Source organism: Pseudarthrobacter sp. NPDC058119 (genome assembly GCF_042884655.1).
In the GTDB taxonomy this organism is placed as follows: domain Bacteria; phylum Actinomycetota; class Actinomycetes; order Actinomycetales; family Micrococcaceae; genus Arthrobacter.
The window spans coordinates 114,677-161,507 of the sequence record NZ_JBHVTN010000010.1 but is presented as its reverse complement, the minus strand read 5'-3'; the positions used below and the strand labels follow the sequence as shown (position 1 = coordinate 161,507).

Sequence of the window (46,831 nt, the reverse complement as noted above, 5' to 3'; positions counted from 1 at the left end):
CCAGGTTGAATGCTAGACACACTCATCCCAGCAGGGCCACGGGCCCCTTTGTCTTCAACGACACGAACTCATATCCCCATCAACCGCGAAGAGCCCCTTAGGGCTGAACGGGAGCAAGAAGCAGGACCCGAGGATGGCCCCGGCTCCAATCGATAGGGCCCAGCACGCAACCATTGCCCAGCGGACCGTCGATTTACTGGGTCGGTCGATGCGGGTTTTCATGTCAGTGCCAGGACGAAACCGGTTCATGTTTGGCCGGCGCCCCGTGTGAAGCCCTTTCCGTTGGGGCCCGGGCGGGCACAGCGGGTTTTCCTACTGTGCTCTGGCAGGTGATTGCCCAGAATCATCATCGCCTTCGTCGTAAACCAATGGTCGAGCCATGTTGCCACGGGCCGTGAGTGGGTCTGTGGCGGGGATCAGTGGAAGGGAGATCAAGGGTGCGAGGGCGGCAAAAGCGAAGGCGGCGGGATAGCCAACAAAGCCGATCAGTGTTCCCGCTACAGGACCAACGGCGGACGCGACCAGGAATTGGCCGGTGTTTTGGGTGCCGAGTGCACGACCGGACCATCGGGGCCCGGCGGCCTCGGCTGCGGAAGTGAAGGCGATTCCGTTATCTGCCACGGAAACCACAGTCGCAAGAATCAGGACCAGCGCGCCCGGCAGCGACCAGTCCTGCCATCCGGTGAGCGCCAGCAGGAGCATCACCATGACGCCGCTGACCGCGACCCATCGCAGCACCCTCACGCGGCTTCCGGCTCGATCACTAAGGTGGCCGACAGCGATCCTTCCGAGTGCACCAATGAATTGGGCCAGGGCTATGACGATGCCGGCAGGGGTAGCCTCCCATCTCAAAACTGAGGTGAGCCACACCAGCCCGAAGATGGACAGGGTGAACTGAGGCGCGACGAGAAGCATCGACACTGCGTGGATGCGCCACAGGAACGTTGATTCCCGGTAGGGGTTGCACTTCACAAAGGTGACGTCTTGTCTGACACGTGGCGGGTTCCGGATCCCGACTGCACACGCGACTGCCAGGACGAGAGCCGTGATACCCGATATGATCAAGGGCCCCGCCACATCGTAATGGGCGGCCATCGTCGGCACGGTCAGTGCCGCGGCGGCGACACCGAGCGGCTGGGACATCTGCCGGATACCCATGGCAAGACCGCGGCGCGATCGAGGAAACCATCCCACGACCACGCTACCGGTGGCCGCGTTGCTGCTGGCTGCTGCTCCACCCGCCAGTCCGAGCATCACACCCATCGCTGCAGTGTCGGTGGCCGATACCGCAAGGAGCGTGAAGATCGCGGTGCCAGCGAGGCCACCCGCAATCACCCATCGCTCCCCGTAGCGATCCGCCGCTGCGCCCCAGGCAACCAATGTAATTACCATTCCGAGAGTGGGAGTGGCAGCCAGCATTCCCGCTTCGGTCAGCGACAATCCCCGTTCCGTATGGAGATACGGGATCAGATAGGCGGGGATGGACACAACGAGTGAGCCTCCCGCCTGAGCCGCAACTCCCAGCAGAAGCATGAGCCATGCGGCTGCCGGGATGGCGCCGGTAGCCGAATAGCGGTTGCTTATTGTGAATCGATGCATTTCCCGATCTTGCATGTAATCCGAAGTGTGAGACAAAAAGGTCAATATGCGGACAATCCGCTGAAAAGCTCCCCGGGCTACCGGAGGGTCAGGCGGAATACCCGTCGTGGGCTGAGCCCCGAAGCCGCTTATCTAATCCGCCTGGCGAAGGAGAATGACTAGATGGGTGCGACCGCTGGATTGCCGCAGGCGCATCGGTGATTACACGGTTCGGCCGTTCCGCTGTTGGGCCTCACCGGAATGCTGAGCCGAACCTTGTAGCCCCAGGCCTTCATGTACAGCGTGCGCTGCTCGACAGCATCCGCTGCCACCCACATCATGCTGGAATCCGGTGTGGTCTGTTCCATTCTGCCCACTCGAACGAGTTGGCCATTGAGCCGCACTTCGACCACTCCTCCGACAAGGTGTGCCCAGTCGTCCCGATCCCAGGCAACTTCGCTCATGGGACGCGGACTCCCAGTTCGGAGTAGATTCTTTGAGTATGCTCGCCGAGCTCGGGGACTGCTCCCATGCGGAAGGCTGCTTCCCGGGAATTTACCGGAGGGATCAGGCTGCGCAGCGGCCCGACCGGTGATTCAACGTCACGCCAGCGGTTTCGTGAGGCGAGCTGGGGGTGTGCGGAGAATCCGTGCATGTCGCGTAGCTGTGCGTTGGCGATGCCGGCTTCGTCTAACCGCGCAACTGCCTTTTCCGTGAACAGGTCCCCGAAGGCCTTGCCGATAACGCTATGCAGGTCGGCCCGGTTCTCTACTCTCTTGGTGTTGGAGTTGAAACGGCCGTCCTGGGCGAGTTCGGGTTGCTGAAGGACGTCCGTGCAGAATGCCGCCCATTCGCGTTCATTCTGAATTCCGAAGAAGACGGTTCCATCCGCGGTGGTGAACGGCCCGTAGGGTGCGATGCTTGCATGCTGCGCTCCACTGCTTATCGGGGGCGCACCGCCGTACTGTGCGTAGAAATAGGGTTGGCTCATCCACTCCCCCAGCGCCTCAAGCATGGATACTTCCAGCACATCACCCCGTCCGGTAGTTGCCCGCTGGAGCAGGGATGTCAGGATCCCGGAGTAGGCATACATTCCGGCGCAGATGTCAGCGATGGAGACGCCGACTTTGGCCGGCGCGCCCGGGGTTCCTGTGACACTGAGCAGCCCGGTCTCGCATTGAATGAGAAGGTCATAGGCCTTCTTCTGTTCGTGTGCGCCACCGCGGCCGTATCCCGAAACGGACACGTGGATCAGTTTCGGGTTCAGCGCCAGCGCATCATCCGGGCCCAGGCCCAGCCGCTCAATGGCGCCGGGAGCGAGGTTTTGGACCAGGACGTCCGCTCGCGATACCAATTCCCTGAGGACCCCCATCCCTTCGGTTGACTTGAGGTCCAGGACAATGCTTTCTTTTCCGCGGTTCAGCCACACGAAGTAGCTGGACATTCCGCTGACTTTCCGGTCATAGCCGCGGGCGAAGTCACCGGTGTCCCGTTCCACCTTGATGACCCGGGCGCCGAGGTCTGCCAGCTGGCGGGTGGCAAATGGAGCGGCCACGGCCTGTTCCAGGGAGACGACAGTGATACCTGCCAAAGGTAGCTCAGCCATTTGATGAACCTTTCCGGGCCTGGTGCAGGATACGTTTTGCGCGTTCAGTGACGGGACGGTCAATCATCCGCCCGTCCACCTGGGCGGCACCACCCTCGGCACCGATAACCGTGCGGGCCCATTCAATGTCGGAGTCACTGGGAAGGAATTCTGCGTTGACAATGGCGACCTGAGCCGGATGTATGCAGAGTTTTCCTCCGAATCCGAATTTTTTGGCCAGCCGTGCAGAGCTGGCAACGCGGTCCACGTCGCGAATTTCGATGCACGGCGAATCCAGTGGTGCGGCAATTCCAGCTGCCCGGGAGGCTAGGACCAGCTGGGAACGTGCGGCGTCCAGAAAGCGGTCGTCGCTGTCGGCGTTAAGGTCCAATGCGAAGTCGACGGCGCCAAAGGCCAGACGCGTCACTCCTGGCACCGAAGCCAGTACCTGCGCCTGGACAAGGCCGCGCGCTGATTCGACGAGGGGCACCAAGGCAAGATTTTCTGGCAGCGCCTCCCGCAAGGCCGTTAGGGGCCCAGCCTGCTCGGCCTTTGGAACCATCAGGCCTAAAAGACCATGGTGCTTCAGCTCAGTTATGGCGAGCAGGGATTTTACTTCCGTCTCATGGCTTGCTGAGTCAGCGGCGTTTACCCGGACCAACGCACGGATTCCACCCCGGACCAAGGCATCAACCGTGGAGGCCAATGCCAGTGACTTTTCGGAAGGGGCGACTGCGTCTTCGAGGTCGATAATGACGACATCGGCGTCGGCAGCGGCGGCTTTCTGGAAGCGTTCGGGGCGGTCGCCGGGCACGAACAGGGCGGTAACTGCCTGTGTGATGACTTCTGCGCCGGCAATGGTCTCAGGCAGGGTCCCCGCTGCCGTCACTTTTGCTCTCCGATCTTCGGCAGGCTCGATTCATCGGGGCGGGCAGATTCGACTCCTGGCAGGTGGCCCTGCCGGTAGACCATGAAGGTCCGCCGGTAGCTGATGACGATTTTCTTGTCCTGGTTGAACCCTTCGGTGGCAACGGTCACCAGGCCAAGGCTGGGCCGGGAATTGGATTCCCTCGTGGCCAGCACTTTGGACCGGGAGTAAATGGTGTCGCCTTCAAAGACGGGATTGGGCATGCGTACTTCGTCCCATCCCATGTTCGCGAACACATTCATGGAAAGGTCAATGGTGGACTGGCCCGTGACGAGCGCAAGCGTGAGCGTCGAGTTCACCAGCGGCAGCCCGAACTCTGTGGCGGCCGCGAAATTCCTGTCGACGTGGGTCTTGGACACGTTCTGGGTCATCAGCGTGAAGCTGTGGTTATCCGCTTCGGTTACCGTCTTTCCGAACGGGTGGTAGTAGATATCTCCCACAGAGAAGTCCTCGAAAAGCCTCCCGTTCCATCCGGGGACAACGCGGCTGTTCGCTGCTGCTTCTTGGTTGGATATTTCTGACATCCGAGCATCTCCTTTGCTGGGCATCCACTGCCCTGCGGAATCAAATATATTTTGTTCTCGATCTATTTTTCTCAGCAGATGCCTGCTAAGTCAAGGATTTTGCTTGCAACATTAGATGGTTGTGGGTATTGCCAAGCAGTCAATATATTTTGTACGGTCGTACGTAGGTCAGCGACACGCGCACCCATCACCGACTAAGGAGCAAAGATGCCCACCACCGACTCTCTTGAACAGCTACGGCAACGCACCCGTGACCTGTGCGCCGCGTTCCCGGACGAGTACTGGCGTGAAACGGACCGCAACCGGCGGTACCCGCAGGAATTCGTGGATACATTGACCGAAGCCGGACTGCTGTCGGCGCTGATCCCCACCGAGTACGGCGGGCTGGGGCTGGGCCTTACCGAGGCCAGCGTAATCATGGAGGAGATCAACAAGTCAGGCGGGCACTCCGCTGCCTGCCACGCGCAGATGTACACGATGGGTGCTTTGCTGCGCCATGGCAGTGAGGCCCAAAAGAGCGACTACCTTCCTCAGATCGCCGCTGGCAAGCTCCGCCTGCAGGCCTTCTCGATCACCGAAGACAAGGCCGGCTCGGATACCACCAGCATCGAGACCGAAGCGGTTCCCGATGGTGAGGACTACATCATCACCGGACACAAGAGCTGGACCAGCCGTATTGACGAATCGGATCTCGCCTTCGTTCTGGCAAGGACAGCCGCGAAAAGCACCAGCAAGACGGAAGGGCTCACCCTGTTCCTGGTCGACCTGCGCCAGGTGCGGCAGGAGCAACCGAATACCCTGAAGGTGGTCAAAGTCCGCACGATGTTCAACTATGCGACAAACCAGATTTGGTACCAGGGCATGCGGGTTCCCTCTTCCGCCGTCATTGGCGAGGTCGGCAAGGGCTTCCGTTACGTACTGGACGGCTGGAACGCAGAGCGCATTCTGCTTTCTGCTGAGGCGGTGGGTGACGGCTACTGGTTCACCCAGCGTGCAGTGTCGTACGCCAGCAGCCGCGAACGCTTCGGCAGGGCCATCGGCGCTAACCAGGGCGTGCAGTTTCCGATCGCCGACGCTTACATGAAGGTCCGGGCCGCGGACATGATGCGCTATGAAGCGGCACGCCTCTTTGATGAAGGACTGCCCTGTGGCGCTGAAGCGAACATGGCAAAACACCTCGCATCAGAAGCAAGCTGGGCCGCGGCCAATGCTTGCCTGGATACTCACGGCGGCTACGGATTCGTTGACGAATACGATGTCGAGCGCAAGTTCAGGGAAACCCGCATGTTCCAGGTTGCTCCGGTGAACAACAACATGATCAAGAACTTTATCGCCAACAAGGTCCTCGGCCTCCCCCGGTCCTACTAGGAAAACGATGAAGGCTCAAACGGTTGATGGCTGCACAAAGCGCAGTTGGACGAAGCTCGTGGGTGCGTTCGTTGAAATCCGGCGAAATCAGGTCACTGTCTCCAGGGGGGTCGTGGCGGAAGCCATGCCGGACTCGTCCGCGCTGTGGTTGTCAGCTGACGCCAACGACCAGCGCAGAATGTTCGCCGCAGCAGACAACTACGAGGTTTGGATTCATCCCAGGCCCCTCGCCGCACCGGTCAGGTTCCTCTAGAAGCTTCTTATGGCGGCGCAGGACTATCCCGCGATCAGGCGGGCGGAAGGCCATCCTCCGGCGTGGATACGGCCGACCACGGTTTCTTCGAGAAGCTTTGCCGTCATCCGAACGGCAGATGAGGATCTGGCATTGCCCGGCCTGGCCAATATGATTCTTCGCGGTATACCCGGATCTACAATGGGTGCCGAATTGAGCGTGCCGCCGGCAGCCTCGTCGGCAACCATGATCCCCGGCAGTACGGTCCAACCGAAACCGTTCTGGACGAGCTGCTTTTGGACTCCCGCGTCATTCGTTTCCACCGCAATGTCCAGCGGGAGGCCGAGGCGGGCCGCAGCGCTTTCCACAAGCGAGCGGATGCCGTGGGGCGCGCTGGGCATCACCAGCGGACGTTGCAGGAGGTCTCGGAGCCCAAATCCAGCCGAGCCGACACTGGGCGCTTCCACTGGTCCGACCGCCCACAGGTCTTCATCGAGAAGGGGTTTCACGCTCAGGGCTGCGGCTGGAGGCTGGTTGTACGTCAAAGCAATGTCTACATCGCCGGCCTCTAGCCACCTACTCAGGTGCCCGCCAAAGCCGGTAACCAGACGCAACCTCACGCCGGGATGTGCGTTGGCCACGGCAGCAACGAGAGGCGCGGCGAGCAGGGGGGCGGTGCTCGCCAGGAGGCCAACGGTCACGATGCCGTGCAGGGCCGCTCCTGAGGAACGCGCCTCTTCCCGTGCCCGCTCAAGCTCTGAGAGGGCGCGTCGTGCGCGCTCGATGACCTGCAGCCCTATGTCCGTTGGCCGCATGCCCGTGCGGCTCCGTTCAAACAGGGATGTGCCCAACTCGCTCTCCAGGTTATGGATCTGTCGTGTTACGGCCGGCTGTACAACGTGGAGCAGTTCGGCTGCCCTGGTCACACTTCCTGTGTCCGCAACGGCCAGGAGAGATTGCAAATGCCTTATTTCCACACGACATCCCCTTCCGGCATTATCACGGTCGGGCATCGACCCATCACGGAAAAGTATTGGTAAGGCGATTCCATAACAGTAAGTATGGAACACATCACGTTCGGCGGCGAACCAAACATCCGTCCCGGTCCCGAAATCTCCCCCGCCCCCGCGAAAGACTAGAAATGCTCCAAGACATTAGTTCCTCGTTCACTCCGAGCCAGCCCGGCTCCACACCCGAAACGGACGCCCGCAAAGTACTCCGCGGCCGGTCAGCGGCCATGGCGCGGAACATGGAGGCCAGCCTTGCAATTCCCACTGCCTCCACCATCCGCAGTTTCGAAGTGTCGGCACTGATGCAGTGGCGGGAACGACTGCGCACTGAGGGCTTCAATGTTCCCATCGCCGCGGTACTTGCCACTGCCATGGCTCGGGCCGCCCAGAACCAGGTCCCTGCAGCCCGTCGCCGGATAGAAGCTGCGGAGAAGGATCTGGTGATGGTGGAAGAAGGCACCGTCAACCTTGGTGTAGCTGTGGACGTAGAGACTGCTTCAGGCCACTCGATCATGGTGCCCGTGATCAGGGATGCAGCCAGCCTGACCTTCCCTGCCTTCGTTGCCCGGTTGGGGGAACTGTCCGAGGCGTGCCGCACTGGAACCGTGGCGGTAGCGGACCTCCGCGGAGCCAGACTGATCCTGACCAGCACTGGCCGGTTCGGGTCAACCACCGGCGTGCCCTTGCTGCCGGCCGGTCCCGGCATCATCGTCGCCGCCGGGGCCATCGGCATCCCGGCGGGCCTCGAGACGCTTGCGCGCACGCAGCACGTGGACCCCGTCATCACCCTGTCCTCCACCTACGACCACCGCGCCATTCAGGGCGCCGACTCGGGGATGTTCCTCGGCACGGTTGAAAAACTGCTGAGGTCCCCGGAATTCCTGGACCAACTCGAAAGCGAACTGCGCGGCACACCGACCGGCGTCCTGCTCGACCTTCCCGCCCAGCCGGGTTCGGACCACGACGACATCAGGCTGGCCGAATACGAGAGCAGCGCAAGCTCGGCAGTCGCCCGGCTTGAGCCCGTCCGGGCCCGCCATGAAGGCTCATGGCTCCCCAACGGAGTTGAAGTTGAGTTCAGCCACCTGTCCGACCCCGACTCCCGTCAATGGCTGGCCGAGCTGCTGCGCAACGGCATCCCGACGCCTGCTTCCTCCCGGCGTCTTCAGGCGCTGAAGCTGGCAACTGAACTTGATGTCTTCGAGGCCTACCTCCAAACCCAGTTCCTGGGCCAGAAGACCCTTTCAGTACAGGGACTTGAATCAACCGTCCTGGCCTTGGCCGAAATGGCAGGCCACGCAGCCCAGGCCAACTACACGGACACGGTCATCGGCATGGCCCACCGCGGTCGGCTCAGCATCATGGCCCGCATACTCAACTGGCCCGCCGAGCGGCTCCTCGCGGAATTCCTTCCCACCGCCCATGCCACCCCCAAGGCTCCCGTGGGCGATGTCCGTCAACACCTGGGCGGCGAAGGCCGCTTCGAGGATGTCGACGGCGCTTCCATCCGCGTTACCCTCGAACAAAACCCCAGCCACCTCGAGTTCGTCTCCCCGGTGGCACTGGGTGCCGTCCGGGCCAAACAGGACCAGCTCGTCGCCGCCGGCATGACCCGTGAAGAAGCCCGACGACGCGTCCTGCCGGTCCTTCTCCACGGGGATGCGGCGTTCACCGGCCAAGGTGTGGTGTACGAAACCCTGAACCTTCAGAATCTGGCGCCTTACGATGTGGGGGGAAGCGTCCACATCGTCCAGGACAATCGTCTGGGTTTCACCGCAACCCCCTTCCAGCTTCGCTCTACCCTGTGGCCTTCCGACGTCGTCAAGGGCTTCGATGTTCCCGTCATCCACACCGATGCTGACGATGTTGACGCCAACCTCGTCGCCGCCAGGATTGCTTTTGAGTACCGCGAGCGTTTCGGCAAGGACATCATCATCCACGTCCTGGGCTACCGCCGGCACGGACACAATGAAACCGACGAACCGCGCTACACTCAGCCGGTCTACTACGCCGACATCGACGAGCACCCTCCCGTCCACGAAATCTATGCAGCCAGGCTCGAGGCCTCAGGCCTGGTGCCCTCCGACTACGTCGAGAGCACCAAATCGGCAGCGCGCGCAGCCCTGGTCGACGGACTGGAAAAGGCGCGCACCTTCGATCTCGACTCAGTCGTCAACCAGATACTGCCGGCCCGCCCGGCCATCCGGTCAGCACTGGAGGCAGCGCCCGCAGAGTGGGCGCTGCAGGTTCTCGACCTGGCCGAGCAAGACCGCGAGGACTTCACCATCCATCCCAAGCTCATGCGTCAGTTCTCCAAACGCCGGACCGCAAGGGCAAAAGATACCCTGGTCGACTGGGGACAGGCAGAGCTCCTGGCCCTAAAGCTGATCAACGAGGCAGGCGTCCCCGTCCGCCTCACCGGTGAAGACGTGGAGCGCGGCACCTTCAGCCACCGCCACATCGTCGTGCACGACGCCACCACGGGAGATAAGACCGAGCGTATCAGCTTCGACGGTGCCCCCTTCCTCGTGGCCAACACGCCCCTGACAGAAGTAGCCACCGTCGGGTTCGAATACGGGTACGGCCGGACCAACACCAACTCCCTGCAGATCTGGGAAGCCCAGTTCGGCGACTTCGTCAACGTGGCCCAGGTGATGTTCGACCAGTTCATCATGGCCGGACGCGACAAATGGGGCCGCGACAGCCGCGTCGTTGTCCTCCTCCCCCACGGCTGGGAAGGCGCCGGCCCGGAACATTCCTCCGCACGCCTGGAACGCTTCCTCCAGCTTGCCGCCAGGGACAATTCCCGCATCCTGGTACCCACCACCGCCTCCCAGTACTTTGCTGCTCTGGTGGGAGCTGCGGCCGCCGATAACCCCCGCCCACACGTGATTTTCACGCCGAAGTCGCTCCTGCGCGCAGAGGCAGCCAAGTCACCCGTGGAGGAGTTCGCTCCAGTGAGATTCCGCTCCGTTCTGGCCAGCGGCGCGGAAAGCAGCAAGACGCGCAGGTTGCTGCTGTGCTCCGGAAAGGTCGGCGTGGAAATCATGGACCGGATCGGCGACGGTGTGCGACTTCTCAGGGTTGAAGGCCTGTACCCCTTCCCGCATGAAGAAATCATGCAGGAAGTTGCCGCAGCCACTGCACTTGAAGAGATTGTCTGGCTTCAGGAGGAACCGGAGAACATGGGAGCCTGGAACTACGTTCTGCCCAAACTCCTCAGACTCGGCCTTGGAAAGTTCCAGCTGGGCTACGTCGGCCGACCCGAAGCGGCCTCCCCGGCAGACGGGTACTCGGCTGCCCACAAGGCTGGCCAAGAGCGGCTGCTGACCGCCGCCGCCCAGGTCGGCGAAGTGGACTACCGTATCGGCTGACAAGAGGCCTACAGTATCGAAAGGCGCCGGGCGGTGCAGGGCTTTCCTGCACCGCCCGGTGTTCGTGAAAGGAGTACTAAATGCGCATAGGAGTCGTCGAAGACGATGACGGCGTGGCGGATGCACTAATGGACGCCCTGGAAGCGAACCGCATCACCGCGCAGCGCATGTCCCGTGGCGGGGATCTCCTGATACGACACCCTGATTTCGACCTGATCCTCCTGGACCTGGGCCTGCCGGACATGGACGGGATCGAGGTGCTCCGCCGCCTCCGCCGGATCTCAGCGGTACCGGTCATCATCCTCACCGCACGCGATGACGAACGATCGGTGGTTCGAGGTTTGCGCAACGGAGCCGACGACTACCTGGTCAAACCGGCACGGATGACCGAACTGCTGGCCCGGGTTGAGGCCATCCGTCGACGCGCCGCCCGTGCGCGGCAAACGGTTAGCACCACCACACGGGAGTTCGGCGACCTCACCATTGACCTCGCCGGCCGAAACATCAGCGTTGCCGGAGAAGCCGTCCCCCTGACAACCAAGGAATTCGATCTTCTCGCCGCGCTGGTGGACAACCCGGGAACAGCAACCAGCAGACAGCAGCTAATGGATCAAGTCTGGGGAGATACTTTTGTTTCAGTGTCCAAATCCTTGGACGTGCACATGACAGCGCTCCGCGCAAAGCTTGGCCGTCCTGCCCGCATCGAAACCATCCGTGGCTTTGGTTACCGGTGGATCGGCTAGACCATGAGGACGCGTCTGCTCTTAGTTCTGGCCGTGCTGGGAGCCATCGTCGTAGCCGCCTTTGCATTTCCGCTGGCGGCAACGGTGGCCGAAGCACGCACCCGGGAGTTCGTCCTCAGCCGCGACGCCGACCTTCAGCGTTTTGCTGATCTTGCGGACGGATATGCCCGGACCGGAAACACTGGTCTGCTGCGCGAAGAGGCCGAGGCGTACACCTCCCTGTACGGGGAGGCGCTGGCCGTCGTATCGACCCGCGGCTCGGCGCCCATAACCACCGCCGGTGCCAGCCTGGACGAACCGCAGGTATCCGCCGCGATCGAACGCGCCCTGCGAAATGAAAGATCCTCAGCAGTCGAACTCATAACCCCATGGAGCACCGGGACCGCCGTTTTCGGAAAACCGATCGGAACTGGCGCTCAAGTCAACGGTGCAGTCGTCATCATGGCCTCCACCGAATCAGCGCGTATAGATATCTTGCGCGGGTGGCTGGCCATCGGCGCCGGAGCTCTGGGAGCCGTCATCGGATTCGCTGCCCTTGCCCTTGCCGTCAGCCGCTGGATTCTTCGCCCCCTTGAAAATGTCAGCGCCCGGATGCAGCAGCTCACCAGGAGTCTTCCGTTCGTCGCGCTCAACAGCGGCAACACCGATGTCACGACCCCCACCGGCAGGGCTGGTCCGCCGGAGCTCCGGGCCCTCTCCACCGCGTTCCAGAAAATGGACACCGCAGTCATCACTTCAGGAGAAGCGCAACGGCGCCTCGTGGCAGACGCCGCCCACCAGCTACGCAACCCCCTGGCAGCCCTGCAGCTAAGGCTGGATACACTCACACCACGGGTTCAGGAGGAAGGTCGACGAAGCCACGAACGGGCCATAGACGAGGCTATCCGGCTCGAGAAGATCCTCGATGACCTGCTGGCGCTTTCCGTCGCTGAAGTTCCGCGGCGTGAAGCTGCTGGGGACGAACGAACCTGCACGCCCCACGCCATAGCCGTAGAACGCGCAGGTTACTGGCACGAAACCGCAGCGGAAGCAGGCGTCACATTCGAAGTCGCGGAACGCCCGGACGAGCCGACGGCACGAATTGGCGCCGGCGATCTCGAGCAGATCCTTGACGTCCTGTTCGATAACATCTGCAAATACTCCGGCCGCGGGACAACCGTCCGGATCTCGTCGGACACCATCGGAAAAACGGCCGACGCGCTCCCGACAGACAGACGCACCGTGCTGACAGTCTCCGACAACGGCGCGGGGGTAAAAGATGAAGAACTGCCGCTAATTTCACGGCGGTTCTTCCGCGGCACATCACGCGCCCCCGAGGAGGACGGAGTCCGGCCAGGAGGCACCGGCCTGGGATTGTCCATCGTGGAAGCGCTGGTCGAAAGCAACGGCGGATCCATGGAACTGGGCCGGACCCAAGGCGGAGGACTCACAGTCGTGATGTCTTTTGAAGCTGCTCCTGGCGACACCCGCCATCCCGCCTCCAACCCTGAGGCGGACGTTGACCGCACAGCCAAGACAGGGGACACATGAGCATGCCCTTCAGCCACACGCGTCCCCTCTCCCGAAGGTACTTCTTAACAGCAACCGCCGCGATAACTGCCACCACCTACTTGAGCGCATGCCAGCAAGAGGTACGAACCTACAGCTTGGGCACTGCGGAAGAAAAAGGATTTTTCTACGACTTCGGCCAGTCCCTCACAGCAGCTGTCGAGCGTGCGGCAGTGGGATTCCGGGTGGACCCCAAAATCACAGGCGGCTCGGTCCAGAACATACCCGACGTGAAGGCGGGACGACTGGACCTGGCGTTAGCCTTGGCCGACGTCGCCGCCAGCGACCGACAAGATCTTCGGGCGGTCGGCCGGGTCTACCTGAACTACCTTCAACTCGCTGTTCCAGCAGATTCATCAATCCGGACCCTGGCAGACCTGCGCGGCCACTCCGTCAGCCTGGGCGCCAGCTCGGCGACGACCAGGGCGGGCGGGCTGCTGCTCGCAGCTGCCGGACTCTCCGAATCCGACATCATCGTCCGGCCGGTCCCGATCACGGGAGTGCTGGACGCGCTGGCCAGCGGCCAACTCGACGCCGCATTCTTCGCCGGTGGGGTCCCCCACCCAGAGATCAACAAAGGCGGCCGAGGACCAGCCGCCGGCGTCCGCCTCATTGACCTTTCCGAACAACTCCCCATACTGCAGGCAAAGTACGGGCCGGTGTACCAGCCCGTCAGGCTACCGGTGGGACTCTACGGTTCGCCTGTCGAGGTAGGATCGATCGGCATCGCCAGCCTCCTGCTGGCCCGGCAGGACCTTCCCGACGAAACGGTCGGTCGCATCGTAAACGTTCTCATTGAGCGATCCTCGGAGCTGGTGCCCCCGGGGACGGCCGGCGTCCAATATCTTGACACCAGAGCTCTTATCTATACATCAGGCATCCCGCTGCATCCCGGTGCGGCCGCGGCATACCGGCGTCACCACGGCTGACGCCTCATGAATGCCGTAACTTGGAAATTGCAGGCCAGTAGAGAGAGAAACAGCCATGATTGAGCGTAAGCGCGTCCGTCCGCAACTCAGCGACGAAGCATCCGCCTACATCCGCGGCCTCATCATGTCAGGAAGCCTGCGGCCGGGAACACAAGTACGTCCCGAAGCACTCGGTGAAGCACTTCAAATCTCCACCACACCCGTCCGGGAAGCCTTACAGTCCCTCCGTGTTGAAGGATTCCTGGAACTCGTGCCCCGCAAAGGTTTCCAGGTAGCACCACTCACCGGACAAGACATCCGTGACATCTTCAGGGTTCAGGCCTTGATCGGCGGCGAACTCGCAGCACTGGCCACCCAGAAGGCGACTGAGAGCGACTTGGCTGAACTCGAAGCCCTGCATCACGAACTCATCGCTGCTGCCGCCCGGAATGACGAGGTGCTCCTGGAAGAAAAGAACCACGCGTTTCACCGGGAAATCAACCTGCTGGCTGACTCCAGAAAGATCATCTGGGTCATGGGCCTTGTATCCAGATACGTGCCGCGGCGCTTCTACTCCAGCATTCCCGGCTGGCCAAAAGCCACAGTCGATGACCACTCCAAACTGCTTGAAGCCATCCGCTCCAAGGATGCAACAACAGCAAGGAAGGAAATGGAAGAACACATCATGCACTCGGGGGAACTGCTGGCCGCACATTTTGACGAACGTGTGTCAGCGCCAGAACGTGGCGTGGAACGGCCAGAAGAAACCACTGGCAAAACGTCAAAGCTGACCCGCGTGTAGCCCCGAAGCACCACAACCCTAAGGGAATCCTAAGAAATCCTGCTTCTTATTTTCATCAGCAGTGAGCTGAGACACATTTGAACTAGTTCACGGGTGGAAGACCCGAAACGAGGCCCCGCAACAGCGATCCGGTGGCCTTAGCCACGAACAAGGGAGTTCAAATGAACACGCAACAGGTGTCAGCCCCGGCAGCCAAGCCGCGGGTGGTCAGCAACGTTGTCAAGGGTTGCCTGGGCAACCTGATCGAGTGGTACGACTGGTTTGTCTACGCCTCATTCAGCATCTACTTCGCAAAGGAATTCTTCCCGGCCGGCAACACCACTGTGCAGTTGCTCTCCACCGCTGCGGTGTTCGCCGTCGGTTTCCTGATGCGCCCACTGGGCGGTTGGATCCTTGGCATGTACGCCGACCGGCACGGACGACGCAACGCCCTGGCGCTTTCTGTCCTTCTGATGAGCGGCGGATCGCTGGCCATCGGCCTCACACCGTCATTCGAGGCCATCGGCATCATGGCCCCGGTCATCCTGGTCATCGCCCGACTCCTGCAGGGACTGAGCGTCGGAGGCGAATTCGGGTCCAGCGCGACATACCTGTCCGAGGTGGCCACGCCAGGGCGACGCGGATTCTTCTCCAGCTTCCAGTACGTCTCGATCATCATTGGCCAACTGTCTGCCTTGCTGGTCATGATCCTTCTGCAGCGGGTTCTGACACCTGCACAGATGACCGAATTCGGGTGGCGCATTCCGTTCATCATTGGCGCCGTCGCCGGTCTCGTTGTGATGATCCTGCGACGCACCATGGACGAATCCGAACACTACAAGATTGAAAAGGCCCGCGAAGCGGCCGGCCTCGAAAACGGTGCCAAGCCCGTTGGGTCACTGCGGGCGCTCATGAAGTACCCGAAACAGCTGGCAGCCGTCTTCGCCCTCGCCATCGGTGGCACCGTCTCCTTCTACGTCTTCACCACTTACATGCAGAAATACATGGTGAACACCTCCGGCATCGCCAAGGAAGACGCCTCCGTCATTAGCTTCTACGCCCTGCTGGTCTTCATGTTCCTGCAGCCAATCGCCGGTGCAGTGTCGGATCGAATCGGACGCCGGAAGATCATGCTGTTCTTCTCAATTGGCGGGACACTCATCACCGTTCCCGTCATGACACTCCTGGCAAGCACCACCAACGTCTGGGCAGCATTCGGAATGATGATGCTCGGACTGGTTTTCTGCTCCGGTTACACAGCATGTGCCGCGATCGTAAAGGCCGAAATGTTCCCGACCCGCGTCCGCGCCCTTGGCGTTGGCCTTCCGCACGCCCTTGTAGCAGCGACCTTCGGCGGTACGGCCGAGCCCATCGCTCTCGCACTGAAAGAAGCAGGCATGGAGTCAACATTCTTCTGGTACGTGACGGGTTGCATCGCGCTCACCCTGGTCGCTGCGATCATGGTCAAGGACCCCTCCAAGAACTCCATGTTGGAAGCAGACCTGCAGCCCTTTGCAGCCGAAGAGGCTGAAGTCACGACCACTCGCACAGCAGCCCTCTAACGACGAAGCAAGCTAACAACGGGAAATCGTAGGGCACTGGGACTCCCCCGGCGCCCTACGATTTCCCGTGGAGGCTTGCAGCGCAAATCGGCCGGTCCGCAGGGCATGACGTACAGCCCAAACTGAGTGAGCAGTCTTAGATTCCAAATCCGACTTCCGTCCCTGATGCTGAGCCTCTATATGCGGATGCGTAGTAATTGTGCAACAGCCTGTTGCACAATTGTCCAGAGGCAGTCAGGACAACTGAGAATCCGAGCTGCACGGCGCTCCATCCGTCTGAGCCTTGCCTGGCTTGGAATCTGCGGCAATACTGCCACAGGCTGTGGCACTATTCAGCCGTCCACCCCATCCTTTACAAGCCCAGCGAGGATACCGATCCCACGCTCGATAAAGCGCATATAAGTGTGGACAATGTCCACACCTCCCCTTTGAGTGGACAAACCCAGGCAGGCGGCTTTTCGAACTCTTTCGGGAGCCCTCGTGCGGAAGCCGTGCGTCGACTCCGCTGTGGTCATGTCGTCCCCACTCCCCCGGCCCATGAATAGGTGTAGGCCCCCATCGGCCTACTCAACAGAACCGGAACGAGGAAACCCAAGAACCCACCAGCAGGCGGAAGGCCCACCAGCCACGGACTTGAGCCGCCACCCCACACACCTGTATAGGCCCGCGGCAGCCCGGCAGAAGCCCGCGAACTTAGCGTCAGAGGGACGCCACCACAAGCTTTGTCAACACGTCAAAGCAAAAACCCCTCTGACGAGGGAAAACGTCGTGCCCGAGGTGGGACTCGAACTACCTTCCTGCCCCTGCGAACACTGGGAAGTTCCGGAATCATGCGGAATCCGGCCCGATCCGGCCCATCTACTGCGCGGTCTGAAACCAAAAGTGTGGACAATGTCAACACCCCAACCCGGAAAGGATTCGTGCCGTGAGGCCTCAGGCTCATATCCCAGCTACTACGTCCCGGTCCGCCGGGGAGCCAGGGCCTGGTCCAGGTCTGCGCGTGCACTCAAATTGTATGTGCCGACTACTAAGGTCGATGGCATGGAACCTATCTACAACGCCCATGGGGCAGTTATCGGCTGGTTGGATGACGATGCGATCCGCAGCTTGGATGGCGCGGTCGTTGCTTGGACAAAGAACGGGACGCTCTTCGACCTGAGGGGATCCGAATTGGGAAAGTTCTCCAATGGATTCCTGCGGTTCGAAGGCGCCCCATTTGCTTTTGTCAGAGGAGCCCATTCGGGCCCAGTGTTGCCGGTCCCTTCGATCACACCGGTTCGGCCCGTGCGGCATGTCAGTCCGGTTCGCCCAATATTTTCAATTCCCTCTGTTCCGCACGTCCCCTCACATAGCTGGAGTCATCGGGCAGCCGGGGACGTCGTTCCAGGCCTGCGCTGACCCAGAGCCTCTTCCATCACCAAGATCAGGCTCTGGAATCGTTCAGCAAGGAATCGTGGCATCGACTGGATCAGGGATACCCCGATCACGTTCACGACCTACCCTGTTGCATCCAGGACTGCCACCGGCACCGGCACTGCCAAGTCAGATTGGGAATGCGCAACTGTAGTGTTGCGATACTTCCGAACAAAATCGTGGACGGGTTTGAAGAGCAGCTGGCATAGCTGAGATCCTGCCATCTCATCCAGACGCTCAAGAACCTTGGAGAGTATGAACGGGCGGATGTAGGCCGTGACGACGTGTCAAGTCAGCGGTACCCGGAGTGGAGACTCTTCACCAGCTTCCAAGGCGTGGGAAGCCTCCGAAAGGTCACTTGCATGGCTAGCGAGGGGTCCACCAGCAGACTTGTGTCGTCCAGGTCCTTCAGAACCGCATAACCCGATTGTCCCCGGCTTCACAGGAGTCTTCGCCGTTGGACCACCGCCTACGCCGCGCTGCCGAAGATCCTCCGCTGGATCGCGAGACTGCGACGCAAGTCGACGACGGCCTCATTCCGGCCTGGTTCCTGGGTCGGTTCTTGTTCCCGAAGCTCGTCCAGATTCATGCTGTTCACGTCGGCAAGTTTGCTCGTGTACTCGGCCACGAACTTGACGACCGATTTCCCTTGCCCCTGGCTGAAGTCCAGCGTTTCGCCGTATTCCTCGAAGTACTGCCTCACTCCGTCAAAATCTGAAATGAGCTGGTCGATGATTTCGACATCCAGGCATTTGTCACGAATCGCCGCCGGGTACCTGTCCCATGAAGCCCCGAAAGTCCTGACACACTCCGGCAAGCTTCGCTCAGCACGTGACTTCACCTGTTGGAGTACCACCACTCCAGTCACAGCAACAGCCGCCACCGCAATAGTGGTGATGACGACGTGCTTCCGTGGCAACCCCCGGAAACGAACCGCGGCACTTGCTACCTTCTCCGCTGTCTCGCCGGCGTCGGGGACTTCCTTCAAGTGCTTGACGATCTGCTTGGACACTCCGTCACGGACAACGCTGCCTTCGCGAATGAGTGTGCCTGCAAGAAGGCCGAGTTCAATGGCCGGTGGAAGGTAGATGCTTGGCTGAATGATCGTCACTGAGGGTCCTCCACCGTAGGAGCCTGGCGCTCCTGGCCGGCTAGATAGTAGGCGTTGTGTCCATTCGCCCACCCGAGGGCTACTCCCCCACGACGAGCCTTCTGCGGTTAGGCTACACGCCCCAACGAAATGCGGCTGTGGGCCCGACAGCCGGATTCTGTCTGCTCCTGAAACGGCCTATGCTTTTCGGCCCCTCCGGCGACGTACACCGAGCCCTTGATCCTTCCCGTAACGCCACAGGACCACATCCAAGATCCGCAGCTCCGACAACGGCAGCTCCACTGCCGAGAGCCGGTGAATTTCAGCCAGGCGCTCAGGTAGACCGGTGCCGTCGGTCAAGAGCCGGTGCCAGTTCATCCATTGGTCGTCGGAATTTTCCGCTCCGCAGACCTGGCCAATGACCTCATCCCAGATGGGGATCAGGTAGGGCCGTTTCCTGGCCATGATCTTGCTTGCGGTCGTGGCGCCGATGCCCCAGCGGTTGTTCTTCGTACTGCGGAGTTCTCTCCAGAGCAGGGCCGCGGGACCTTGGTCCACGAGCAGGGCTTCGGCCTGGTCCTGGCTGAGGCTGCTCAGGGCCGTGTCGGTGGGGATCTGCTTCAGCAAGTCGGTGATGCGCGCTGCTGTTTCCGGCTCCGCGAGGCCGATCATGGCCTTCGCCGGGACGGTGACGCTCAGCATGGAGACAGCCACGGCGTCGCTGTCGGTGATGACGTCTTTGGTTGCGGTGTCTCCGCGGCCGGCCCATTCATCGAAGTAGCTTCCGGTGCTAAGAAGCCCTTTCTTATCGCGTTCGTGGTAGTACCGATGCAGTAGCTTGGCGGCCGCTTTCAAATTGTGGTCGCTTAGGATGTCGGGAAGTTCCACCGCGCTCTTTCCGGTCCTCAAGAGGTCAGCCGCTAATCAGGTCGAAAACGTCTACATTGTCGTCCATTTCGACACCCCGGACCAGGTCCAAGGGGAGCGAATAGCCGTCCCACGAGTTCTTGGTCTTCGCATCCACCAAGGCATTGATGACCTGATTTTCCGGTGCCCCGGGATCTTCCGTCTCGATGCGCTTGCCCTCAGCGTTCAGGATTATCCCTGCGTAGAGGTATGGGGCATCGGTCCCTGCTTCATTGACGTGTATGTGGGCATGCGTGGCGCCCGGTACTGCATCGCGTAATGCGGCAGCTATCTTCGGAACGAGTTCTTCACGCAAATTGGTATCGAACTCCGGATTCCACCAAGTCATGCCCCCACCTATCACTCGTCGTCGCCCGGGTTCGTCCGCCCTGCGTATCAGCACCCTACCGCGGCTGTTCTCTTGATGCAGCAACTCGACCAGGGTCAGAAGCCAGGCGGGACTATGGAATCTGCATTGGTTACCGTGACATGGAGATGACCTCGAAGAAGACTGGCAGTTTCCCTTCCCGGCCGTGAATAGGATGCAGCATGGGGAAGAGAGAAATCCGGGCCAGATCCTTCAAGAAGTCCTTGGAGGCCGCCGGCTACAGCGTGAGGTGGAAGCCAAGGAAGACCGTGGTCCCGTGGGCGAATATAGAGGCGCTTCCCGCCTCGGCCGCGGACACGCTGCTGGTTATTTTCCGGGACCTGGGTGGTGTGCCGGCCCACGAGGCAGCCCTGGCACCCAGTGGATGGGATATGCAGGCTGATCAGATCCTCATCGAGTTTGACGAGGACCTGCATTTCAACAGATACCGGACCATTTCACTCGCCACTCCGTGGGCTTCCGACCTGCCCTGGTCCATCTCCTACGACGCCTACTCCACGGGGATGGAGCGTATGTGCTTGAAAGCCGGAAGTCACGGCGGAAAGTGGGCCAACCCCTCCTCGGACCGCATGTTCGGAAGCTCCGATGAGGAAGGGGTTCTCAACCCGCTGGGCTCTTCCCGTTGGAAGCAGCGGGCCATTTACGACGCAATCAAGGATGCGTACGCGCTGTACTCGCCGGAGGTGTCTCTGGCCAGGGTCTCGATTCATGACCAGATCGGCGACGTGAACGTGAACCAGGCGATGAACAAAGAGATTCTTCTGGAGCCGGAAGCACTGAGGGCGTTCCTTTCAGGCAGGACCATTCCCGGGGTACGGCCCTAGATCTACAAAACCGCCACGCCCACTTCAAGTCCCAAGTCAAGGTCTTCACGACTCTGCCGCACGGCTCCGCACGGCTCCGCACGTTCGAACTGCGGACTCTGTCCCGTCGTCTCCTCCTCAGCGCTGAAACGATCACGATGACGCCAAGCGTTGTGAAGGCCGCGGTCAGCATCAGGCCGACACGGCCGAGGAACTCGCTGTTGCTTTCCTAGCCGGGCCCGACAGCCTGGTTCTGGGCTCTTTCGCGGCAGGCGACGGTGACCTGCTCACCGACGGCCGGGTGCTGCTCACCGGTGTGGGCTAGTGTCGGAAACATGAGCGGAAAAAGCTCCAAACTACAGCGGCGACAGGACAAATCAGCGGCCAAAGCCGACTGGGCGGCGTTGGATCTGCGCATGCTCCAGGATGACATCAACTGGATCGCCTCCATGGGTGAGGCAAGCCAGTCAAACGCACAATGGAAAGGAATCATTGGGCTGGTGCTAACGCCCCATATGGCACGAATCGTCCATGAGGGAATGGACTTGCTACGGCGTCGACGGCCGACCCAGGTCCAGGCAGTCACTCTGAAATTTGCGACCCAGATCGAAGCAGCCAGACACACCGTCAAACTCCTCGATGACACCAAGAAGCTATACGAAGGGGTGATTCAGGACTTTGAACGTATAGACGGGGAACACTCCAATGCGTGGTCTCCCGGCCGTAATCTCGGCTTGGGGATCCGGGACGGCCGGGTATTTTCGACCAGCCGCTCATCGGAATTCCAACAGTCCGGGCGGCTTACTGAGCGGACGATCGTCCCTCATGACTACTCCAAACGCTTCGGTTACGACATCGGGCACGCAGCGGCACTGATCCTCCGGCAATTTGGTCATGCGCCACAATTCACGCCCTTGCCGGTCAAACAGTGGGGCGAGGCGCCATCGGAAATCACACTCGACCGTGCAGTCTACTACGAGACGCGGTTCGAACCCGAGTTCCCGGCTGCACTCAAAGATGTCCTATGTGTCATCGAAGGATCGGTCAACAGCTGCCTGCACGCCTTCAAACCAGTCGAAGGACCTTTTACCAACCCGGTCTTCCGCGTCCAGTTCGTCACTGTCTCCCATGCACTCAACGCTCTGAACGAAGTCCGCAACAGATATCCGCAACTCGCTGAAACCCCGGGAATGGTCCGAATCAGCAGCGTCATCGATTCCCCCGAAGCAGTAAACCTCCGTTCGCTTCGGAAACTGCGCAACCGGTGCATGCACTACCTCATCCCGCCCACGCTGAGCGGGCTCGGTGAACACCTGCCGTTGTACGGCCTCGTGGAATCGACATGCCCTGGGCAAAGTTTCGAGATCGTCGACGCCGAGATACAGCTTGTACTCGCAGCCCTATCCGATGCCCTCCGCAGCTGGAAGCAAGAGTAGGCCGCATACAATTCGGGGACAGGGATAGAGTGCGGGCTCCTTCAAACCGGGTGAGCTCCGCCTGAACCCGGACGGGCTGGTCCGCCCGGCGCGGGTGCTATGCAGGTTCGGCCGAATCCTTACCTGACCCAGATGGAGGACGAAGTCAGGGGCTTACTTAAGGCCTTCAACAGCCGCAAGAAAAACCTCATAGCTGATGACCGGTACACCCGTACTCAATGCCGCAACGACTTTCGCGTTCGGGCTGCCGCCGGGAGGAGCAACAAGCACCGAAGTAATCGAGGTGACGGAACCTGCGACGCGGAGTCCGACTCCTTGAGCCAGCGTTTTCCACTGGGCCCTGGACTTCTCGGGACCCGACCCAGTGAAGCAAACGGTATCGCCGCGATTCAGTGTGAAGTCTGAAGACGGCAGGACCGGCACGGACCTGTTGCGCTTCCAATCCTCGATGAGCTCGCGGTCAAGGGTGATGGCGCTGGCCGCTTCGATGTAGTCTCCCAGCCGAACATTTATGGGGGCGCTGTCGTCCCACATCTCGGTCCACCCGCTGATGACCCGATCTGTAGGTAGGCCCGTAGCGGGCCAGGGCATCATAGCATTGAGGACTTCTTGTTCAACCCAGAAGGCAGCACCCCGGTGGGGTACTTCGATGAGCTCAAGCAGCCGGCCACCTGCAAGCCGGTGCCTGTCCAGGCGTGAATCATTGCCGCTGTTAGTAATTCCGACCTTATATGCATGCCAATCCGGAAAGTGGAAGAGGTACACGCGGTGAGGGCTCGAGGGATCCGCGGCGCCATCACACACATAACATGGGACGGCGCCCCTGTTTAGGCGTCGCATGGAAATCCGCCGGGGTGTCCCACAGCGTGCGCACCTCGCTGCTTGGACAATGTCGGTTCCTGCCTCTGGCTCAGCGACGGACATGCCATGGGACGAAAACCCGACAACGACATCGGAGGCGCAGATCCCTTTGTTGCGGTTGTTACAAATCGGGCAAAGGCACCAGTGACCAGATAGCTCCGCGGCCAAACGGCCGGGCAGCTCTACGTGCTCGTAGCCGCAATTCAGGCACTTGATGGCGATGGGGTCCATGCCGTCATTGTGTTCTGCGGTATCGAACAATAGGTCATGGTGGAGCATCCCAACGGTCGCCTGAATGCGTTCCGTGGGCCACCACCATCTCCTCACCGATGCTCGCACCGCCGCGTCTGTCGCGAGCAGTTCCCGGTCTGCCTCGCTGAGTCCAGTCGCCACCTGCAGTGCGGCACCCACGACTTGATTCAGTTCCGTCTTTGTCCTAGCGCGGTTTTGCTCGCCCCATTCGCGCCAGTGGCACACTCTGCACACCGGCCCGTACGGCCGCTGATCGAGCACGTAATCGAACCGGTAGGGCAAGCGAGATTTGCAGGCGATGCACTCTGTACGGCGGTAGGACTTACGGTCAACAAAAGGCTCAAGGGGGATCAGGCCACCGACACGAAAAAGCTGGTCAATGCAGTCTAAACACCAGGAAGGTCTGGTGGTGGTCCTAAAAGCCGCAAGCTTGCCACAGCCTTCGGTAGAGCAGACCTGCGTAACTGTCCTTGCCATATTGATGTCCCCCAAAACCCATCCAGCCCACCCTTTCGGAGGTAGGTGCACGCAATCGGTTAGTGCAATACATACCTACATCATGTACGAGCTAATCTTATTTATTTTCAATGCAGAAAATGCAGTGGCATGTAACGAATCATCTACCCTGAAGAACTATCAAGAGATCCACTTGGTCTAGCGGGGCCTCTCCATCATGTGATGGGGACTCTCGAAATTGAGACCCGAAAGCCAAGATTTTGCAATTGCTGGCCATTCTGCATCAGGTTCAGCTTGCTGAAAAAGGGCAACCAGTCCGTTCCCGACCGGCTGGAATTGGCAATCACAGCGTAGGAAACCGAGTACTTGGACCGATCCACCAAGGATTTTCCGTTCGGAATCAAGTCGAGCCAGATTGTCCTCTGGGGTTCTTGTGTTTCAGCTTCAACAACTTTCCGCAGCTCATCACGGAAGGTTCCATCAGCAACAAATGTCGTTGCCGACACCGCGCCTTGCGCAAACAGATGACTCAGGGTCGCAGATCGCGTCTTCCTCTTAACGTGTATGAATTCTCCACTGGCCGAAAGGACGTCGCAGAGCTCGATCCCGCTGGATGCTCCTCCTGGCCTCTTGATGCGCGCGTCAAGCAGGAGGAGGTTCGAAGGTGCTGAATCGGCTAAACGTGCATTGTATTTTGCCTCAATCTCTCCAGCCTTGGATTCGATCAGAGCAGTTACGGGTTCCGGCAAGGAGGAGGCGAATTCATCAACCTTCGCCACCAACGAATCACTCACCACAAACCAGCGGCCTTCAATCAACACATGCAATTGTGATTCAAGCCGTTGCTCTGTCACCAGGCACTGATAGACGTTCCATCGAGAGTCGAAGTCACCGGAACGACTAAAGCGTACAGACACGTGGCGGGTCCGCAGTCGCTCAATCGTAATGTCCGATTTTCCTTCGCCCAAACGGCCGAGATAGTCATCCAGATCCAGGTCCTCGTACTCCTCCTTTCGAGTTCCCCCAATCCTGAACGCGTCGACATCCTCCCAGTCGATTGCTTCTGGCATCGCCATGTGCGTGTTGGAGGTATCGCCGGCGACAAGTTGTTTTTCGAGAAGACCATTGAGCTTAGATACAGACTCTGGATCTGTGACGAGCGCCAGGTGGTCGATCCACTCGAAGTTCGCTTTGTATGCATCATCTTGGAAGGCTTCATAAAGTTCCTCGCATAGCTTCGGTAGATCAGCGGGAAGAATCTCCACGTTGAGGACCAAGGCATCCGAACCGGAAAGACGCTTCGCTAGGGTTTTATCTCGGGGCTCGCCAGTAACAGCGCGAAGCATGTCACGAGATACGTCAACCCCAAATGTTGGCAACTCGGAGCTTTTGCTCGATTGTGTGTTCTTGGTTACCACCATGTCTTCAAACGTTTTGGTGTCGAGGCTACGGATATGGCCCGGATCAATTCGATTGAGAGCGACTCGAAGCCCAAACTGGTGCTCGACCTTAGAAGGATCTATAAAGCCACGTCCGTACCCGAAGGTAAGAGCGAAATGTCTGTCATTGGCCTTGATGATTAGGAGACCAGAGGCCGATGACGTCGTCACAGATTGCAGCGGGGAGGAAAGAATCGGTTCAACGAATGAAACCCATGGGGGCGGGTCGGCGCGGCGGGACGAGAAATAGAACTTTCCCTCAACGCCGGAGGAAGCATCCAGCGTTTGAGGCTGTGGGCTTTTATCTGGCGCGATCGCGTCGTCTGGCTGCGAGACGTTGCGCAGTAAATAGATTGTTAGTCGCCTGTTTCCCATAAATCCCCCATGAATTTATTCAAAGAGTAACAGTTCAGTACCCCTAGACAGCGCCAACTGCACCTGAGAATCGTGCATGCCGCTAGCCAGAGTAGCGGACAGCTGCCTCCGAAGAGGCCGCCGGTCCCGCCTACGGCCCGGGGCCACGCCACTCACGCGAACTACGCACCAGGGCTCCAGTCCTGTGGCCGTTGCTAACGTACCTCGGATTCGGGGACGTCATCGGGCGCGGCTCTGCGTTGCATACATCCGTGGAGTGTAGGCAAAACGGACCTAAAATAAATGCTGGTGCTGGTTGCGCAGCCAATCGTGGTATCAGCGCGCAAGACGTACCAAAGACCGGATGAGTAGATTTCATCCTTCGCTTCAAGTAGCCACTGCGGCGGCTTGAGCCTCTCGAAACTCCTTATATGCGGGTCCTGCCGTCAGCAGGATTGATCCGACTCCCCCAAATGTCAGAAGCGAGGACTCCCAAAGGGGTGCAAACATCTGGGTTCCGACGTCAAGAACTTGGGCCACCAAGGCAGCAATGCCAAAAACCATCCAGTACCACAGCATTGTCCTGGATGTTGTGGTCCCTTTGATGTAGTCGACTGGAGATAACTCCGCCCTGGACAACTTGCTGGCCCACATCCAGCAGATACCCATGGCTAGGGCTGCAAGCCCCAGCAAGAGCGCAGCTTGCAGCTTGGAGTCTCCGTTTGGTCCTTGGAGTACGCCGAAGAACACAACAAGTAGAACTCCCACGGGCACTAGGTAAACCCATGAGGTTTTACGGTCGTCAACTACATTCAGAAGCTTCGTCACGTCTCACTCCCCAAACTCCGTATCCACACACAATTAAGATTCGCAGCACCTTCTTTGGAAGAGGCTCATTGCCGACCGTGGCGCCGAGACAAATATGGAGCCGAAATCGGGCGCTGTGGCGGCAAAGGTGACTGCCACATCGGGGGCGACCTGGTCCGGGACAGCTGGTGATCTAATCAACCCTGTAGCCACAACACAAACGCAGGCCGGAAATCCAAGAATTGACGTGCGAGCTGCACCCTCCGCTGGACCTGAATGCTCGCTGAGGGATTCAGGTGAGCACCGCAAACCTCGGGTCCAGGAGGTGCATAGGATGCAGCGCTCTTTCTCGGATGAAACGTGGGTGACCAACGCTACGACTGCCGAAAAGTCAAGCTTTGTCAACACAAAAGGATGAAAAAGCCACTGACCTGCGGAAACACTGTGCCCGAGGTGGGACTCGAACTGCATTTCAGGCCTTGCAAACACTGGGAATCCGCGAAAACATGCGGAATCCGAAGCAGTTCGAGAACTGTACGGCCCGAACCGAAGAGAGATCTGTTGACATTGTCAACGCCTCGTCCTGCAGCTATTGAGCAACTCGGTCCGGCTGCCTGGAATGGATCCCCGGGGTGAAGGCGGTCCGGCATGGGAGAAGCGCGCGAGCAATCACGGGCTATGAGCCCAGCTCTCGTCCGCCGCACCGAAACGCTTGAGTCAACGGTCCAGAAGGATAGTCAGTTTCGCTAACGCATAGGGACCTTGAAGGAACAGGCGACGGCGGGTCGCCTGGTGGGCGCCCGCCGTCACAGTTCAGTAGTCAGAATATGGCCCGTCGCGCCTCCGCATCCTGACAGTTCCGCTCCACGTAGCCGGGCCTGGGCAGGCCTACGGACTCCGGGGTGCCAGGAAGCTCCTCTCCACGAAGGGTCGCCTGCGCCGTCTCCCGCATGCACAGGATGCTGACCAGACCGATCACGCCGGCGATCGCCATGTACCAGCCCGGCACCAACTGGTTGCCAGTGGTTTCGATCAGCTGATTGGCGATGGTCTGTGACGGACCTGCGAAGAACGCCGTGGAGAAGTTGTAGGCAATCGCGAAGCCGGTGTAGCGCACGGCGGTGGGGAACAGCGCCGGGAGGGTTGAAGACACCGAGGCCACAAGAATTACCAGCAGCAGCCCCAGCACGGCCAGTCCGAGGAACTGGAGGATGAGGTTTTGCATGCCAAGCAGCATGACCGCCGGGACGGACAGCAGTGTGTACCCGGCGGCGGCCACGAGCAGCAGAGGCTTGCGTCCAACGCGGTCGGAGAGCGCGCCCACCGGTGGAATGGCCACCAGCATAAGCGCCATAATAACCACCAACATCCAGTTGCCCTGAGCAGTGCTGTGGCCCAGTTGGCCGCTCAGGTACGTCGGCATGTAGCCCAGGATCAGGTAGAACGCCACGTTCAGCAGCACCACGAAGCCGGCGAGCACCAGCAGCTGCCGCCAGTTGTTGCGCAGAACGTGCCGCAACGGCGACTTAGTGGTCTCCTTATGCTGCGAGGCCTCGGAGAACACGGGCGCCTCCACAAGCCGGGTCCGGATCCACAGCGCCGTGAGGCCAAGCGGGATGGTCAGGAGGAACGGTGCGCGCCACCAGCCCGCTGCCATGCCTCCGTCGCCGACAACGGCGATCAAGGTGGTGCAGACGACCGCGGCCAGCATGAATCCTACCGTCGTGCCGAACTCGAGGAACGATCCCAGGAAGCCGCGGCGCCGGTCGGGTGCGGACTCGGCCATGTAAACGGCAGCACCGCCATATTCGCCTCCTGCGGAGAAGCCCTGCACCAGCCGGCAGGCCAGCAGCAGCATGGGGGCGAGCAAGCCGACAGTGTCAAGAGTGGGCAGCAGGCCGATGACGCCGGTGGCCAGTGTCATTAGGGTCACGGTGAGCACCATGACCTTCTGCCGCCCAACTTTGTCGCCCAGCGGGCCGAGGATCAGGCCGCCGAGCGGCCGCACCAGGAAGGACAGGGCCAGGGTGGCGAGGGTGAGGGTGACGCCGAGACCGCCGTCCCCCTCCTTTGATCCGAAGAAGTTGGTGGCCATGTAGATGGTCAGGTAGCCATAGACGCCATAGTCGAACCACTCGACGGCGTTGCCGAGCGCTGAGCCCAGGATGGAGCGGCGCAGCGAACGTTTTCCCTCTTCTGTGGAGGGCTCCGCACCGGGTGCGGTCTGAGGGTCAGGACGCTTGTCATGCACGGGTTGGGGACTGGTCATCATTGGTTCGTCCTTGAGTGAAGTTGTTGTCATTGCGGGCCACCTGTTGTTGGACTTGTATTCGGCTGCGCGGGCAATTGGCGCAGGACTTTCAAGCTGCTTTCAGCCGCGGGGTACGGACATGTACTTGGTCTCGAGGAATTCCTCGATGCCTACGCGTCCGCCTTCGCGGCCGAGGCCTGAGGCTTTGATGCCGCCGAACGGTGCCGCCGGGTTGGAGACAATTCCTGTATTCAGCCCGACCATGCCTACTTCGAGAGCGTCGCCCATCCGGAAACCGCGGTCCACGTCCTGGGTGAAAAGATACCCCACCAGGCCCCATGGAGTGTCGTTGGCCAGCCGGGTAACCTCTCCTTCCGTGTCGAACGGCACCACGGGTGCCACCGGGCCGAAGATCTCCTGGCTCATCAGGTCCGACTCCGGGTTTACGCCGGACAGCACTGTGGGCGAATAGAAGTAGCCCGGACGGTCAGGCCGTGAGCCGCCGCAGACAACGGTGGCGCCTTTGGCCACCGCGTCGTCCACCAGTTCCTGCACTTTGGTCAGCGCCTTTTCCTCAACGAGGGGCCCGACGTCGGTCCCGGTCTCGGCACCGTCGCCCACCGAAAGTGCGTTCAGGCGGGCAGCGAGGCGGCGTGCGAATTCGTCTGCGATGGGGCGCTGGACAAAGAGGCGGTTGGCAGCCGTGCACGCCTCGCCCATGTTGCGCATCTTGGCTGCGACGGCGCCGTCAACCGCACGGTCCAGGTCCGCGTCTTCAAACACGATGAACGGCGCGTTGCCGCCCAGCTCCATGGAGGAGCGCATGACGTGCTGGGCAGCCTGCTCCAGTAGGCGGACGCCCACGTCGGTGGAGCCGGTGAAGCTGACCTTGCGGGCAATGCCGCTGGCCATCCACGGGGAAACCACGGCGGAAGCCTTGGTGGTGCAGACCACGTTCAGGACGCCCTTGGGCAGGCCTGCCTCGATCAGGATGTCTACCAGCGCCAGCGAAGACAGCGGGGTGAGGTTGGCCGGCTTGAACACCATGGTGCAGCCTGCGGCGATGGCGGGGCCGATCTTGCGGGTGCCCATGGCCAGCGGGAAGTTCCAGGGGGTGACCAGTACGCACGGTCCGACCGGCTGCTTCGAGACGAGGATGCGGTTCTTGCCGTCGCCGGTGGTGGTCACGTCGCCGCCGATCCGGACGGCCTCCTCGGAGAACCAGCGGAAGAACTCGGCCGCGTAGGCCACTTCACCCTTGGCTTCGGCGAAGGGCTTGCCCATCTCGGAGGTCATGATGAGGGCCAGTTCGTCCTGGCGGGCCATGATGAGATCGTAGGCGCGGCGGAGGATTTCGCTGCGCTCACGGGGCGCGGTCTTGGCCCAGTCTGCCTGGACGCGGCCTGCGGTCTCGATGGCGCGGCGGGCGTCTTCGGGGCCGCCGTCGGCCACGGTGGCGATGACCTCCTCGGTTGCGGGGTTGATTACGTCGAAGCGGGCGCCGGAGGCGGCTTCGGTCCACTCGCCGTCGATGAAGAGGCCGGTGCTGACCTTGGCGATGGCGTCCCTGGCCTGCTGCGAGGTGCCGGCGGTCTGGGTGGTCTGGGTTGTCATGATCGAGAATCCTTTTCGTTGGAGATGGTGCAAAATGTGGGTCAGCCTGCGGCAGCGTCAGGCGTGGTCTGGGCAGTCTTTCCTGGGGCTTTTTCTCCCGGGTCCAGGAGCTGGGCAATGTGCCTTCCGGGGCGTTCGGGATCGATTTGTTTCACCTGCATAGCGCAGGAGAACCCGTCGGTGAGGACCACGGATCCCGCTCTTGTGGCACGCAGCGCCGGGGCCAACGACTGCTCGGCGACCTTCATGCTCACCTCGTAGTGCTCCTTTTCGAACCCGAAGTTGCCTGCCACTCCGCAGCAGCCGGGGGCATCCACCACATCTGCGACGCCAATGGAGGCCAGGGCGCCGCGCTGGGTCTTGGCGCCGAACACCGAGTATTCGTGGCAGTGCGTCTGCAGCACCACCTGGTCCGGAAGCGGCATTGCAGGAACCGGAGTCCAGCCTGCGGCGGCCAGCTCGCCAACGTGCTGGGCGAAGCTGCGGACCCTCGCGGCCACCCGCCGGGCTTGGTCCGTGTGTACCAGTTCGGGCAGGTCCTTCCGCAGCGCGGCTGCGCAGCTGGGCTCTACCACCACGATGGGACGGTCGGTGCCGTCGTCCAGGACTTCGGCAGCGTTCGCCATCAGCTTCTTTGCAGTGTCCAGCTGGCCAGTGGAGATCCACGTCAGCCCGCAACACGCATCTGCCGCGCATTCCGTGGAGGCCCCCGTGCCGGCCAGCACCCGGGCGGCGGCACCGGCCACCTCGGGCCGGAATCCTTTGGTGAAGGTGTCTACGAAGAGCACGACGCCTGAGGCCGAAGCGCCCGGGATGACCTCGCGGCGGGAGCGCGTCCCGCCATCGTACTTCCCACCGGTTTTTTGCCCTGGGATCCTGCGGCCCGGCATTCCCACGTCAGCCGCGGCTACCTCTTTGCGCCATTCACTGTCGCCGGCGAACCGGGGCAGGTCACGGTGTGTGGTGAGGCCGCCCAGCACGGCGGCCAGCTTCCCCAGGGGCGTGGCCAGGGCGGCATTGACCAGCGGTGCCACGTGCCCGGTGATCTTCAGCCAGCGCGGAAGACATCCCAGTGAGAAGTGCGAGAGCGGCCGTAGCTTGCCCTGGTAGTAGTGGCTGTAAAACTCGGACTTGTAGGTGGCCATGTCCACGCCTGTGGGGCAGTCGCTGGAACATGCCTTGCATGACAAGCACAGGTCAAGCGCTTCGCGTACCTCTTCGGACTTCCAGCCTTCGTCCACGGTGCGGGCGCCGCGGACCATGTCCTGCAGCACGCGGGACCGGCCGCGGGTCGAATCCTTCTCGTCGCCGGTGGCCCGGTAGCTGGGGCACATGACGCCGCCGGCGTCTGTGCGGCAGCGGCCGACGCCGATGCATGCCTGGACGGCGTGGACCCAAGGGTCGTTGCCGCTGCCGGCGGAGTCGGACGGGTTATCCGTTTCGCTGGCCGAACCGCCGCCGGAGTGCAGCGGCCGCAGGTCAAAGCTGGTTCGCCATTCCCGCTGCGGCACGCCGTCCAATGCCAGGTTCTCATCCAGCGGGTCAGGGTCGGTGAGGGAGCCGGGATTCAGGATCGAAACGGGATCCCACAGCTGGCGGAAGTCTGAAAACGCCGCCAGCATCCGAGCCGAGTACATCAGCGGAAGCAGCTGCGATCGGGCCCTGCCGTCCCCGTGCTCGCCGGAGAGGGAGCCGCCGTGCCGGACCACCAGTTTCGCCGCCTCCGCGGAGAACCGGCGGAACACCTCGCGGCCTTCCTCCGTACGGAGATCGTAGGTGATGCGGATGTGCATGCACCCTGCGCCGAAGTGCCCATACATGACCCCCTGCAGCCCGAAGCTGTCCAGCAGCCCGCGGAAATCGGCAAGATAGCTGGCCAGGTTTTCCGGTGCTACGGCCGAGTCCTCCCAGCCGGGCCATGACTCGCCACCGCTGGCGAGACGGGCGGAAAGACCGGCGCCATCCTCGCGGACCCGCCACAGCGAGGCGCGCTCCACGGTGTCGGGAACCGGGCGGCCAGCCACTAGGCGGCCGTTTTCCCGGAGCCGGGCCAGCAGGCGGTCAGCGTCGGCACGCACCTGGGCGGGATCGTCGCCGTCGAGGTCCACATAGAGCCAGGCTTTACCCTCCGGAAGTCCAAGCACCGAGTCGGCGCCGCGCCGGAAACGCATGGTGTCCACGATGGCTTCGTCGATGCCTTCGACGGCGGCCGGCGAGAATTCCAGAATAGTGGTGATATCCCGCGCTGCCTCCACGACGTCGGCGTACCCCAGGCAGACCAGCAGAGCGCTGGCCGGTTTGGGGCCCAGCTTCATCCGCGCGCCGGTGATGATGGCGCAGGTTCCTTCCGAGCCCACCATGGCGCGCGCCACGTTGAAGCCCTTTTCCGGTAGCAGGTTATCCAGGTGGTAACCCGAAACCTGCCGCTGGATCCGGCCCAGCTCAACCCGGAACTCGGCCAGGTTGATGTGCGCCAGTTCCTTGAGCGAACCGGTGAGCGAGGCCGCGCGTGCAGCACTGGCCTTGTCCGCGGGGTCGGTGGCGCGCAGGCCATCCGCTGTGGCGGTGAGCCGGGCGCCGTCGGAGGTGACGACGTCGAGCTCCACCACGTGGTCCGACATGCGGCCGTAGCGCACGGAGTGGTTCCCGCAGGCGTCGTTCCCGAGCGAACCCCCAATGGTGGCCCGGTTTTTGGACGAGGGGTCCGGGGCGAACGTGTAGCGGTTGCCTGTGGCCCGCTCCACCTCGCGGGACAGCACTGCCAGGACTACCCCGGGATCCACCGAGACGGTTCCGGTGGCCTCGTCGATGCCATGGATCCGGTTCATGTGGCGCGAGAAGTCCAGCACCACGCCGGGTCCGATCGCGTTGCCGGCCATGGATGTACCCCCGCCGCGGCTGATCAGCGGGGTGCCTGTCTCCCGGCACGCCACCAGCGTTCCCACCACGTCCGCGGTGGACCGCGGGAACACGATGGCGAGCGGCGCCACACGGTAATTGGAGGCGTCATAGGAATACTCAGCCAGCCGCCGCGGCGAAGTGTCCGCGTCGATTCCGGCCGCGGACAGCCGCCGCAGGATCCGCTGCTGCTCCGCGTCGGGCGCGGCAGCGGATACGATGTCGGCCCGGGCGGCGGGCAGGGAGGATACAGTCATCGCGCGGCTCAGGCTCCGGCGGTGGCGGGGACAGCGCCGACCACGGCACCGACGGCGGCTTCGAAGCGCTCCAGGCCGGTGGCGATCTCCTCGGCGGTGACCACCAGTGCCGGGATGAGGCGGACCACGTTGCCGGCAGGGCCGCAGGTCAGGGTCAGCAGCCCCTGGTCCGTGGTGGCCTGTTGGATTGCTGCGGCCGTGGCCGCGTCCGGCTTGCCGTCTTCGCCGGTGAATTCGATGCCCTGCATGAGGCCGCGGCCGCGGACGTCGCCGATGACCGGGAACCGCTGCTGGATCTCCTTGAGGCCGGCTTGGAGCTGCTCGCCGCGGATCCGGGAGTTCTCCACCAGGCCTTCTTCCTTGACGACTTCGAGGGTGGCGACGCCGGCCGCAGCGGAAACCGCGTTTCCGCCGTAGGTGCCGCCCTGGGAACCGGGCCAGGCCTTGGACATGGTTTCGGTGGAGGCTGCGATGGCGGAAATCGGGAAACCGGAGGCGATGCCCTTGGCAGTGATGATGATGTCCGGGGTGGCATTGGAGTACTGGTGGCCCCAGAACTTTCCGGTGCGCCCCACGCCAGCTTGGACCTCGTCGAAGATCAGCTTGATGCCGTACTTATCGGCACGCTCGCGCAGGCCCTCCATGAAGGCGGGCGGAGTGGGCAGGTAGCCACCGTCGCCCAGTGCCGGTTCGATCAGGAAAGCGGCGGTGTCGTTGGGGGCGGTGCGGGTCTGCAGCAGGTAGTCCAGTTCCTGCAGGGCGAACTCGACCGCGAGCGCTTCGTCCCAGCCGTAGCGGTAGGCGTAGGGGAACGCGGACATGTGGACGCCCGCCATCAGCGGGGAGAACCCGGCGGAGAATTTGGTGCCGGCGGTGGTGAGGGAAGCGGCGGCGACGGTGCGGCCGTGGAAGCCGCCCTGGAAAACCACGATGTTGGGGCGGGCGGTGGCCATGCGGGCCAGCCGGATGGCAGCTTCCACAGCTTCGGAACCTGAGTTCGCGTAGAAGACGGAGTCCAGGCCGGCGGGGAGGACCTCGCCGAGCTTTTCGGTCAGTTCCAGCAGTGGCTTGTGCATCACGGTGGTGTACTGGGCGTGGATGATCTTGCCCACCTGTTCGCGTGCTGCGGCCACCACCTTCGGGTGGCAGTGGCCGGTACTGGTCACGCCGATGCCGGTGGTGAAGTCCAGGTAGTCTTTGCCGTCCGTCCCGTGGATCCAGCTGCCAAGGGCGTGGTCCACGACGACGGGGGTTGCTTGCTTGAGTGCGGGGCTGAGGGAAGTCATGCGATCCATGATGCAGGTCACATCTGTTTATTGTCAACAATCCTAATATCACGTAGGGTTGTGGCGTGAGTAACACTGACATCCAAAGCCAGCCCCTACCGGCCTCGGCGGGACCCTCCGGAGCAACGAAGCCCCGGGTTGTGGTCCTGGTCGCCGAAGGGCAGCCCCGCCCCTACAACCTGACCGATATTGAACAGGTGGCCGACGTGGCCCTCACGGACGCAGCCGGACTCCCGGAAGCATCGCGCGGAGCCGACATTCTGTTCCTCTGGGACTTCTTCTCATCAGCACTGAGCGAAGCCTGGCCTCACGCCGATGCCCTTAAATGGGTGCACGTGGCGGCGGCCGGAGTGGACGCGATGATGTTCGATGAACTGCGCTCCTCGGACGTGGTGGTGACGAACGCCCATGGCACCTTTGACCGGCCGATAGCAGAATTCGTCCTGGCGTCCATCCTGGCGCACGACAAGCAACTGCACCGCAGCAAGGCCCTGCAGCAGCAGGCCACGTGGCAACACCGCGAGGTGACCCGCACCGAGGGTTCCCGTGCGCTGGTAGTGGGCACCGGTGGCATCGGCCGGGCAACGGCCCGGCTCCTGCGCGCGGTGGGAATCGACGTCCGCGGCGTGGGCCGCACCGCCCGTGACAACGACCCGGACTTCGGCACTGTCCTGGCCAGCGGGGACCTGGCTGCGCACGCGGGCTGGGCGGACCACGTGGTGCTCATTGCGCCCCTGACCGACCAGACCAGGAACATGATGGACCGCAAGGTCCTCGCCGCCATGAAGCCGTCCGCGCACGTAATCAACGTGGGCCGCGGCGCCCTGGTGGACGAGCCGGCGCTGATCGAGGCCCTCCAGGAGGGCGTGATTGCTGCCGCATCCCTGGACGTCTTCACCGAGGAGCCGGTTCCTGCCGCGCACCCCTTCTGGTCCATGGACAACGTCCATATGTCCGCCCACATGTGCGGCGACGTGGTCGGGTGGCGGGACGCATTGGCGCGTCAGTTCCAGGAGAATCTCGAACGCTGGACCAGCGGCGTGCAGCTCAACAACGTGGTGGACAAGCAGCGCGGCTACGTCAGCAGCCGGTAGTCCTGCAGACACCCCTGCCCGCAGAGCTGCACGCCGGTTTGTGTGAGCCATGCCACATAGCGTAAATTGTAAACAATCTACTAATCATCGGAGGTGTCTCTTTGCTGTTCAGCCAAGAGGAATATGACGCCCGGCTCGCCGGCGTCCGCTTGCGCATGGCCAGGCAGGGGCTGTCAGCCCTGCTGGTCACCGATCCTGCCAACATTTACTACCTGACCGGCTACAACGCCTGGTCCTTCTACACCCCGCAACTGGTCTTTGTGCCGGCTGACGGCCCCATGCTGTTGTTCAGCCGGGCCATGGATGCCGGGGGCGCCACCCGCACCACCTGGCTGCCCGAGGAATGCGTCGTCGGATATCCCGAGCAGTACGTCCACCGCCCGCATGTCCACCCTTTCGACTGGGTGGCTTTTGCGCTGCGCGAGCGCCACCTCATTGCCCCTGCCGCCAAGGGCTGCGTGGGCCTGGAGATGGACTCGCACTTCTTCTCCCCCAAGGCGTACCGTTCGCTGGTCAACGCCATCCCCGAATGGACCTTGGTGGACAGCTTCGAGCTGGTCAACTGGGTACGTTCCGTCAAGTCCCCAGCCGAGATCCAGCTGATGCGCGGTGCCGCGCAGGTCTGCATGGCGGCAATGCATGCTGCTGTGGAAACGATCGACGTCGGCGTTCGCCAATGCGACGCGGCCGCGGCGATCAGCCAGGCCCAGATCCGGGGCGCCAACGGCATCGGCGGCGACTACCCCGCCATCGTGCCGATGCTGCCCACGGGCGAAGCTGCCGACACCCCGCACCTGACCTGGAGCGAGGACCGCTTCGAGGACGGCCAGGCAGTGGTAATCGAACTGGCAGGCGCCCACCATCGCTATCACACGCCCCTTGCGCGCACCCTGACGCTCGGCAAGAAGCCGGAACGGCTCTCCAAGCTGGCGGACGCCGTCGCCGACGGGCTGAACGCCGTGCTCACCGAGGTGCAGCCGGGCGTTCCCGTCCGTGAACTTGCCCGCGCCTGGAACTGGACGCTGGCCAAGTACGGCCTGGAGAAGCCGTCCCGCATCGGTTACTCGATCGGCGTCGGTTACCCGCCGGACTGGGGCGAGCGCACCATCTCCATCCGCTCCGAGGAGGAATCCATCCTCGAGGAGAACATGACCTTCCACGTCATCGGAGGCATGTGGATGGACAACTACGGCTACGAACTCTCCGAATCCATCCGCGTCACCGCCGACGGGGTGGAAACCTTCACCAGCTTCCCCCGCGAACTCATCCAGAAAGGCGGCTAGGCCATGAACCACGTTGCTACCCGCGCCCAGGCACTGCCGCTGGCAGACCGCGCAGCCAGCCTTGTAGGCTCTGTCATCGACTCCAGCACCTCCCTGCTCGCAGCCCAGACCCACGACATTGTCCGCTTCGCCATGGGCTCCCCCGCGGACGAGGCCGTGCCGCTGGATGAATTCCGCGACATCGCTGACAAGGTCATCGACCACAGCTCCATGACCTACGGCGCCACCGAGGGCGAGCCCGTGCTCCTGAAGGCGCTGGTGGACTACCTTGCAGGGACCACGGATCCCACCACGGAGGACCGCGTCACCATCACCGCCGGCGGCATGCAGGGCCTGGACCTGGCTTGCAAGATCTTCATCAACCCCGGCGACCTGGTGATTGTTGAAAGCCCCACGTACACGAACGGCAGCGCCACCGCCCTGAGCTACGGCGCCGAACTGCTCGAAGCGCCCATGGACGACAACGGCCTCATCGTCGAGGCCCTCCCGGAGCTGGTGGCCGCCGCCGGACGCACGCCCAAGGCCATCTACACCATCCCCAACTTCCAGAACCCGTCCGGCGTCACCCTGTCACTGGCCCGGCGCCACCAGCTGCTGGAACTGGCCCACGAGTGGAACGCCGTGATCATCGACGACGACCCCTACGGCCTCCTCCGATTCCAGGGCGAGGACCTGCCGTCCTTCCAGGCTCTGAGCCCGGGCGATCCGCTGCTCTTCTCGGTCCGCACGTTCTCCAAGATCCTGGCCCCTGGCCTGCGCGTCGGCTGGGTTGACACCGATCCGGCGCTCCGCCAACTGGTCATCAACGCCAAGCAGGCGATGGACACCTGCACCAACGTCCCCAACCAGCACATCGTGGCCGAATTCATCCGCCGCGGCGGCCTGGACAACCACTTGGCAGGCCTGCGCACGGAGTATAAGCGCCGCAAGGACGCGATGCAGGAAGGCCTCCGCAGCCACCTCGGCGACCGGGTCACCACCACCGACCCGGAAGGCGGCTTCTTCCTCTGGCTCACCCTGCAGGGCGAAGATGCGCGGATCTCCACCCGGAAGCTCTTCGAAACGGCCCTCGCAGAAGGTGTGGCATTCATCCCGGGACCGGCGCTGTCCGCCAGTGGAAAGTTCGACGACGCCGTCCGCCTCTGCTTCGCAACCACCACTCCGGAGCGGGCCGAGGAAGGAATCATCCGGCTTGGCCGGGCCATGGACCGTGAGCTGGCAGCGTTTAAGGCCGGAGCAGGCGCGTGAGTGCCGCCCTCCAGCAGGATCTGCAGCTCCTTGAAGACAGGGTCCTGGGCCTGATCAGCGAAGCGGACCTGGTGGCGCTCACCACCGCGCTCGTGACCGCCGGCGGCGAGAACCCCGGCGGGACCGAGGAAGCCACCGTGCAGGTCCTGACGGAGTTCAGCCGGGCCGCCGGCCTGGACGTTGTCACCGAAACCGTCGCGGAGGGACGGCCGAACTTCACGGCCGTCCTGCCCGGCGGCAGCCTGCCAGGCATGCTGTTCCTGGGCCATTCGGATGTTGTTCCGGCCGGAACCGGTTGGGAGCGTCCCCCGTTTGAACCCTACATACGGGACGGACGGCTGTTCGGCCGCGGCTCTACGGACATGAAAGGCGGCCTGGCCGCCGTCCTCATCGCCTTCAAGGCACTCAAGGACGCCGGTGCCGAGCTTCCGTTCAACGCGGCACTGGCCTGCACCGTGGATGAGGAGGACCTGGGCATCGGCATCCGGGCCTACACCGTCTCCGCCGCAGCTGATCCGGCCTTCAGTTATTCGGCGTGCGTGGTGGCCGAGCCCACCGACCTGGAGACCGTGATCGGCTGCCGGGGTGACAGCTACATCGAGCTGAAAGTCACCGGCAAGTCAGCCCACTCCGGCCGGCCCGCCGACGGCCGGAACGCCATCGATGCCGCCGCCAGGATCCTGGAACTGGTCCGCAAGGACCACACCCTGCTCCAGGAGGACCAGGACCCGCTACTGGGCGCGGGCACTTGGAACATCGGCCTCATCCAGGGCGGCACGGGCACCTCCATGGTGGCCGCGGAATGTACCATCTCACTCGACCGCCGGCTCATGCCCGACGACGACGCGCAGCAGATCCTGGAGCGCCTCCTGGCACAGGTCCGGGAGGCAGGCATCGACACGGACGGCATCTCGGTCTCGGCCAGGGTCACCATGGAGATGCCCGGTTTCCGCACCCCCGAGGACCACCCGCTGGTGCAGAACTCCGTGGCCGCGCTGGCTGACGCCGGCGTGGACAGCGCCATCCGCGGCTGGACTGCTGCCTGCGACGGCGGCTTCGTGGTCCGGGACCTCGGCGTGCCCGCTATTGTGATGGGCCCCGGCGGACTGAACGACCAGGCCCACCAGGTCAACGAATCCGTCAGCATTGCCGAGATTGTCGCCGCTGCGCGCGCTTACGCGCTGCTTTGCCTGCGGCACGGCAGGAGCTGACAGATCAACACTTAATGCGAAGGGGGCCGGCTGCACATGGCGGGTTCTAGCGGTCGTTGCAACACCCAGAATTTTTGGGAGTTGCAACGACCGTGTCGTCTTTAACGGGGGAAGCTGTCGGGCGGAGGAAGTACACGCCTGAGCAGAAGGCCCAGTTCTTCCTTGTGTTGGACCGCTGTGGGAGTGTGAGCGCGGCCGCGGCGGAGCTTGGCTTCAATCAGATGACGTGTTACCAGTGGGTGCATAAATCACGGCTCCCGGAGCGGGTCCCGCGGGACCGTGAAGCTGGCCAGCGGAAATACACCGCTGCCCAAAAGGCTGAGTTCTTCGTGGTGTTCGACCGGCTCAAGAGCACGACGCATGCCGCACGGGAGTTGGGGCTGAATCTCGCAACATGTGCCGGCTGGGTCCGTAAATCCGGGCTGAGAAGCCATGGGAAAACGGGGACGGGTCCGCACCCGGGGCGGGATGAGTACTTCCAGCTGCGCAAGACCGGCGTGAGTCGGCGGAAAGCCGCCGCGGCGGTCGGGATACATCTGCGGACCGCCGAAGAGTGGGATCAAGGAATCCGGAAATCCAGTGGGCGACGCATTTACCCTGACGGCCGGGTGGTCGACTACAAACGTGGTGTGACCACCATGACCCCTCCCGGCGGCGGCGTGGCCGGAACGACACCGGTCCCGGTTTCGGCCTTGGAGAAACGCATCGACCCGCGATACCTCGACGTCAAGGAACGGGAGCTGATCCGGGACCTGCACGCAGCCGGGTCCTCGATCAGGGCGATCGCCCGCGCACTGGGACGATCGCCTTCAACGATCAGCCGCGAGCTGGCCCGAAACGCCGATCCCGGGATGGGCTACCTGCCGCACGGGGCTCACCGGAAGGCCGCAGCCCGGCGGACCCGGCCCAAAAAAGCCAAACTCGCCGCTGAGTCAACGCTGCGTGAGTATGTGAAGGACAAGCTGCTCCTACGCTGGTCTCCGGAACAGATCAGCAACACGCTGGTCGAAGAGTTCCCTGACAACCCGGAGATGCGCGTGAGCCCAGAGACGATCTATCAAGCCCTCTACCTCCAAGCCAGAGGCGGACTCAAACGCGAGATACAGGCAGCCCTGCGCACCGGCCGGACCCGCCGCAAACCCCATACCACCGGGGAACAACGCACTCCCCGGTTCGTGGACCCCATGATCATGATTTCCGAGCGGCCGCCCGAAATCGAGGACCGCGCGGTGCCCGGCCATTGGGAGGGCGATCTGATCACCGGCGCCCACAACCAATCGGCAATCGCGACCTTGGTCGAGCGCACCACCCGCTACGTCATGCTCGTCCATCTTCAGGACGACCACACCACTGAAACTGTCCGTGACGGCCTCATCAAGACCATGTCCGCCTTGCCGGAGCACCTGCGAGGTTCACTGACCTGGGATCAGGGAGCGGAAATGGCAGGACACAGATCGTTCACCCTCGCCACAGACATGCAGGTCTACTTCTGCGATCCCGCCAGCCCCTGGCAACGCGGATCCAACGAGAACACCAACGGACTGCTGCGACAGTACTTCCCGAAAGGAACCGATCTGTCCGTCTACGGACCCGAAGACCTCGAACACGTCGCCCAGGAACTCAACGGCCGCCCACGCAAAACGCTCGGCTGGAAGACCCCAGCCGAGCGCTTACGTGATTTACTACTAACCACCTAACCAACAGGTGTTGCAACGACCCCTAGAAACCGCCCATTGTGCAGCCGGCCCCCTTCTTTTTACGCGGTGACATTTCCGCGGCGGCGTCATGGCGCGGGGCCTGGTCAGGCGGTCGCAACCTCGGCATCGCCGCTGCCGCCGGTCAGGCGTTCCAACGCGTCTTCCATGTGGCTGATCAAAAGCTTGCCCACGCGCTCCTGGTCCCCGTCCCCCAAGGCCTCGGCGATGGCCTGGTGTTCGGCCACCCGGGCATGCGGGTCGGGATACTTTTTCTCCAGCGCCGTAAGGCACATTCGGGTCTCGGTCAGCAGAGTGTTGTGCATACGGGTCAGCCGGGTGCTATCGGCCGCCGCGACCAGCGTGGCATGGTATTCCATATCGGCTTCGGACATCGCGTCCAGGTCGCCTTTGTCAGCGGCTCTCTGCATGGCTTTGACGATCGCTATGAGCTGGGCGGCGACACCCTTACCGCCCATCTGCAGGATCAGTTCGGAGGCGGCGCGTTCGACGGCGGTGCGCGCCACATACATGTCGCGGACCTCTTCATCGGTCATGGTGATCACGAACAGGCCGCGGTTGCGGATGCTGATCAGCAGGCCTTCCTGCGTGAGCCGCTGCATGGCCTCACGGAGCGGTCCCCGGCTGACGCCGAGCTCCTTGGCCAGTTCCGCCTCCCCCAGCTGGGAGCCCGGTGGAATATGGCCCAGCCCGATTGCCGTGCGCAACTTACCGGCAATGATTGCTGGCGTGGACTCGCGCACCAGGGGCTCAAATCTTTGCATCGGTACCAACTATCCGTCAGGGGTCCGGCTGCGGGCCTCGGAGCCCGCAGCGGACCGGTTGTCTTTCATATCCGGCCGGGATGGTCGGATCAAAAACTGTCTACAATCCTACTGCCAGTAAGCTGACCATCCATGGATTATGTAAAAAGAAGTCGGGGCCGCCGGCAAGGCGGCCCCGACTCGTCTGGATCAGGGCGCGGTGTCCACTGCCCGTGAATAGGTCAGGGTTTCGTCCCGGGCGCCGCCCATCCAGATGTCCTGGCAGGCGGCCGCCATTTCATCCAGGCCTTCCACGATGGTGGCGAACACGTTGCCGGGCACCCAGCCGGTGTCGCCGTTCAGCAGCAGGTTGTTCCGGCCGTAGAAGACGGCAAGGTCGACGATGGTCTGCACCGAATCCGTCGAGTCGGCTTCATAGCCGTGTGAAGGCGTCTTGAGATCGTTGGACGTAAACGTGAAATAGCAGACGTCGCCCGGGATGGGGGTCACGGTGGTGTTCTCCGCGCCGGGTTCAGCGGGAGCAAACGCCGGAACCAAGTTGTAGATCTCGTTGCGGGCGTACTTTCCATGGAACACCTGCCCGCTCAGGGGAAGTGCGTCCCAGACGGCGTTGGCCGTACGGGGCGCTGCGTCGTCGTGCAGGAGCGCCTTGCAGGTGACTCCGCGCTTTTCAAGGGTGATGTTGATGTACTTGGCCATTTTCTGCCTTACTTCAGGATGGGGGTGGACATTGCCGGGGTGGAATTTGGGCGGGCGTGCTGCCAGTCGACGGCGCCCTGGTATGCGGCGGCCGCCGAGAGCACTCCGGCGTCGCCATGCCGGGGACCCACGATCTGCAGCCCGACCGGAAGGCCTTCGCCGGTGAAGCCGCACGGGACACTGATGCCCGGCTGCTGGGTCAAGTTGAAGGGGTATGTATAGGGCGTCCAGGACGTCCAGTCCTGCGAGGATGAGCCGGCCGGGACGTCACGGCCGGCTTCGAAGGCCGGAATAGGCAGCGTGGGGGTCACCAGAAGATCGAAGCGCTCGTGGAGAAGCCCCATCTCACGGCCCAGTTTCATGCGGACCGCCGTGGCGTCCAGGAAGTCCCCGGCGCTGAAGCCGGAGTGCCGTTCCAGCGCCGCCGCCAGCAGCGGATCAAGCTGTTCCGCGGCACCGGGGCCGTAGCCTTCCACCACTTTGGCCGCACCGCTGAACCAGAGCACGTGGTAGGCGTCCACCGGGTCCTGCCAGCCAAGGTCGATTTCCTCCACCTCGGCCCCCAGGTCCCGCAGGACCTGGACTGCCGCGCGGACTGCCTTGTCGACGTCGGGATCATTTTTTCCGTAGCCGAGGTTCGGGCTGAAGGCGATATTCCGGCCCCGGACTCCTTCGTCGATGGTGGACAGGAAGGAGCGCGTCGGCGCGGGACCTGCGGACCAGTCGCGTCCGTCCGGGCGGGAAAGGATATCCAGCATCAGCGCGGCATCCTCAACGGTGCGGGTGATGGGGCCGGCGTGGGCGAGGGTGCCGAAAGGGCTGGCCGGGTACAGCGGCACGGTCCCGTACGTGGGTTTGAACCCTACAACGCCGGTAAAGCCGGCGGGGATGCGGATGGAGCCGCCGCCGTCGGTCCCTACGGACCACGGACCCATGCCCTGCGCCACGGCGGCCGCGCTGCCCCCGCTGGAGCCGCCGGCGGTGCGCGAAACGTCCCACGGGTTGCGGGTGATCCCGCAGCGAGGGCTGTCCGTCACGCCCTTCCAGCCGAACTCGGGGCTTGTGACCTTGCCGATCAGAACAGCCCCGTTTTCGCGCAGCCTGGCCACAGCGGGTGCGTCCTCGTTCCAGTCCCCATCAGGGGAGGTCAGGCGGGACCCGCGCAACGTCGGCCACCCCTTGGTAAGCATGAGGTCCTTGATGGAGGTGGGTACACCGTCGGCCAGGCCCAGCGGCTCGTTCCGGCGCCAGCGCTGCTCCGATTCACGCGCCGCCGCAAGGGCTGACTCCGCCTCCACCAGGCAGAAGGCATTGATGCCGCCGTCGTGCTGTTCAATGGCGTCAAGGGCCGCCTGCGCGGCCTCCACCGGGGAGACCTCCCCCGATCCATACGCGTCAACCAGCTGCGTGGCAGTGGCCCATTCCAGTGAATCAATCACGCTGTGAAGCTCCTTGTCCGGTACACCCTGCGGTCTCCGCCACCGGCTGTGACGCCGATAACACTTCGGTCAGGTTATGTTGCCCGCATCTGTATTGTCAACAATCCTACTTTCCTATCTTTCGCGGGCTAATGATTGTACGATTGTGCACAATCCGCGGGAGCGGTTCCCACGGTCACTTCAAGGGAGAATCTATGGCCGTCACCATTGGCATGCTGTACCCGGGCTTCGGCGCCGAGGACGACTACCCCTTCATGGAGGAACTCCTGGGCGAGGGAATCCACCTTCCCCTGGTCCACACCTCCGTAGGCGTCGACGCGCACGAAGTCCAGGCCCTGCTGGACCTCGGCAAGAGCGAAAGGCTCCTGGAAGGCGCGGATGCCTTGCGAGCCGCCCTGCCCGACGCCGTTATGTGGGCATGCACATCCGGCAGTTTCGTCTTCGGCTGGGAGGGCGCACACCAGCAGGCCCGGGAGGTCCAGGAAGCCCTTGACGTGCCCGTCTCTTCCACATCCCTGGCCTTCGTTGCCGCCTGCAAGGCGCTGGATCTGACCAAGGTGGCAGTCGCCGCCACCTACCCAGAGGACGTCTCCCGGCACTTCGTGGCGCTCTTGAGCCGTGGCGGCATCAACGTCACGCAGCTGGTCAGCCACGACATCCCCACGGCCGCCCTTGCCGGAGAACTTGACCGCGAGGGCGTCCTTGCCCTCGCCCGGAGCAACGACAGCGACGAGGCGCAGGCGATCCTGATCCCGGACACGGCGCTGCACAGCGCCCGCTGGATCAACGAACTCGAAGCAGAGCTCGGCAAACCCGTCCTCACCGCGAACCAGGTAACCGTCTGGCAAGGCCTGCAGCTTGCCGGCGCCCTGCGCCCGTGCGACGCTCTGGGCACGTTGTTCAAGAAGACGGCACCGGTCGCCGTCGGAACATAGCCCACCACGACAAAATCCCGGCCGCGGGCTGTCACACGAACAGCCTGCGCCGGGATTTCTTTTGTCCCGGCTATGCCAGCAGGCGCTGCCCCGGACCTACCGCCGCCTTGCCCAAGCGGCGCAGCGACGCCCACGCCGTCACTTGGTTGGCCGAGAGGACCGGCTTGCCCAGCTCCCGTTCCAGCGGCGCGATGATGTCGTACGTGGGCAAGTTGGTGCAGCTGATGAAGACCACGTCCGCCTCCGGAACGTCGGCCCCGCGGATCAAATCGCAAGTGGTCTGGTAGGGAACCTGCCAGATGCCCCCATCCAGTCCCAGCTCGGCTTGCGCTGCCACCGAATGGCCGGCCTCCTCCAGGAAATCCCCCAGCCGCAAGGTCAGGTCCGCCACATATGGCGTAATGACCACCACCCTGGAGGCGCCCAGATACTCCAGCGCCTCCAGCAGCGCCTCGGAGGTGCTGACCCCATGCGCGTCGGCGGCGGCTGCCATCACCTTCGAAATATGGCGGGCTCCGGACACCCCGTTGACGAAGCTGCCGGACGTGCAGGCATAGGCCATGACCGCGGGGCGCACGGCGTTAAGGTTCTTCACCGCAGCGAGGATGTGGGCGTCGTCGCTCACATCCTCGGCCATCTCCAGGCTGACGGGCTCATCAAAGAACGGCGTCCGGGTAAAGAACAGCGAGACGTCCGACGGCATCCACCGCCACAGCTCGCGGTCCAGCGCCATGTCGAACGGGCATACCACGCCTATGCCGGCCTGTGCCTCCGGGCCGGCGAACGTGGGTTCAATGGGCTGCATTAGTTCTCCCTAAAGTTAGTAGATTGTTGACAATCCATTGCCGCTTGCCTAGGGTCCGTAGTGACCCGGCTAACCCGCGCAAAGGAGCATCTTGAACGTGTCGAAAATCCCGGCCGACGGCGTCGACCTCGAATTGCCGTCCCCACCTGTTCCGGTGGCCAACTACGTTCCGGTCCGCCAGGTGGGAAACCTCGTTTTCACGGCGGGCCAGACGCCCACCCGCGATGGCGTCCTCACCATCAGCGGCAAGCTGGGGCGCGAGCTCACCATCGAGCAGGGCCAGGAAGCAAGCGCCACGGCGGTGCTTAACTGCCTGGCAGCCCTGAAGCAGCACCTGGGCTCGCTGGACCGGATCGTGTCCGTAGTCAGCCTGACCGGTTACGTAGCTTCGGCCGAAGGCTTCGGTGACCAGCCGGCCGTGATCAACGGCGCCTCGCTGGTCCTGGAACAGGCCTTCGGCGACAAGGGGCACCATGCCCGGGCAGCTGTCGGCGTTTCCGAACTGCCCGGGCTGGCACCCGTTGAAATTGCGATGATTGTAGAGGTGTAGCGCACCGTCAGTGCTGCAGGACGGCCCGGAGGAAGGTCCGGGTCCGTTCCTGCTGCGGGTCCTTGAAGATCTGGGCCGGCGGTCCACTTTCCACGGCAGCCCCGTTGTCGAACATCACCACCCGGTCCGAGATCTCCTCCGCGAATCGCATCTCGTGCGTCACCATGAGCATGGTCATGTCCGTGGTGTGCGCAAGGTTCCGGATCACATTCAGCACCTCGCCGATCAACTCCGGGTCAAGCGCCGAGGTAGGCTCGTCGAACAACAGCACCCTGGGCCGCATAGCCAGCGCGCGGGCGATGGCCACGCGCTGCTGCTGCCCGCCGGACATCTGAGGCGGCGTATGGTTCATGTGCTTCCCGAGGCCCACTAGGTTCAGCAGCTCCGCGGCGCGTTCCTTCGCCTCCGCCTTGTTCATGCCCAGCACGTGGATGGG

At 62.6% G+C, this 46,831-nt stretch carries 38 protein-coding genes (1 of these 38 only partly in view); 17 read left to right on the top strand and 21 right to left on the bottom strand.

Annotated elements, in window-relative coordinates; all coding sequences use genetic code 11:
* Nucleotides 1-312 precede the first annotated feature (312 nt).
* The 5 genes from ACFVTD_RS19400 to ACFVTD_RS19380 all read right to left on the bottom strand — a co-directional run bounded on the left by ACFVTD_RS19400 (nt 313) and on the right by ACFVTD_RS19380 (nt 4,615).
* Nucleotides 313-1,488 carry an MFS transporter gene (locus ACFVTD_RS19400; RefSeq protein WP_387566230.1) on the bottom strand — a complete coding sequence of 392 codons (1,176 nt, stop codon included), beginning with the start codon at nt 1,486-1,488 and terminating at the stop codon, nt 313-315.
* 269 nt (nt 1,489-1,757) lie between these two features.
* The gene (locus ACFVTD_RS19395; RefSeq protein WP_387566228.1) at nt 1,758-2,042 is read right to left on the bottom strand and encodes a hypothetical protein; all 285 of its coding nucleotides are present in this window, start codon (nt 2,040-2,042) and stop codon (nt 1,758-1,760) included.
* A complete protein-coding gene (locus tag ACFVTD_RS19390; protein WP_387566225.1) occupies nt 2,039-3,184 on the bottom strand; it encodes a CaiB/BaiF CoA transferase family protein in 1,146 nt (381 codons plus the stop codon). The genes ACFVTD_RS19395 and ACFVTD_RS19390 overlap by 4 nt, the downstream gene beginning before the upstream one ends.
* Entirely contained in the window at nt 3,177-4,052 is an 876-nt protein-coding gene (locus ACFVTD_RS19385; RefSeq protein ID WP_387566222.1) for an HpcH/HpaI aldolase/citrate lyase family protein, read from the bottom strand. The genes ACFVTD_RS19390 and ACFVTD_RS19385 overlap by 8 nt, the downstream gene beginning before the upstream one ends.
* Nucleotides 4,049-4,615: a MaoC family dehydratase gene (locus ACFVTD_RS19380; protein ID WP_387566220.1), complete on the bottom strand. Its 567-nt coding sequence runs from the start codon at nt 4,613-4,615 to the stop codon at nt 4,049-4,051. Before ACFVTD_RS19380 ends, ACFVTD_RS19385 begins: the two co-directional genes overlap by 4 nt.
* A 207-nt stretch (nt 4,616-4,822) precedes the next feature.
* On the opposite strand from ACFVTD_RS19380, the gene ACFVTD_RS19375 reads away from it, so the two are divergent.
* Nucleotides 4,823-5,983, top strand: a complete 1,161-nt coding sequence (locus ACFVTD_RS19375) for an acyl-CoA dehydrogenase family protein (RefSeq protein ID WP_387566217.1) — start codon at nt 4,823-4,825, stop codon at nt 5,981-5,983.
* A gap of 276 nt (nt 5,984-6,259) precedes the next feature.
* Here the strand turns inward: ACFVTD_RS19375 and ACFVTD_RS19370 are convergent, their stop codons facing one another.
* Nucleotides 6,260-7,228 (bottom strand): LysR family transcriptional regulator, encoded by a 969-nt coding sequence (locus ACFVTD_RS19370; protein ID WP_387566214.1) that lies wholly within the window; start codon nt 7,226-7,228, stop codon nt 6,260-6,262.
* 128 nt (nt 7,229-7,356) lie between these two features.
* On the opposite strand from ACFVTD_RS19370, the gene ACFVTD_RS19365 reads away from it, so the two are divergent.
* The 7 genes from ACFVTD_RS19365 to ACFVTD_RS19335 all read left to right on the top strand — a co-directional run bounded on the left by ACFVTD_RS19365 (nt 7,357) and on the right by ACFVTD_RS19335 (nt 17,539).
* Nucleotides 7,357-10,599, top strand: coding sequence for a 2-oxoglutarate dehydrogenase E1 component (locus ACFVTD_RS19365; protein WP_387566211.1), 3,243 nt, complete (start codon nt 7,357-7,359; stop codon nt 10,597-10,599).
* Nucleotides 10,600-10,679: 80 nt separating this feature from the next.
* The gene (locus tag ACFVTD_RS19360; RefSeq protein ID WP_387566208.1) at nt 10,680-11,342 is read left to right on the top strand and encodes a response regulator transcription factor; all 663 of its coding nucleotides are present in this window, start codon (nt 10,680-10,682) and stop codon (nt 11,340-11,342) included.
* A gap of 3 nt (nt 11,343-11,345) precedes the next feature.
* The gene (locus ACFVTD_RS19355; protein WP_387566205.1) at nt 11,346-12,872 is read left to right on the top strand and encodes a sensor histidine kinase; all 1,527 of its coding nucleotides are present in this window, start codon (nt 11,346-11,348) and stop codon (nt 12,870-12,872) included.
* On the top strand, nt 12,869-13,819 hold the full coding sequence (locus tag ACFVTD_RS19350) for a TAXI family TRAP transporter solute-binding subunit (RefSeq protein WP_387566202.1): 951 nt from the start codon (nt 12,869-12,871) through the stop codon (nt 13,817-13,819). Before ACFVTD_RS19355 ends, ACFVTD_RS19350 begins: the two co-directional genes overlap by 4 nt.
* Nucleotides 13,820-13,874: 55 nt before the next feature.
* A complete protein-coding gene (locus ACFVTD_RS19345) occupies nt 13,875-14,600 on the top strand; it encodes a GntR family transcriptional regulator (RefSeq protein ID WP_387566200.1) in 726 nt (241 codons plus the stop codon).
* A gap of 161 nt (nt 14,601-14,761) precedes the next feature.
* Nucleotides 14,762-16,141: an MFS transporter gene (locus ACFVTD_RS19340; protein ID WP_387566197.1), complete on the top strand. Its 1,380-nt coding sequence runs from the start codon at nt 14,762-14,764 to the stop codon at nt 16,139-16,141.
* Nucleotides 16,142-16,654: 513 nt separating this feature from the next.
* A complete protein-coding gene (locus ACFVTD_RS19335) occupies nt 16,655-17,539 on the top strand; it encodes a 4-fold beta flower protein (RefSeq protein WP_387566195.1) in 885 nt (294 codons plus the stop codon).
* Between the two features lie 484 nt (nt 17,540-18,023).
* On the opposite strand, the gene ACFVTD_RS19330 is transcribed toward ACFVTD_RS19335, so the two are convergent.
* The 3 genes from ACFVTD_RS19330 to ACFVTD_RS19320 form a co-directional block, all read right to left on the bottom strand.
* Nucleotides 18,024-18,665: a hypothetical protein gene (locus ACFVTD_RS19330; RefSeq protein WP_387566192.1), complete on the bottom strand. Its 642-nt coding sequence runs from the start codon at nt 18,663-18,665 to the stop codon at nt 18,024-18,026.
* Between the two features lie 177 nt (nt 18,666-18,842).
* A complete protein-coding gene (locus ACFVTD_RS19325) occupies nt 18,843-19,532 on the bottom strand; it encodes a DUF6308 family protein (protein WP_387566189.1) in 690 nt (229 codons plus the stop codon).
* A gap of 25 nt (nt 19,533-19,557) precedes the next feature.
* Entirely contained in the window at nt 19,558-19,899 is a 342-nt protein-coding gene (locus ACFVTD_RS19320; protein ID WP_387566186.1) for a hypothetical protein, read from the bottom strand.
* 200 nt (nt 19,900-20,099) lie between these two features.
* Here ACFVTD_RS19320 and ACFVTD_RS19315 point away from each other — a divergent pair, with 200 nt between their 5' ends.
* Nucleotides 20,100-20,762: a hypothetical protein gene (locus ACFVTD_RS19315; protein ID WP_387566183.1), complete on the top strand. Its 663-nt coding sequence runs from the start codon at nt 20,100-20,102 to the stop codon at nt 20,760-20,762.
* 314 nt (nt 20,763-21,076) lie between these two features.
* Entirely contained in the window at nt 21,077-22,177 is a 1,101-nt protein-coding gene (locus tag ACFVTD_RS19310; protein ID WP_387566180.1) for a hypothetical protein, read from the top strand.
* Between the two features lie 153 nt (nt 22,178-22,330).
* Here ACFVTD_RS19310 and ACFVTD_RS19305 read toward each other — a convergent pair whose 3' ends face one another.
* The 7 genes from ACFVTD_RS19305 to ACFVTD_RS19275 form a co-directional block, all read right to left on the bottom strand.
* Nucleotides 22,331-22,942, bottom strand: a complete 612-nt coding sequence (locus tag ACFVTD_RS19305; protein WP_387566177.1) for a BRCT domain-containing protein — start codon at nt 22,940-22,942, stop codon at nt 22,331-22,333.
* A 1,019-nt stretch (nt 22,943-23,961) separates the two neighbouring features.
* Nucleotides 23,962-25,560 (bottom strand): DUF6119 family protein, encoded by a 1,599-nt coding sequence (locus ACFVTD_RS19300; RefSeq protein WP_387566174.1) that lies wholly within the window; start codon nt 25,558-25,560, stop codon nt 23,962-23,964.
* A 366-nt stretch (nt 25,561-25,926) separates the two neighbouring features.
* On the bottom strand, nt 25,927-26,367 hold the full coding sequence (locus tag ACFVTD_RS19295) for a hypothetical protein (protein WP_387566171.1): 441 nt from the start codon (nt 26,365-26,367) through the stop codon (nt 25,927-25,929).
* A 799-nt stretch (nt 26,368-27,166) separates the two neighbouring features.
* Nucleotides 27,167-28,648: an MFS transporter gene (locus ACFVTD_RS19290; RefSeq protein ID WP_387566168.1), complete on the bottom strand. Its 1,482-nt coding sequence runs from the start codon at nt 28,646-28,648 to the stop codon at nt 27,167-27,169.
* Nucleotides 28,649-28,717: 69 nt separating this feature from the next.
* Complete coding sequence (locus ACFVTD_RS19285) at nt 28,718-30,211, bottom strand: NAD-dependent succinate-semialdehyde dehydrogenase (RefSeq protein ID WP_387566165.1); 1,494 nt, start codon at nt 30,209-30,211, stop codon at nt 28,718-28,720.
* A gap of 41 nt (nt 30,212-30,252) precedes the next feature.
* Nucleotides 30,253-33,366, bottom strand: a complete 3,114-nt coding sequence (locus ACFVTD_RS19280) for an FAD-binding and (Fe-S)-binding domain-containing protein (protein ID WP_387566162.1) — start codon at nt 33,364-33,366, stop codon at nt 30,253-30,255.
* A gap of 8 nt (nt 33,367-33,374) precedes the next feature.
* A complete protein-coding gene (locus tag ACFVTD_RS19275; protein ID WP_387566159.1) occupies nt 33,375-34,652 on the bottom strand; it encodes an aspartate aminotransferase family protein in 1,278 nt (425 codons plus the stop codon).
* Nucleotides 34,653-34,798: 146 nt separating this feature from the next.
* Between ACFVTD_RS19275 and ACFVTD_RS19270 the strand changes: the two genes are divergently transcribed.
* The 5 genes from ACFVTD_RS19270 (at nt 34,799) to ACFVTD_RS19250 (ending at nt 41,185) form a co-directional block, all read left to right on the top strand.
* The gene (locus ACFVTD_RS19270) at nt 34,799-35,746 is read left to right on the top strand and encodes a D-2-hydroxyacid dehydrogenase (RefSeq protein ID WP_387566251.1); all 948 of its coding nucleotides are present in this window, start codon (nt 34,799-34,801) and stop codon (nt 35,744-35,746) included.
* Between the two features lie 101 nt (nt 35,747-35,847).
* Nucleotides 35,848-37,029, top strand: coding sequence for a M24 family metallopeptidase (locus ACFVTD_RS19265; RefSeq protein WP_387566156.1), 1,182 nt, complete (start codon nt 35,848-35,850; stop codon nt 37,027-37,029).
* 3 nt (nt 37,030-37,032) lie between these two features.
* The gene (locus tag ACFVTD_RS19260; protein WP_387566153.1) at nt 37,033-38,277 is read left to right on the top strand and encodes a PLP-dependent aminotransferase family protein; all 1,245 of its coding nucleotides are present in this window, start codon (nt 37,033-37,035) and stop codon (nt 38,275-38,277) included.
* Nucleotides 38,274-39,488 (top strand): M20 family metallopeptidase, encoded by a 1,215-nt coding sequence (locus tag ACFVTD_RS19255; RefSeq protein ID WP_387566150.1) that lies wholly within the window; start codon nt 38,274-38,276, stop codon nt 39,486-39,488. The genes ACFVTD_RS19260 and ACFVTD_RS19255 overlap by 4 nt, the downstream gene beginning before the upstream one ends.
* A 497-nt stretch (nt 39,489-39,985) precedes the next feature.
* The gene (locus ACFVTD_RS19250) at nt 39,986-41,185 is read left to right on the top strand and encodes an IS30 family transposase (RefSeq protein ID WP_387566248.1); all 1,200 of its coding nucleotides are present in this window, start codon (nt 39,986-39,988) and stop codon (nt 41,183-41,185) included.
* Nucleotides 41,186-41,289: 104 nt separating this feature from the next.
* Here ACFVTD_RS19250 and ACFVTD_RS19245 read toward each other — a convergent pair whose 3' ends face one another.
* The 3 genes from ACFVTD_RS19245 to ACFVTD_RS19235 all read right to left on the bottom strand — a co-directional run bounded on the left by ACFVTD_RS19245 (nt 41,290) and on the right by ACFVTD_RS19235 (nt 44,105).
* Nucleotides 41,290-41,946: a GntR family transcriptional regulator gene (locus ACFVTD_RS19245; RefSeq protein ID WP_387566147.1), complete on the bottom strand. Its 657-nt coding sequence runs from the start codon at nt 41,944-41,946 to the stop codon at nt 41,290-41,292.
* Between the two features lie 210 nt (nt 41,947-42,156).
* The gene (locus ACFVTD_RS19240; protein WP_387566144.1) at nt 42,157-42,666 is read right to left on the bottom strand and encodes a DUF3830 family protein; all 510 of its coding nucleotides are present in this window, start codon (nt 42,664-42,666) and stop codon (nt 42,157-42,159) included.
* Between the two features lie 8 nt (nt 42,667-42,674).
* Complete coding sequence (locus tag ACFVTD_RS19235; protein WP_387566141.1) at nt 42,675-44,105, bottom strand: amidase; 1,431 nt, start codon at nt 44,103-44,105, stop codon at nt 42,675-42,677.
* 194 nt (nt 44,106-44,299) lie between these two features.
* On the opposite strand from ACFVTD_RS19235, the gene ACFVTD_RS19230 reads away from it, so the two are divergent.
* The gene (locus tag ACFVTD_RS19230; RefSeq protein ID WP_387566139.1) at nt 44,300-45,040 is read left to right on the top strand and encodes a maleate cis-trans isomerase; all 741 of its coding nucleotides are present in this window, start codon (nt 44,300-44,302) and stop codon (nt 45,038-45,040) included.
* Nucleotides 45,041-45,110: 70 nt separating this feature from the next.
* Here ACFVTD_RS19230 and ACFVTD_RS19225 read toward each other — a convergent pair whose 3' ends face one another.
* Nucleotides 45,111-45,845, bottom strand: a complete 735-nt coding sequence (locus ACFVTD_RS19225) for an Asp/Glu/hydantoin racemase (protein ID WP_387566136.1) — start codon at nt 45,843-45,845, stop codon at nt 45,111-45,113.
* A gap of 97 nt (nt 45,846-45,942) precedes the next feature.
* Between ACFVTD_RS19225 and ACFVTD_RS19220 the strand changes: the two genes are divergently transcribed.
* Complete coding sequence (locus ACFVTD_RS19220; protein ID WP_387566133.1) at nt 45,943-46,395, top strand: RidA family protein; 453 nt, start codon at nt 45,943-45,945, stop codon at nt 46,393-46,395.
* A 7-nt stretch (nt 46,396-46,402) separates the two neighbouring features.
* Here the strand turns inward: ACFVTD_RS19220 and ehuA are convergent, their stop codons facing one another.
* Nucleotides 46,403-46,831, bottom strand: the 3' portion of a protein-coding gene (ehuA, locus tag ACFVTD_RS19215; protein WP_387566130.1) for an ectoine/hydroxyectoine ABC transporter ATP-binding protein EhuA. 387 nt of this gene lie beyond the right edge of the window; the window shows 429 of its 816 coding nt (coding positions 388-816); its start codon lies beyond the right edge, outside the window; its stop codon occupies nt 46,403-46,405.

What these genes read in the sequence shown, in the direction of transcription:
- ACFVTD_RS19395 (WP_387566228.1), bottom strand. Translation starts at nt 2,042, where the DNA reads ATGAGCGAAGTTGCCTGGGATCGGGACGACTGGGCACACCTTGTCGGA.
- ACFVTD_RS19390 (WP_387566225.1), bottom strand. Translation starts at nt 3,184, where the DNA reads ATGGCTGAGCTACCTTTGGCAGGTATCACTGTCGTCTCCCTGGAACAG.
- ACFVTD_RS19380 (WP_387566220.1), bottom strand. Translation starts at nt 4,615, where the DNA reads ATGTCAGAAATATCCAACCAAGAAGCAGCAGCGAACAGCCGCGTTGTC.
- ACFVTD_RS19375 (WP_387566217.1), top strand. Translation starts at nt 4,823, where the DNA reads ATGCCCACCACCGACTCTCTTGAACAGCTACGGCAACGCACCCGTGAC.
- ACFVTD_RS19370 (WP_387566214.1), bottom strand. Translation starts at nt 7,228, where the DNA reads ATGCCCGACCGTGATAATGCCGGAAGGGGATGTCGTGTGGAAATAAGG.
- ACFVTD_RS19365 (WP_387566211.1), top strand. Translation starts at nt 7,357, where the DNA reads ATGCTCCAAGACATTAGTTCCTCGTTCACTCCGAGCCAGCCCGGCTCC.
- ACFVTD_RS19360 (WP_387566208.1), top strand. Translation starts at nt 10,680, where the DNA reads ATGCGCATAGGAGTCGTCGAAGACGATGACGGCGTGGCGGATGCACTA.
- ACFVTD_RS19355 (WP_387566205.1), top strand. Translation starts at nt 11,346, where the DNA reads ATGAGGACGCGTCTGCTCTTAGTTCTGGCCGTGCTGGGAGCCATCGTC.
- ACFVTD_RS19350 (WP_387566202.1), top strand. Translation starts at nt 12,869, where the DNA reads ATGAGCATGCCCTTCAGCCACACGCGTCCCCTCTCCCGAAGGTACTTC.
- ACFVTD_RS19345 (WP_387566200.1), top strand. Translation starts at nt 13,875, where the DNA reads ATGATTGAGCGTAAGCGCGTCCGTCCGCAACTCAGCGACGAAGCATCC.
- ACFVTD_RS19340 (WP_387566197.1), top strand. Translation starts at nt 14,762, where the DNA reads ATGAACACGCAACAGGTGTCAGCCCCGGCAGCCAAGCCGCGGGTGGTC.
- ACFVTD_RS19335 (WP_387566195.1), top strand. Translation starts at nt 16,655, where the DNA reads ATGTCGTCCCCACTCCCCCGGCCCATGAATAGGTGTAGGCCCCCATCG.
- ACFVTD_RS19320 (WP_387566186.1), bottom strand. Translation starts at nt 19,899, where the DNA reads ATGACTTGGTGGAATCCGGAGTTCGATACCAATTTGCGTGAAGAACTC.
- ACFVTD_RS19315 (WP_387566183.1), top strand. Translation starts at nt 20,100, where the DNA reads ATGGGGAAGAGAGAAATCCGGGCCAGATCCTTCAAGAAGTCCTTGGAG.
- ACFVTD_RS19310 (WP_387566180.1), top strand. Translation starts at nt 21,077, where the DNA reads ATGAGCGGAAAAAGCTCCAAACTACAGCGGCGACAGGACAAATCAGCG.
- ACFVTD_RS19300 (WP_387566174.1), bottom strand. Translation starts at nt 25,560, where the DNA reads ATGGGAAACAGGCGACTAACAATCTATTTACTGCGCAACGTCTCGCAG.
- ACFVTD_RS19290 (WP_387566168.1), bottom strand. Translation starts at nt 28,648, where the DNA reads ATGACAACAACTTCACTCAAGGACGAACCAATGATGACCAGTCCCCAA.
- ACFVTD_RS19285 (WP_387566165.1), bottom strand. Translation starts at nt 30,211, where the DNA reads ATGACAACCCAGACCACCCAGACCGCCGGCACCTCGCAGCAGGCCAGG.
- ACFVTD_RS19280 (WP_387566162.1), bottom strand. Translation starts at nt 33,366, where the DNA reads ATGACTGTATCCTCCCTGCCCGCCGCCCGGGCCGACATCGTATCCGCT.
- ACFVTD_RS19275 (WP_387566159.1), bottom strand. Translation starts at nt 34,652, where the DNA reads ATGACTTCCCTCAGCCCCGCACTCAAGCAAGCAACCCCCGTCGTCGTG.
- ACFVTD_RS19260 (WP_387566153.1), top strand. Translation starts at nt 37,033, where the DNA reads ATGAACCACGTTGCTACCCGCGCCCAGGCACTGCCGCTGGCAGACCGC.
- ACFVTD_RS19240 (WP_387566144.1), bottom strand. Translation starts at nt 42,666, where the DNA reads ATGGCCAAGTACATCAACATCACCCTTGAAAAGCGCGGAGTCACCTGC.
- ACFVTD_RS19230 (WP_387566139.1), top strand. Translation starts at nt 44,300, where the DNA reads ATGGCCGTCACCATTGGCATGCTGTACCCGGGCTTCGGCGCCGAGGAC.
- ACFVTD_RS19225 (WP_387566136.1), bottom strand. Translation starts at nt 45,845, where the DNA reads ATGCAGCCCATTGAACCCACGTTCGCCGGCCCGGAGGCACAGGCCGGC.